This window comes from Arthrobacter sp. 4R501 (assembly GCF_002929755.1).
Taxonomy (GTDB): domain Bacteria; phylum Actinomycetota; class Actinomycetes; order Actinomycetales; family Micrococcaceae; genus Arthrobacter.
The window spans coordinates 1-53,790 of sequence record NZ_PJIW01000027.1; the positions used below are offsets into that span (position 1 = coordinate 1).

Annotated in this window: 44 protein-coding genes and 1 tRNA gene; 21 read left to right on the top strand and 24 right to left on the bottom strand. The window is 62.3% G+C overall.

The genetic code is table 11. The features are described 5' to 3' along the window. From CXR02_RS20155 to CXR02_RS20205, 10 genes are all read right to left on the bottom strand, one after another. A partial coding sequence (locus CXR02_RS20155) for a transposase (protein WP_258061148.1) occupies positions 1-1,104 on the bottom strand: 1,104 nt, incomplete at its 3' end. 313 nt (positions 1,105-1,417) lie between these two features. Next, positions 1,418-2,755, bottom strand: a complete 1,338-nt coding sequence (locus CXR02_RS20160; RefSeq protein ID WP_104063648.1) for an MFS transporter — start codon at positions 2,753-2,755, stop codon at positions 1,418-1,420. Positions 2,756-3,248: 493 nt separating this feature from the next. After that, positions 3,249-4,742, bottom strand: coding sequence for an aldehyde dehydrogenase family protein (locus tag CXR02_RS20170; RefSeq protein ID WP_104063609.1), 1,494 nt, complete (start codon positions 4,740-4,742; stop codon positions 3,249-3,251). Positions 4,743-4,839: 97 nt separating this feature from the next. Next, the gene (dapA, locus tag CXR02_RS20175) at positions 4,840-5,733 is read right to left on the bottom strand and encodes a 4-hydroxy-tetrahydrodipicolinate synthase (protein ID WP_104063610.1); all 894 of its coding nucleotides are present in this window, start codon (positions 5,731-5,733) and stop codon (positions 4,840-4,842) included. Between the two features lie 46 nt (positions 5,734-5,779). After that, on the bottom strand, positions 5,780-7,165 hold the full coding sequence (locus CXR02_RS20180; protein ID WP_104063611.1) for an NAD(P)/FAD-dependent oxidoreductase: 1,386 nt from the start codon (positions 7,163-7,165) through the stop codon (positions 5,780-5,782). Between the two features lie 342 nt (positions 7,166-7,507). Then, a complete protein-coding gene (locus CXR02_RS20185; RefSeq protein ID WP_104063612.1) occupies positions 7,508-8,236 on the bottom strand; it encodes a cache domain-containing protein in 729 nt (242 codons plus the stop codon). A gap of 1 nt (position 8,237) precedes the next feature. Next, entirely contained in the window at positions 8,238-9,014 is a 777-nt protein-coding gene (locus tag CXR02_RS20190; RefSeq protein WP_146072574.1) for a FadR/GntR family transcriptional regulator, read from the bottom strand. A gap of 136 nt (positions 9,015-9,150) precedes the next feature. Beyond that, a complete protein-coding gene (locus tag CXR02_RS20195) occupies positions 9,151-9,975 on the bottom strand; it encodes an amino acid ABC transporter ATP-binding protein (RefSeq protein WP_104063614.1) in 825 nt (274 codons plus the stop codon). A gap of 2 nt (positions 9,976-9,977) precedes the next feature. Next, complete coding sequence (locus tag CXR02_RS20200) at positions 9,978-10,994, bottom strand: amino acid ABC transporter permease (RefSeq protein WP_104063615.1); 1,017 nt, start codon at positions 10,992-10,994, stop codon at positions 9,978-9,980. Positions 10,995-11,036: 42 nt separating this feature from the next. Next, positions 11,037-11,981: a transporter substrate-binding domain-containing protein gene (locus CXR02_RS20205; protein WP_181037309.1), complete on the bottom strand. Its 945-nt coding sequence runs from the start codon at positions 11,979-11,981 to the stop codon at positions 11,037-11,039. A 900-nt stretch (positions 11,982-12,881) separates the two neighbouring features. Here CXR02_RS20205 and CXR02_RS20210 point away from each other — a divergent pair. Continuing rightward, positions 12,882-13,769, top strand: coding sequence for a proline dehydrogenase family protein (locus CXR02_RS20210; protein ID WP_181037310.1), 888 nt, complete (start codon positions 12,882-12,884; stop codon positions 13,767-13,769). 428 nt (positions 13,770-14,197) lie between these two features. Here CXR02_RS20210 and CXR02_RS20215 read toward each other — a convergent pair whose 3' ends face one another. The 3 genes from CXR02_RS20215 to CXR02_RS20225 form a co-directional block, all read right to left on the bottom strand. Beyond that, positions 14,198-15,349: a proline racemase family protein gene (locus tag CXR02_RS20215; RefSeq protein WP_104063618.1), complete on the bottom strand. Its 1,152-nt coding sequence runs from the start codon at positions 15,347-15,349 to the stop codon at positions 14,198-14,200. Positions 15,350-15,477: 128 nt separating this feature from the next. After that, positions 15,478-16,455, bottom strand: coding sequence for an Ldh family oxidoreductase (locus CXR02_RS20220; protein WP_104063619.1), 978 nt, complete (start codon positions 16,453-16,455; stop codon positions 15,478-15,480). Positions 16,456-17,081: 626 nt separating this feature from the next. After that, a complete protein-coding gene (locus CXR02_RS20225) occupies positions 17,082-17,960 on the bottom strand; it encodes a LysR substrate-binding domain-containing protein (protein ID WP_104063620.1) in 879 nt (292 codons plus the stop codon). Between the two features lie 128 nt (positions 17,961-18,088). On the opposite strand from CXR02_RS20225, the gene CXR02_RS20230 reads away from it, so the two are divergent. From CXR02_RS20230 to CXR02_RS20260, 7 genes are all read left to right on the top strand, one after another. After that, positions 18,089-19,249 (top strand): FAD-dependent oxidoreductase, encoded by a 1,161-nt coding sequence (locus tag CXR02_RS20230; RefSeq protein ID WP_104063621.1) that lies wholly within the window; start codon positions 18,089-18,091, stop codon positions 19,247-19,249. Next, complete coding sequence (locus CXR02_RS20235; RefSeq protein ID WP_104063622.1) at positions 19,249-20,502, top strand: allantoate amidohydrolase; 1,254 nt, start codon at positions 19,249-19,251, stop codon at positions 20,500-20,502. Before CXR02_RS20230 ends, CXR02_RS20235 begins: the two co-directional genes overlap by 1 nt. Before the next feature lie 95 nt (positions 20,503-20,597). Further along, positions 20,598-21,197: a HutD family protein gene (locus CXR02_RS20240; RefSeq protein ID WP_104063623.1), complete on the top strand. Its 600-nt coding sequence runs from the start codon at positions 20,598-20,600 to the stop codon at positions 21,195-21,197. 204 nt (positions 21,198-21,401) lie between these two features. Continuing rightward, complete coding sequence (locus tag CXR02_RS20245; protein ID WP_104063624.1) at positions 21,402-22,313, top strand: proline dehydrogenase family protein; 912 nt, start codon at positions 21,402-21,404, stop codon at positions 22,311-22,313. A 72-nt stretch (positions 22,314-22,385) separates the two neighbouring features. Beyond that, positions 22,386-23,060 (top strand): GntR family transcriptional regulator, encoded by a 675-nt coding sequence (locus CXR02_RS20250; protein ID WP_219816463.1) that lies wholly within the window; start codon positions 22,386-22,388, stop codon positions 23,058-23,060. Between the two features lie 52 nt (positions 23,061-23,112). Beyond that, the gene (gene pruA / locus CXR02_RS20255) at positions 23,113-24,759 is read left to right on the top strand and encodes an L-glutamate gamma-semialdehyde dehydrogenase (RefSeq protein ID WP_104063626.1); all 1,647 of its coding nucleotides are present in this window, start codon (positions 23,113-23,115) and stop codon (positions 24,757-24,759) included. Positions 24,760-24,944: 185 nt separating this feature from the next. Beyond that, complete coding sequence (locus CXR02_RS20260; RefSeq protein WP_104063627.1) at positions 24,945-25,748, top strand: IclR family transcriptional regulator; 804 nt, start codon at positions 24,945-24,947, stop codon at positions 25,746-25,748. Between the two features lie 152 nt (positions 25,749-25,900). On the opposite strand, the gene lysA is transcribed toward CXR02_RS20260, so the two are convergent. Beyond that, on the bottom strand, positions 25,901-27,190 hold the full coding sequence (lysA, locus tag CXR02_RS20265; protein WP_104063628.1) for a diaminopimelate decarboxylase: 1,290 nt from the start codon (positions 27,188-27,190) through the stop codon (positions 25,901-25,903). Between the two features lie 15 nt (positions 27,191-27,205). Then, positions 27,206-27,397, bottom strand: a complete 192-nt coding sequence (locus tag CXR02_RS22490; protein ID WP_104063629.1) for a hypothetical protein — start codon at positions 27,395-27,397, stop codon at positions 27,206-27,208. A 263-nt stretch (positions 27,398-27,660) separates the two neighbouring features. Between CXR02_RS22490 and CXR02_RS20275 the strand changes: the two genes are divergently transcribed. Then, positions 27,661-28,404 (top strand): GntR family transcriptional regulator, encoded by a 744-nt coding sequence (locus CXR02_RS20275; RefSeq protein WP_104063630.1) that lies wholly within the window; start codon positions 27,661-27,663, stop codon positions 28,402-28,404. Between the two features lie 246 nt (positions 28,405-28,650). Here CXR02_RS20275 and CXR02_RS20280 read toward each other — a convergent pair whose 3' ends face one another. The 5 genes from CXR02_RS20280 to CXR02_RS20300 form a co-directional block, all read right to left on the bottom strand. Continuing rightward, complete coding sequence (locus tag CXR02_RS20280; protein WP_104063631.1) at positions 28,651-29,901, bottom strand: FAD-binding oxidoreductase; 1,251 nt, start codon at positions 29,899-29,901, stop codon at positions 28,651-28,653. 126 nt (positions 29,902-30,027) lie between these two features. After that, the gene (locus CXR02_RS20285; protein WP_104063632.1) at positions 30,028-30,876 is read right to left on the bottom strand and encodes an ABC transporter substrate-binding protein; all 849 of its coding nucleotides are present in this window, start codon (positions 30,874-30,876) and stop codon (positions 30,028-30,030) included. 62 nt (positions 30,877-30,938) lie between these two features. Beyond that, positions 30,939-31,604, bottom strand: a complete 666-nt coding sequence (locus CXR02_RS20290; protein ID WP_104063633.1) for an amino acid ABC transporter permease — start codon at positions 31,602-31,604, stop codon at positions 30,939-30,941. Next, a complete protein-coding gene (locus CXR02_RS20295; protein WP_104063634.1) occupies positions 31,601-32,239 on the bottom strand; it encodes an amino acid ABC transporter permease in 639 nt (212 codons plus the stop codon). Before CXR02_RS20295 ends, CXR02_RS20290 begins: the two co-directional genes overlap by 4 nt. 2 nt (positions 32,240-32,241) lie before the next feature. After that, on the bottom strand, positions 32,242-33,009 hold the full coding sequence (locus CXR02_RS20300; RefSeq protein ID WP_104063635.1) for an amino acid ABC transporter ATP-binding protein: 768 nt from the start codon (positions 33,007-33,009) through the stop codon (positions 32,242-32,244). Positions 33,010-33,323: 314 nt separating this feature from the next. Here CXR02_RS20300 and CXR02_RS20305 point away from each other — a divergent pair, with 314 nt between their 5' ends. From CXR02_RS20305 to CXR02_RS20330, 6 genes are all read left to right on the top strand, one after another. Further along, positions 33,324-34,019: a GntR family transcriptional regulator gene (locus CXR02_RS20305; protein ID WP_104063636.1), complete on the top strand. Its 696-nt coding sequence runs from the start codon at positions 33,324-33,326 to the stop codon at positions 34,017-34,019. Between the two features lie 720 nt (positions 34,020-34,739). Next, entirely contained in the window at positions 34,740-35,699 is a 960-nt protein-coding gene (locus CXR02_RS20310) for an ornithine cyclodeaminase family protein (protein ID WP_104063649.1), read from the top strand. 185 nt (positions 35,700-35,884) lie between these two features. Next, positions 35,885-39,463, top strand: coding sequence for a bifunctional proline dehydrogenase/L-glutamate gamma-semialdehyde dehydrogenase (locus CXR02_RS20315; protein ID WP_104063637.1), 3,579 nt, complete (start codon positions 35,885-35,887; stop codon positions 39,461-39,463). 334 nt (positions 39,464-39,797) lie between these two features. Next, a complete protein-coding gene (locus tag CXR02_RS20320) occupies positions 39,798-40,061 on the top strand; it encodes a hypothetical protein (RefSeq protein WP_181037311.1) in 264 nt (87 codons plus the stop codon). Between the two features lie 245 nt (positions 40,062-40,306). Next, complete coding sequence (locus CXR02_RS22495; RefSeq protein ID WP_181037312.1) at positions 40,307-40,660, top strand: hypothetical protein; 354 nt, start codon at positions 40,307-40,309, stop codon at positions 40,658-40,660. Positions 40,661-40,676: 16 nt separating this feature from the next. Beyond that, positions 40,677-41,879, top strand: a complete 1,203-nt coding sequence (locus tag CXR02_RS20330) for a tyrosine-type recombinase/integrase (protein ID WP_219816465.1) — start codon at positions 40,677-40,679, stop codon at positions 41,877-41,879. A 98-nt stretch (positions 41,880-41,977) separates the two neighbouring features. Here the strand turns inward: CXR02_RS20330 and CXR02_RS20335 are convergent. Both CXR02_RS20335 and CXR02_RS20340 read right to left on the bottom strand, forming a co-directional pair. Beyond that, positions 41,978-42,054 (bottom strand) — tRNA-Thr (locus CXR02_RS20335). 151 nt (positions 42,055-42,205) lie between these two features. Next, a complete protein-coding gene (locus CXR02_RS20340; protein WP_104063639.1) occupies positions 42,206-43,096 on the bottom strand; it encodes a DsbA family protein in 891 nt (296 codons plus the stop codon). 179 nt (positions 43,097-43,275) lie between these two features. Between CXR02_RS20340 and CXR02_RS20345 the strand changes: the two genes are divergently transcribed. From CXR02_RS20345 to CXR02_RS20360, 4 genes are all read left to right on the top strand, one after another. Continuing rightward, positions 43,276-44,778: a trehalose-6-phosphate synthase gene (locus CXR02_RS20345; RefSeq protein ID WP_104063640.1), complete on the top strand. Its 1,503-nt coding sequence runs from the start codon at positions 43,276-43,278 to the stop codon at positions 44,776-44,778. Continuing rightward, the gene (gene otsB, locus CXR02_RS20350) at positions 44,768-45,598 is read left to right on the top strand and encodes a trehalose-phosphatase (protein WP_104063641.1); all 831 of its coding nucleotides are present in this window, start codon (positions 44,768-44,770) and stop codon (positions 45,596-45,598) included. Before CXR02_RS20345 ends, otsB begins: the two co-directional genes overlap by 11 nt. A gap of 234 nt (positions 45,599-45,832) precedes the next feature. Next, positions 45,833-46,915 carry an ABC transporter ATP-binding protein gene (locus CXR02_RS20355; RefSeq protein WP_104063642.1) on the top strand — a complete coding sequence of 361 codons (1,083 nt, stop codon included), beginning with the start codon at positions 45,833-45,835 and terminating at the stop codon, positions 46,913-46,915. A 173-nt stretch (positions 46,916-47,088) separates the two neighbouring features. Further along, positions 47,089-48,507 (top strand): DUF4032 domain-containing protein, encoded by a 1,419-nt coding sequence (locus CXR02_RS20360; RefSeq protein ID WP_104063643.1) that lies wholly within the window; start codon positions 47,089-47,091, stop codon positions 48,505-48,507. Between the two features lie 137 nt (positions 48,508-48,644). On the opposite strand, the gene CXR02_RS20365 is transcribed toward CXR02_RS20360, so the two are convergent. After that, positions 48,645-50,015: an FAD-binding oxidoreductase gene (locus tag CXR02_RS20365; RefSeq protein ID WP_104063644.1), complete on the bottom strand. Its 1,371-nt coding sequence runs from the start codon at positions 50,013-50,015 to the stop codon at positions 48,645-48,647. Between the two features lie 197 nt (positions 50,016-50,212). Between CXR02_RS20365 and CXR02_RS20370 the strand changes: the two genes are divergently transcribed. Further along, positions 50,213-51,955 carry a glycoside hydrolase family 13 protein gene (locus CXR02_RS20370; protein ID WP_104063645.1) on the top strand — a complete coding sequence of 581 codons (1,743 nt, stop codon included), beginning with the start codon at positions 50,213-50,215 and terminating at the stop codon, positions 51,953-51,955. After that, positions 51,955-53,001: a LacI family DNA-binding transcriptional regulator gene (locus CXR02_RS20375; protein ID WP_104063646.1), complete on the top strand. Its 1,047-nt coding sequence runs from the start codon at positions 51,955-51,957 to the stop codon at positions 52,999-53,001. The genes CXR02_RS20370 and CXR02_RS20375 overlap by 1 nt, the downstream gene beginning before the upstream one ends. 116 nt (positions 53,002-53,117) lie before the next feature. Here CXR02_RS20375 and CXR02_RS20380 read toward each other — a convergent pair whose 3' ends face one another. Further along, complete coding sequence (locus CXR02_RS20380; RefSeq protein ID WP_104063647.1) at positions 53,118-53,609, bottom strand: SRPBCC domain-containing protein; 492 nt, start codon at positions 53,607-53,609, stop codon at positions 53,118-53,120. Between the last annotated feature and the right edge of the window lie 181 nt (positions 53,610-53,790).

Genomic DNA, 53,790 nt, shown 5'->3' on the forward strand with positions numbered 1-53,790 from the left:
CCATGAACAGGCTCCTCCCCGAGAAACTATGCCGATACGCCGAAGTTCACCTCTTCGAAAAACCAAACGCCTCCAGCTCGCGTTCAAAGGCAGCACCGGTTTCCTCGGCATAGTTGCGGGCTCGGCATAGATCAATCTATGCGGACATCCGCATAGATCGACGAGCTTGGTTTGTTGCTTCTCGGTCAGGTTCTCCGGGTTCTTCCACAGCGCGTAGCGGGAGTTCTTCATCCCGGTTGCCCGGGCGCTGTCGGGGCGGGCCGGGGCATCCTTGGCTGGCCGGCCGCGGCCCCGTTTGGCCTCGTTGGCCCGGGCTGCCTTCCGGGCCTCGTTCCACGCGGCGCGCCGGACCTCGTCGAGGGCTTCGGTGGCCCATTTCACGACATGGAACGGGTCGGCGCACCTGACCGCTGCCGGGCAGCGCTGCGCCACGACGGCGGCGATCCAGTCGGCCCCGTCGGCGGAAACATGCGTGATCCCGGCGCACCGCTCTTCTCCGAGGGCGTCGAAGATCGTGCCCAGGGTGGCGTTGTCCCGGCCCACGGCAGCCCACACCAGCCTGCCCGAGTCATGGTCCACCACGACGGTCAAATACTTGTGTCCGCGCTTGTAGGAGATCTCGTCAATACCGATCCGTTTCAGGTCCGCGAAGGGATCGAACGTGGCGGCAGTGTCGTTCCAGACCCGGGTGATGATCGCCCCCACGGTCCGCCACGCGATGCGCATCAGTTCGGTGATTGCGGTCTTCGATGTCTGGGTGGCCAGCCAGGCTACCTGGGCGTCGAAATGGTAGATGTGTCCTGCCTGGTGCCTGGCCCAGGGAACCGCGGCCACTGTCACTCCGTGTTCCCGGCAGCTCACTCTCGGGGCGTCGGCTTCCAACAGGACTCCGATCGTGCCGGCATCCAGAGCACGCCAACGGCGGCGTCCTTCGCCTTGATCGTATTTCGGGCAGCGCCGCCGGCAGATGCCGCAACGGTTCCGCATCGATCCTGTGGGCCGGACCGAGGCGAGCAGGACACCGGAATCCTCGTCGAAATCGATGGCCTCCACGACCATTTTCTCGACACCGAGCAGAGATCGCCATAGTCTTGCATTTCGCACGCCGTTTTCCGTTCCAAAAGTTTCTGTTCCTTAGACAGTCAGAAACCTAAGTGGAGAGCGGTGTGCGTTCGTTAAGGCGCGCTCAAACACCCACGGAAGAGTCAGGAGAGCCGAATTTGTGTCTATTTCGTTGATCGGAGTAAGTGACGGGCATAGCGGTTGAGGCAGGGTTCATTCAATATGCTCGGTTACTAGCGCTTGCGAAGCGACTTTCACACGGGCGGCTAGTGGCCCCGTTGGACGATCTCCAGCACGTGGACGTTCGTTTAGGCAGGGTCACGAGCGCCGATTCTTCCCGATGCTGGCTCGGTTCTTAGTGGGCGTATCCTGCTGCTGCCTCCGTCAAGGTCTTGCCCTTCGTCTCCGGAGCGAGCCATTGGGATAGCGCGGCACCGGCGAGGGCGACTCCGGCCGCGATCAGCATAGTGGGACCGGCACCGAGGGTCTCCATCGACATCGGGAGGAGGAAGATGCCGATGCCGGCTCCGACACGGCTGACAGCGGCCGCGAAACCTGTTCCGATGCCTCTGATCTCTGTCGGGAGAACCTCGCCTGGGTAGACGTTGGTCAGCGTGTTGTATCCCGCGTTGAAAAACGAGAAGACCAGGAAGAGGATGAGGACGACGGGCGCAGGCGCGCCGGCCCACAGGCCGATGACCGCGAGGACGACGGCGCACAGCCACTGGGTCGGGACGGTCAGTAGGCGTCGGCCTACCTTCTCGATCAGCAAGAACGTGACGACGACTCCGGCCAGCGCGACAGCGGAGAGCCCGACTCCCCCGGCGAGCCCGCCGGCGAGGCCGTACTCATTTAGCACGCTGTCAGCGAAGGTGGCGATCGCGAAGTATGGTGTCACGGCGCAGAACCAGAACCCTGAGATGAAGAGCGTGGAGCGCCAGTACTTTTTGGAGAACAGCATCCCGAAGCTGCCCTTGCGAACGTCCTCGTGCTGGAGGTCGTCGAGCGCGTCCTCGGGCATGTACTTGTTGGCGAGGGTTCGGGCCTCGTCTTTGCGGCCCACGCTCCACAGCCACCGCGGCGACTCCGGCATGCCGAGCCGGGCGAGGAATATGGCCACCGCGAGGAAGGTGCTCGTACCCAGGATGAAGTGCCAGCTCAGGTCGGTGTACTCGTTGAGCAGATGGCCGATCAGGAACGCAATCATGAAGCCGGCGTACCAGGCGATTCCCATTGCGGCCATTAGCCGCCCACGCAGATGGGTGGGTGAGAACTCAGCCATCAGGGGCCAACCGACCGCGTACTCTGTGCCGATCGCGATGCCCATCAACAGCCGCACCACAATCAGCCATGCCGGCGAGTCGACGAAAAACTGCATTCCCGACGCGATAGCGAACAGGCCGATGTCGAACATGAAAATTGGCTTGCGCCCCCACTTATCGGCGGCCCAGCCGCCCAGAGGTGAGCCGATCAAGATTCCGACCAGAGCAGCGGCGGCGATCAGCCCCTGCCAGAAAGCGGTGAGCTGCAGGTCCTCGGCCATGGTCCCCGAGACAGGTCCGATGATGCCAAGGACGTAGCCGTCCAGGACCATGCCGCCGATCAGAACGGTGACCATTCTAATCAGGAAGCGCCGCTTGCTGGCCGCTGAGGCACCCCCCTGGCCGGCATTGGTGTTTTTTATCGCTGACACTGCGTGCTCCTGATGTGTGGGGTGCATGACATGAATTCCACCTTGTTCACTGCAATGGGGAGTTGGCGCTTACGCATGATGTGACCTTCGGGTCAGTAGGGTGGGAAATTGCGGTTCGAGCTGAACGGCCGGCTTACGCCGGTGCGCTCAATTCGGTATGCGTCTCGTGGGTATTTGTGCCGGCCGTGATTTCGTAGTGAAAGCCCGTGCGCTCTTCTGTTGCCCAGGCTTCGTAGGAATCATCTTTCTCGAAAAGCCTTCGGTTCTGTGCCGGGGACTGGATCCAAAGGATCTTCCCGTCGTTGGTGACAGCATCGACGACTCCGGTACAGACGTGGGCTCCTTGCTGCCGTACTTCTACACAGGCACCTGGTAGTTGCGTCCAGTCGGCGATATGCCTCAAGTGCATAACTCGTGGTCCTTTCATGAGTGGTCTTGCAGCCGGAAGGTCTTGCGGGTGCAAGACCACTGGTACCCATCGATACGGCTGTGGTCAGCCGTGGTTGTACATGACGTGTTTGGTGCGGGAGAAGTCTTCCAGGGCGTAGGTGGAGAGGTCCCGGCCGTAGCCGGAGCCCTTGAATCCGCCCCATGGCATTTCGTTGGCGATGACAAGGTGGGAGTTGACCCAGACCGTGCCGAAATCAAGCCGGCGGGGTACGGAGAGGGAGCGGGCAGCGTTTGTGGTCCACACCGAGGCGGCAAGCCCGTAGACGGTTTCGTTGGCTCGTGTAATGGCCTCTTCCTCTGTGCTGAAGGTTTCCACCGACACGACCGGACCGAAGATCTCTGTGCTTGTGACTGCGGCGCCTGCAGGGACGTTGGTCACGACAGTGGGTTCAATGAAGTAGCCCGGACCTTCGATGGCGTTGCCGCCGACAGCGATCGTGAGGCCGTCCTTGCGGATGTCCTCGAGTGCGGCCAGGACCCTCTTGTAGTGTGCGCCTGAGATCATGGAACCGATTTCGGCGTCCCCTTCGGCGCCGGGTGCGCCGATGGTAATCTCGCGTACCTCCCGTACCAGCAGTTCGGTGAACTTGTCGGCAACGGATTCATGGACCAGAACACGGGTCGCGGCACCGCATTCCTGACCGCCGTTCCAGAACCCGCCCGCGCGGACACCCTTGGCGGCGGCTTCCAGGTCGGCGTCGTCGAAGACGACGACGGGGGCTTTGCCACCGAGTTCCAGGTGGACTCGCTTGACCGTGGAGGCGGCGCTGGCAGCCACCTTTTGGCCGCTGCCCACGCTTCCGGTGATGGCGACGAGGTCGACATCCGGGTGCTCTGAAATGCGGTTCCCCACCACCCGCCCGGGCCCGGTGACGATGTTCAGGACACCGGAAGGAACCTCGGAGGCGATGAGTTCGGCCAGCTTGAGAGTGGCCAGCGGTGTCTGCTCGGAGGGCTTGAGGACCATGGTGTTGCCGGCGGCCAGGATCGGGGCGATCTTCCATGCGGCCATCAGCAGAGGATAGTTCCAAGGGGTGATCACGCCGACAACACCCACGGGCTCGCGGAGGATCACCGAGGTGTGGTTCTCTGCGTAGTCGCCGGCTCCCGGTGTGGTGAACGCTCGTGCTGCGCCTGCTGAAAACCTGAACGTGTCGATCGCACTTGAAATGTCGTCTTCGGCAACGGCTGCCGGTTTACCGGTGTTGGCAGCTTCGAGGGTCTCGAGGACTTCGCGATTGGCTTCGATGATGTCTGCGATGCGAAGAAGGACTGCGGCGCGGTCCTTCGGCGTTTTCGCTGCCCAGCCCGCTTTGGCTGTGACGGCAGCAGCGACGGCGGCGTCGACGTCCTCGACCGTCCCGGCGGGGACCTGGGTCAAGACTTCGCCAGTGGCCGGGTTCTCCACATCGACGGTTGAAGCCGAACTGGATGGGATGAACGCCCCGCCAATGAACTGGCCGAAGGGAGGAAGGGAAGGAGCTGGCGCATTCCCTGCCCGGCGGACGGTGAACGATGCTGTTTCTGTCGTGGTCATAATCATTTCCTTCAGTGCTGTCATTTGGCGATGGCTGTGTGCCCCGAGGGCTACTTGACGGCAGCGGCTAACTCCGCGAAGTGATGTCGCTCGCCGCTTATCCGACCCTCTGGGGAAGAGCGGCCAGGGCTTGCTGCACCCGTGCCAGGTCCTCGGCGTTGAGGTCGGCCGTGGGGCGTCGGGGTGAGCCGGCGGGAAGGCCCTGCAGTGTGAGCCCTGCTTTGACGGAGGGGATGAACGGGACGGAGAGGAGTGCGTCGATGACCGGGTACACGTCATTCCACAGGTCGCGGGCACCGGTGAGGTCGCCTTCGGCAATGCGGCGGCTGACGGCAACGATCTCGTCCGGCACGACGTTGGCGGTGCCGGCCATAACCCCTGCTGCGCCTTCGGCAAGGGCGCTGTACAGGTAGGCGTCCCACCCGATGAAGGTGCCGATGACGTCGCTGTGGTGATGGATCAGCTGCAGCGCCTGTTCCCAGTTCGCGCTGGAGTCCTTGATGTAGCGGATGTTCTCCACTTCCTCAGCCAAGGAACGGACCGTTGCGGGGTCAAGGTTGACACCGGTGACGGACGGGATGTTGTAGAGCATGACCGGAATGTTGACGGACCGGGCGACGTCCTTGATATACGTGACCGTTTCCTCGAGGGAGAGCGGCTCGTAGTAGGGGGTGATGAGCATCAGCACATCCGCGCCCAGTTCCTCGGCTGCCTTTGACAGGCGGATGGCTTCGGCTGTGGAAGTGGCGCCGGTGTTGGCGATGACCGGGACCCGGCCGTTGGTGTGCTCGATGACTGTCTTGATGAGGAGCAGGCGCTCCTCGGAGGACAAGGCACCCACTTCGCCAGTGGAGCCGGCTGCGACGACGCCGTCGACGCCGGCGTCGATGGAGCGGTCAACGACGCGCTTCAGGGTTTTGACGTCGATGGTTTCGTCCTGGTTGAAAGGGGTGGACAGTGCGGTGAGAACGCCGCGGAGATCTTTAGACAATGGATGTTCCTCTTCTTCAGAAATGGTGGTTGGGGCAAGCCGGGTGTCAGGCCACGATGGAGAGCCCGGAGTCGGGCTTTGCCTGGCGCTGCGTGGCCAGCAGGCTGGCTGCTTCCTGGGCTGCCGAGAATCCGGTGGTGATGGAGCTTTCGGTGTAGAGGGTTCCGAGGAAGTCGCCGGCGAGGAAGACGCGGTCAGTGCCGCGCATCAGCGTCGACTGGAGCTTGGCCCGGCCCGGGAAGGAATAAGGCGAGGCGACCTTCCACCGGTCCGTCTGGGCCTCGACGACGCTGTCGGCGAACCCGTGACCGAGAACCTGGTCGAGATCGCGAAGGTGGGTCTGGATGACTTCCTCATCGGTCTTCTCCAGCAGCGCGCGGCCCAGGCCGGCAGGTGAGAAGGTCATGAAACTGCCGCCAGGCTTCCGTACCGACTCGGTACCGCGGACGATGCTGGCCTGATTCAGAGCGATCGCGAACGAGCGCTTCGGTGCGGCAATGGCGTAGATGTCATCCCAGGGCCGGGCGGAGGTCTCGTTGGTCAGAAAGGCGGTGCTGACGTGCGGGCCGTACTTAATCTGGCTCAGTGCCCCACGCAGCTCTTCGGGCAGGTCCACGCCGATTCTGTGTGAGACATCAGCAGTGGTCGCGAGGACGACGGTACGGGCCTCGACTTCCTGGTCGACGCCGCCCTGGCTGTACCGGACGAGGACGGATTCCTTCTTGTGCACGACCTCTCGCACAACCGCTCCGAGCTGGATCCGGTCACCGAGTGCGGCGGCGACTGATTCGGTCAGGGTGGAGGGGCCGCCAACAATGCCCTGACTGAGGCCCTGGCCGATGCCCAGGACCAGGCTGAAGTACCCGATGCCGGCCCCCGCCGAAATTTCGTCCATGTCACCGGCTGAGCGTGTGACTGTGGTCTTGAACAGGGCTGCTGCGTCCTCGGACAGGTCTCCGATGAAGTCCTGAAAGGAGACGTCGTTCTGAAAGTCATAGATCCGCTGCTGGCGCATGGCCCCGGATTCCCCTGCACGCTTCCTGACAACGCCGGTGTACTTTGCGACGCCGCTTACAACCTTCATGCCGGCCCGCAGGGTGTCGATGCGCGATGTCAACGACATGGGGATGCGGAACGGATATGTGGCGATGTGTCCCTCCTTGATGAACTTGCCGTTCATCGACAGGGCCTGGAGGGACCCGGGGATCTGGACGGCAGTCACACCAACTTCACTGAGCAAGGAATCCGTGGAGGATCCTGCGCCCGCGAAGACGTGTCCGCCCCAGTTCAGCCAGTAGTTGCCCCGGCGCTCGGAACGGATACGGCCGCCTACGCGCGCGTCCGCTTCCAGCAGGAGCGTGTCCCAGTGACGCAGGCGCCATCCTGCCGAAAGACCGGCGAGTCCGGCGCCAACAATGACTACATCTTTCATGAGTGTGCACTTTCCATCTGAAGGGCCTAGAGCTGCTCGGGCTGCTCTGGGCGGGGTGCGTCCATTGATAACGACGAGTGAGGGTGGTCCAGGATCATGTTCGGGTTGGACATAACGTGGACTGAATGTGATCCTCCGGGCTTGGAACTCCGCAGTTTGAAGCTTATTCAAAAGGAGGTTTGTGCCCCCGATCACAATAAAGCCTACATCATTGTATGATTAATGCAATAGCGTTTCGGCCAGTAGGCAGTACGAAGGATGTTGAGGACAACAAGAGATCCCTGTATCCAGGGCATGGCAGCGATGCGTTAGTCGCCGTGATGGAAGCGGAGTGGGAAGGCGCTACTTTCCCAGGCTGATCAGCCTCCAGGGCAAGCGCGTCGGATTGTCTGGAGAGACGTCGACCGAGTCCTGTACACGGTGGAGGTCCTCGTCGCGAAGCAGGGTACCTGAAGCTATGCGCGCGTCATTGGATGCGATGACCCTGCCGTTCGGGCCGAGCAGAACCACGGAAGGGTTGTGCAACTGGAGCGCATGAAGGAAGGCGCCCTCGAGCTTCGCCAGAGTAAGGTCTCCGCCAAGTACATGCGTTCCCTGAGGGGTCGGAGCGGGGACGCACAGGGTGATGATGTTGACGTTAATACCGCCAAAGTCTACGTAGGGCCCCACCGCTACCGGCTTGCCACTGGCGGAGGGAATGGTGAACCATTCCCGGCTCGCGTAGTCATAGTAATTCAACGAGTCCGGGTTCAGGTCGTGCGTGACAAAGCGCGCTTCTCGGGAGGAATCCGAGTGCTGCACCCGCCACCATTCGAGCCAATACCGCGCTTCGGGCAGGCTTCCAGGAGCATATGCGATCCCAGCTCCGGTAATCACGCCCGAGTGCTGGTTAATGAGATTTGCGAATTCCTTCTTCAAAAAGTGGAATGCACTACGCCGTGGAACACCTGAGGCACTGGCTGCCGCTGCAGAAACCGCACCGGCGATCTTCTCCAGGTCTTCGAAGACCCCGCCAATGGTGGACGAGATGACTGCTGCCGTCCGGTGAAGGGATTCTTTTACGGGTTCCACGTCATGCACCTTCGTCGGACTGCATCGACAATCGCAGATGCTGTTCTATCAGATATTCAGTTTCACTCCTGCTGTGGAACTCAGCAGCCGATGCCGCAGCATTGGCGTCGCCGGCTCGAATGCAATCGACGATGGCCTCGTGCTGCTCAACAGAAGTGGTGGCATTTCCATTTTGACCCGGAAGGCTCCACCAAAGAGTCATCAACTCCGCTTCGAGTTGGAGTGCTGCCGAGGTCAGGCGGCTCGATTGGGCAGCGATGCTGACTGCCACGTGGAAGCGGCTATCCATCCGTCGTCGGGCCCGTTCGTCCACACTGTCCCGATGCCGCCGCATCAGGTCTTCAAGGTGCTCGACGTTCTGTTGATCGGCACGGCCGGCAGCCAGGCGGGCCGACATCGAGGCTATGGCCGCTCCCAAGTCACCAAGATCCCTTAGCGCCTCCGTACTGGTTTCGCGGAGCTTGTGCTGAAGCTGAGTGTCCGTCAATTCGATCTGGCGACGGATCACACTTCCGCCGCTGCGTCCGCGGCTCGTCTCGATAAGGCCCTTCGTACGAAGTGCCGCGAGGGACTGGCGCAGGGTGATCGGGGAAATGCCGATCTCGGCGGCAAGGACGGACTCGGTTGGAAGCCGATCCCCTTCGGCGAGGATGCCCATGAGGATTGCGGTCTCGATTTGATAGGAAACCTGGTCGGCTCGGCCTAAGCCCTCAGGCTCACTCCCCCGCAGGAGCAGTAACAAGTCAAGGGCGGACGTGGAGATTGCCGTACTCTCCATCTCCACGTCCTCCTGCCCTCGGCCCTACCCCCACTAGGTCAGGGGATTGCTATTACCTTCAATCTTTGCACATTGCGTATAGACGGAGCCTAATGGCATTCGTGGTCTTGTAGTGCACATCGCCACGTGTCATCGGTCAGGCAGCAGGAGTGTCACGGCGTTCGTTGAGGCTGCGAAGAAAGGTCTTGGTCGCCTCCGCCTGGGGGTTGTCGATAACCTGCGATGGTGGCCCTTGCTCTGCTACCCGCCCATCCGCCATGAAGACGACCTCGTCAGCAACTGATCGGGCGAATCCGATCTCGTGGGTCACTACGATCATGGTCATACCGCTGCGCGCAAGCTGCTTCATCACTTCGAGGACCTCGCCTACTAGTTCAGGGTCGAGTGCGGAAGTTGGCTCATCAAACAGCATCACCGATGGCTTCATGACCAGGGCTCGTGCGATGGCGACTCGCTGCTGTTGCCCTCCGGACAGGGTGCTCGGATAGAAGCCGGCCTTTTCTGCCAGTCCCACGCTGGTTAGCAGGTCCATGGCCTCCTTGCGGACCTCGCTCTCAGGCCTGCCCAGGACCTTGCGCGGTGCCTCAAGCAGATTTTCAAGGACGGTCAGGTGCGGAAACAGGTTGAAGGATTGGAACACCATGCCTGTCGCTGCCCGTTGGCGTGCAATTTCGTTGGGCCGTAATTCGTGAAGCTTTTCGCCCTTAACCCGGTACCCGACGACCTCGCCGTTGACCATGACTGCGCCGCTGGTTGGTTTTTCGAGGTGGTTGATGCATCGGAGCATCGTGGACTTGCCGGAACCGGATCGGCCGAGGATGACGACGACCTGGCCAGGGTAGACGTCCAGGTCCACGGACTTGAGCACTTCCACATCGCCGAAGCTCTTACGCAGTTGGACAATTTTGACAATGGGCTCGGACCTATCCCTGATCGGTTCCTTGGGGGAAATGGTGGTCATGACTAGCCCTCCTCGGCCGTGGTTGATGTCAGTGTGGTCCGCACGCGCTTACGCGGTGCCCTTAGACCTTTGAGTCCGCCTCGCCGTGCGGTGGTGCTCGCATGGCCTGCAACGCCGCGTCCGTAGTAACGCTCAATACGCTGCTGGAAGATGGTGAGGATGCTCGTGCACAGCAGATACCAGAACGAGACCACGATGAGAAGCGGGATGGTCTCGAAGGTTTGGGTGTAGATCATTTGGGCGGAGTAGAGCAGGTCAGGCAGCGCGATGACGCTGACGAGCGAGCTGTATTTCAGCATGCCGATGACCTGGTTGCCTGTTGGCGGCACGATTACACGCAGGGCCTGGGGCAGGATGATGCGGCGGAAAGACATTACGTTGTTCATGCCCAGCGCTGCGGCCGCTTCGGTCTGGTGTTTGGGTACCGAGAGCAAACCTCCGCGCACGATCTCGGCCATGTAGGCCGATTCATGCAGGGCCAGGCCCACCAGGGCCACGGTCCACAGGGTGAGTACGGAGTTGGTTGGGCCTCCCAATAACTCCGGTCCACCGAAGGGGACACCAATGCCGAGCCGAGGGTAAAGCGCGGAGAGATTATACAGGACGATGAGCTGGATCAGCAGTGGCGTTCCCCGAAAAAACCAGAGGTAGGCGCCGGCAACTGCTTGAAGAACCTTGTTCTCGGAGAGACGGCAGGCTGCCAGGAGTATTCCCAGCAGGATCGCGAAGGTCATGCCGACGACGGTCAGAATCAGGGTGCGCCCTAGTCCGGCCATGATTTCCGGGTGGAACAGGTAGTGCCACACGGTCGCCCATTGGAAGTTTTCGTTGGTCACCATCGAGTGGGCCAGGTTCGCCACCACCAGCAACAGGAAGACTGCTGCTACCGTCCGGCCGTGATGCCGCAACGGAACAGTCTCCCTGGCCAGCGTCTGCTGATCCAGGCTTTGTGTAGCGGAGGCGCCGCCGCCCGTAGCTGGCGTGTGCTGCCGGTGAGATGTTGCTTTAGCGATTTCCATGGCAACTGTTACCTTTCGATTCTGTACGACGCGGCGGAGGAATCAGCTGGCCGGGGCAGGGATGATTTCGGATTTGTCCACGGCTCCGAGACCACCGTTGAGCTCATCCAGGACCTTGGCCATCTCTCCGTCCTCGATCAGCTTGTCCGTGGCAGCCTGGAAGGCCTTGGCGAGCTGGGGGGTGTCAGAGTTGTTGGCCAGGGCCAGGCCGGACTTGATCTCGGGGCCGAACCCGAGCTTGGCCAGCTTGAACTGCCCCTTGGTCTGATCGACGGTGTAGGCTGCCTGGCTGGCGCTGGCCAGGGACGCATCGAGACGGCCCTGGCTCAGCGCCAGGTTCACCTGGGACTGCGTCTGGAAGGTCTCCACACTTGTCGGGGCCCCGCCCGAGGCCTTGCACTCATCAGCCATGGACTGGGCCGTGGCTGCCTGGTTGGACCCCAGAGCAGCGCCGATCTTCAACCCGCAAACGTCCGCCGGCGTCTCAAAGCTCTCCTTGGCTGAGTCGGCCTTGACGATGAACGCATCCCTGGAGACATAGTTGGTCACGAAGGTGACCACCTTGGTTCGTTCCTCGGTCACATTGATCTCACCCGTGGCCCCGTCAAAACGGCCAGCCTGCAGTCCCGGAATAACGCCGTCGAACGGAATGATCTTGAACTCAACATTCAGCCCGAGCAGCGCGGCCGCCTTACGGGTGAGCTCGATATCCCAGCCGGACACTTCCCCTCCTCCCACCGGTTCCATGACCGCTGGCGCGTAGACACCAGCAGCGATCGTCAAAGTTCCCTTATCCCGCACGGAATCCGGCACCATCCCGGCAAGCTCGGAATCCACGCTGGGCGTGGAACCAGCACCGGGAGTGCTCCCACCAGCTGGCGGACTCGCCGGGGACGACCCGCACCCGGACGCCCCGATCAGCGTGGTGGCCACCACCATGGCCGTGAAAGTGCCCCGCGTCAGGCGGGAAAATGGACGAAGTTTCATGGGTCTCTCCTGAGTTATGTGGTGTTGATCTATATCCGCCATGAGGGCGGGAACCTGGCTGTGCGGCTTGTTTATTGCTGAGTTCGGAGAGCTCGTGGTGCCCTCCGTTGCGCCAGACCCACGTTTCGCTACTTGGCGACTGGGATTTCCAAGGATCAGCTGAGTGGCGGACCCGGCGAGTCTTCTGCGCAGCGTTTATGAAGTACATCACACTATCGCTATTGAATCAATACTTTAATTTTGTATGTTTAATTTCAGGCCAGCTCAGCTCTCCCGGATCCGGAAGAAGCGACTGGTTGCTGAGAACACCCGGTCCCAACTCGGTTGGAATTCGAGTCGGCCGTGCTGCCTGGTTGGCGTTGAACGGCACGAGATTCTCCTTTACCGTTGAGGGAAAATCTGCTGATGATAACGGTCGGTCCAGAAACCAAGGCGCGCCACCCTGCCCGACCTCAGGACGGCTATGTGGCTGTGATCACATCCAATGTAATCTGTGATCACAAATAAAACAACGCTTTGTTGTAACGGTCTTGTAAATCGTCTTGCGAGCGAGGACTCGACGCTCCCCAAGATAGGGTTCCAGATCAGCCTTGGACGAGAAACGACAGTGGGCTGCAACGGGTTCGGTGGCCGGAAATGCCGAGGGCCCCTTCCGCTCATCTGAAACCTCTGTTCGAAGCGACGCTCGCACTCCCCCACCCAACCCGCGCGTGGCAAGTTTCGCGCTGCCGCCCCTTGGGATTGACCAGAGGCATTGTGTGATTTGTGATCACAAGCTATCTTGTATGTATCAAGAGCTAATGAGAGGCAGATCACGTTCAAATCTGCTTCGACCCGTAGGGCCCCAGAAGGGGAACCAGTAAAGGAATCATTACTATGCCGAATCGGCTACTGCTTCATGTGGCAGAAAACAAGAAACTTGAGGCGATAGCCACCAAAAATCGCCTTACCCGGCCCATCGTTGAGAGGTACGTGGCCGGAAACGGCTTGCTGGACGCCTGGCGCGTCACCGAGAAGCTGAATGCAGCCGGCATCGATGTCAGCCTGGACCTGCTTGGAGAGTCGGTATTCGACTTAGCCCAATCCAAGGCAGCAACCCAGGAGTATCTCGGTGCCATAGAAGAAATCAATACGAGGGCCCCTGGCTCCACCGTCTCAGTGAAACTCTCGCAACTGGGCATCGGAATCGACCTCCAGCAGTGTGCGAATAACTTGAAGAGCCTGCTGCAGATGGCTGACGCGCAGGGCGTCCAGGTTGAAGTCGACATGGAACACAGCTCCGTAGGGCGAGCCACGTTGGAGATTTTCAAAGGGATTCTTTCGGACTACCCCAAAACGCGCCTCGCGATTCAGGCCAACATGCGTCGAACCCCCGAGGACCTGCTTTCATTCACAGATATCAAGCCGCGCATCCGCCTCGTTAAAGGGGCTTTTGACGAAACCTTGGACGACGCTCTTCGCAGCGCAGATGAGGTCACTGAGCAGTACAAATACCTGTCGCGGTGGGCTCTCCGCCACCTTCCGGACCCCGCTTTCGGGACACACGATGACGAATGCATCGAGGTAGTCAAGGAAGCAGCCAGGGAGCTCGGGCTGGACAGGAAGTCCTTTGAGTTCCAGATGCTTTATGGGGTAAGGCGCAAGCTGCAGGACGAACTTGTCCGGGACGGATACCGCGTTCGCGTGTACCTTCCCTACGGCACTCAGTGGTACCCGTACCTCATGCGGCGCATGGCCGAGAAGCCGGCTAACCTCCTACTCTTCCTGCGCTCCCTCATCGGCGGATAGACAATCAGGCCTGAGGCAACACTGAGAACGGTCCACCACCCTCGGATCGAACTCTTACTGGGCGATGAGGAAAACCCCCTCGGCGCTCTGTAACGGCTGTGCTAACCCGATCCAGCTCAAGCCATGCCACGGCTACGATCCGTCGCTGTGGTCCCCGGCCCTCCTGCAATCGGGCGAGCAGACGACCTTACAGCAGCAACATCCATCACTGAACAATTTCTGGTAAGTGCGCGTACGGACCGCGGAACGCCCTTCTCTCGACAGAGCCTGACCGGTGCTCGCATCCGTGGCGCACCATTCAAGGCACAACCAATCTAGTGTCCTGCGCCTAAAATTCAGTGACCGATGGCCACGGGACACCAGCGTCCCGGGGTCATCGTGTGGGCAATCCCTCTAGTTAGCGGGGGTGCTTACCGGCACCGTCGAACTCAGCGCGCAGTTTCTGCTACCTTCCCGGCCGGTACAGCATCAGCAAATGACGGTAAACTCCCGGCCGGTGTCTGGCCCAGGCCTTGCTCCTGGGCCTGCGGAGCCCAGATGTCGCCAATAGTAAAGCCATTGGGAAAGGGATCATCGTATTCGAGGACATGCGTGCTGAAACCTGTGATCCATGCTCGGCCGCTAATTGTCGGGACGACAGCTACGCGGTCGCCGATACGAACTTCTTCGACCAGCTCTCCGGTGTAAACAGTCTCCAGGATTCCTTCATGGCGGAAAGGCTGGTTCAGCCCCAGCTCACCCCTGGCATATAGGGTCGCCATTTTTGCACACGTACCTGTACCACAGGGGCACCGATCCACGCCGCCGGTCCATGTGGCGGGATTGTCAAAATCAACCGGACCGCTTGAGACGGTGACGGCATTCTTCCTGTCGGCATTTGGATTATCAGTGCGTCCGGAAAGCTGCGCGATGGTGATCCCAATTCCCGGATAGTCCGGATGCTCAACTGGCAGCTGATCCTGGGCCGCCCGCAGAATCAATGCAGAGATGCGAGTGATGTCCCGTCCCCGCTCCGGTACAAGTTCAAGCGACTCGAACTGCTCCACGTCGGCGATGACGTAGAACATGCCGCCCCAGGCAACGTCAACCGTCACTTTACCCAGCTCAGGGACGTCAATGACGGCATCAAGATGAACAGCGAAGGCGGGCACGTTCTCCAGTGTCACGTTGTGAACCCGGCCGTCGCGGCACTCGGCCTTAATTCCTATGAGTCCCGCGGGGGACTCGAGTTTGAACTCCGTGAGTGGCTCCTGCATGGGGATCATGCCGGTCTCGAGCAGGACGGTGGCCACCGCGATGGTGTTTCCTCCACTCATCACGGGATATTCCACCTGTTCCATAATGATGAAACCCGCTGCGGCCTCTGGATGTTTCGGAGGGACAACCAGGTTGCAGCATAACGGCGCGTATCCCCGCGGTTCACGCAACATCATCTTCCTGAGCTGATCGTCATTCTGCTCAAGCCATTTCATCTGCTCATATACGGTGTCACCGGGGATGTGTGGGACCCCGCCGGTAATAACGCGCATCGGCTCACCGGAGTGGGTCTCCACAGACTGGATCATTCGTTTATAGGACATTCAGGCCACCTTCATTTGCCGTACTGGCTGACGCCAAGTAGCTATTACCGCTCATCCAATGTTGATCAGTAGGCGTGCTTGCAGCTTGTTCGACTCAGTCGTAAGTCTGTGGCGGCCGCCTGCATGTATCAGGCCGCTTCGGCAGCTTTCCGCAGCCGCAGGAGGGCGTTGTCGTCGACTTCAACATGATCGGGCAGGGCAGTGAGTTCGAGTGCAGGGAGGCGAACCTGGTGTTCGTCCCGAAGGTACTCGAGTTGCTTCCCGATACGATCCACAGACCCTGTGAATCGTGCAGGATCGATAGCCAACAAGAAGACTCCGATACCTGGCGAAACGGCGCCATGGTCGAAGGGCGCGGCATCGATGGAAAAAGTCGCACCTGAAAGCGTAGCGAGGACTTCCATCAGTAGGGCCACGTTGCCCCCGCGGTGTCCGCCGAAGGGCAGCAACGTCCCCTGAAGAGCCTCGCTGGCGTTCTGCGTTGGTTCGCCGTTGCGAGCCAGCGCCCATCCAGCAGGAATAGGCTCGTCCTTTTCGGCGGCGCGCTTTATGTTGACGTACGCGGTCGATGAGGATGCTTGGTCAATTACGAAAGGCATTTTGCCAGGACGGGGAATACCGTAGGCCAGGGGATTAGTTCCCAGGACCGGCTGGGGGGAGCCGCCTATCGACATCAGCGCAGGGCTATTGGCAGATGCCATTGCAATAAAGCCCTCCTGGGCAAGGCGGCGGGCGTAATATCCGAGTTCCCCGCAGGTGTAGGAGCGCCGAATCCACAATGCGGCGATTCCCGCCTCGCGTGCGGCCTCAAGCAGGTCCGCGAGGGCGGCTTCGAAGGCTGTCTGGGCCAGCCCGTTAGAGGCGTCCACGTCAATAACCGCTGGTGCGGAGCGATGTATCCGAGGTTGGACGTTGGTCGCGATGCGTCCGGAGCGGTAACCGTCCAGATAGTCAAAGAGGTGCGCAACGCCTACGGCGCGATTGCCGACAAGTTCGGCCTCCACGGTGGCTTTCGCCAGGATTTCTGCGGCCGAGCTGTCGGCACCGGCGCGCTCCAGTGCGCGCCGGCAGATTTCGGTCAGTTCCTCGCTGCGGATATTGGTCATTTGGGGACAGTCCTCTCAAGGGGGCACAGACGATGGCGCGTGGGACCATAACTAGAAGTGAAGCTAAGGGCAAACGTGGGCAGGGAGGTGGGCCGCGACGGCAAATCGTCCCTCTGTGTGACAAACGTAATATGTGATCACAAACTGGTCAATGGTTTGCGGTAGATTACTTGAGCTCTTGCGAAACAGTTTGAAGCAGAGCGGAGCCCTGAGCGGATTCGCCATCTGCCGTCCACAGTTGCCGACGTACGTCGCCTCGATCCAGCCGAGGCAGCAAGTGCACCGGCCGCAGCCCCGTTTGCTCATGTGCGCTACATCCGCAACGAGCCGCTCTTTGACTCTTCTCTGTTGCGCCCGGCCTCGGTGGTCATCGCTGCGGGCTCACCAGCCCGCGTCAGCGAGGTCGATGGCAAGTTTTGCGACAGGGCTCGAGTGGTGGTCGAAGACATAGCAACGGCTTTGCGAATCAGGGGACAAAATCATGGCATTCAACAGGGCTATCTGAAGCCGAGGATCTGACCCCATGAGGGACGTAGCAAACTGGTACTGTCCAGCTGGCTACGTCCCGAACCGTCCCGTTCACGAGCTCAGGGATGTCTTGGAGCACCCAGTTGTGGCACAGGCGGTTATTCGGACACCTCACCTTTAAGGCAGTGGATGAATTCGTCTACTGCAGGCGATTGGCCGAAGGGTCGGGCTATGTGGAGTTCCGTCTGCGGCCTGCCGGTCAAGCGACGGGTAGTGACTCCAGGCATTTGGAATCGTTGCACGGACTCCGGGAGGACGGAAATCCCCAATCCTGCGGCGACGAGTCCGAGGACGGTTTCCTGGTGAATGGCCTGCTGTATCACCACTGGTGGGGTGGGGAGCGGATCGAAGAGCCGGAGGACCCGGGCCACGAAGCCGGGCATCAGGCGGTAGGGAAAGAGGATCATGGGTTCGCCCTCGAGGTCCTGGGGACGGACTTCTTCCGCGGCCGCCAAACGATGCGAGTCGGGCAGGACCACCACCAGGTCTTCGGTGCTGAGCAGCTCAAGGTTGAGCCCGGGAACGTCGCCCGGATCCCGGATCAGGCCAAGATCCAGGCTCCCGTCCAGCAGCTGCTCAATCTGCTCCCCACTGGTGAGGGGGTTCAGCACGAGGTTTATGCGTGGGCGGTGCTGGCGGAATGCCCGGATTGCTTCGGGTACTGCGGTGTAGCTCGCCGAACTAACGAAGCCAACCCTGATCTTGCCACTCTTACCCGCGGCGACGTCGGCAACATCCCCTGCGGCGTCGTCGAGGTCCGCCACAGCAGCCTGGACCCGGTCCTTGAACGCCTCACCCGCCGCAGTCAACGCCACGCGGCGGGTGGTGCGGTCGAACAGCTGGACACCCAGCTCACGCTCCAGCCTTCTGACAGCGACGGTCAGCGGCGGCTGGGTAATATGCAGGCGCTCCGCTGCGCGGCCGAAGTGCAACTCGTCGGCGACGACAAGGAAGTACCGAAGCTGACGGAGTTCCATCACGATTCTTTCGATAGACGCCAATAATTACTAGTCAAATGATATTGGACGTGCGGCCTTTATGGATGAGTTACTGGATATGTAGAGGGCATCCCCCTGTTGCCCATCCCGTAGCCAAGGAGCCACCCATGGAATCGACCGAATACGCCGTCGTCGGCGCTGGGCTGTCTGGAGCCGCCACCGCTTGGCATCTCGCCGCCCGCGGCCACGACGTTTCCCTGCTCGAGCGTTCAACACCCGCGAACGATGCCGGCAGTTCCCATGGCTCGGCCCGGATCTTCCGCTACGCCTACCCGGAGGAGTTCTACACCGGCCTCGTCCAGGAAGCGAAGGCCGGATGGGACGAGCTGGCGCGCCTGAGCGGCAAGCAGCTCATCACCCTCACTGGCGCCGTCGACTACGGTGCGATCCGTGAGCCGGAACGCCTGGCCTCGGTGCTCGCCGCGCGCGGCATCGACCACGAGCTCCTCAGCCCCGAAGAGGCCCACCGCCGTTGGCCCCAGATTGCCTTTGACACCCAGGTGCTCTGGCACCCGGACGCCGGCGTCATCGACGCCCACGAATCCGTCGCATCCATGGTGGACCAGGCAACGAGGCATGGTGCGCAGCTCCATAACAACTGGGCCGTCACCTCGATTACCGCGTCGAACGGCGGCTATGTGCTCACATCTGCGGACGGCCGCTCCTTGCGGGCCGCGAACGTTATCGTTGCGGCCGGCGGATGGCTCCCCCAACTGCTGGGCTCACTGTCCCTGCCGACCACGTTCCTGTCCTCCATGCCACCGATCGAAGTGCGCCAGGAACAGGCGTACCACTTCCCCTATGCCGAGGGGACAGACCACGTCACTTCGCCGTGGCCGACATTCATCCACAAGCGCGCCGGCTGGCAGGCCTACGGCCTGCCCGGGGGCCGGGACGCAGGCTTCCAGGGGCAGAAGGTCGCCGAATACAACGGCGGAAAGATCCTGCCCTCCGCCGCGGAACAGGACGGACAGATCGATCCAGGGAACCGCCGTCGGGTCATCGAATACGTGGAACAGTACCTGCCCGGGCTCGTTCCGGAACCGTATGCCGAAACCACCTGCCTGTTCACCAACACCCCCACCGAGGACTTCATCCTCGACCGCGCCGACGGGATCACCATCCTCTCCCCCTGCTCCGGACACGGCGCCAAGTTCGCCCCCCTGATCGGCCAACTGGCCGCGGACCTGGCCACCGGCGCAGGACCCGTTCCGGAACAGTTCCGCCTCGCAGCCCAGGCCGGACAGACAACAGTGGCGGCCCACTGATGACCCCCGACACCGAGGCCACTCCCCTGCCCAAAACTCTGCCGGCCACCGTCACCGGCTTGCTGTCCGAGATCGCCGGCACCGGCACCGACGCTCTCCGTGGCGGCTACACCCGGCCGGTGTACTCCACAGCGGAGCTGGACCTGCGCACCTGGTTCATTGAACAGGCAGCCAAGCGCGGCCTGGCCGTGGAAACCGACCGCAACGGCGCCATCTGGGCCTGGTGGGACGTGCCCGGCGGTGACCGGAACAACAGCCTGGTCACCGGAAGCCACCTCGACTCGGTGCCCGGCGGCGGCGCCTTCGACGGTCCCCTCGGCGTGGCCTCAGCATTGGTGGCAGTAGACATCCTCAAGGCACAGATGGCCTCCCCGACACGCCCGCTGGCAGTTGTCGTGTTCCCGGAAGAGGAAGGATCCCGCTTCGGCGTCGCGTGCCTGGGCTCCCGGTTAATGACTGGCGCCATTGATCCCGACAAAGCCCGGAACCTCCGCGATCCCGACGGCTCGACTTTTGCTGACATCGCCCGCGTAAACGGCCTCGATCCCCGCTTCGTGGGTAAGGACGAGAAACTGCTGGGCCAGATTGGCGCGTTTGTAGAGCTGCACGTTGAACAGGGCCGCGGCCTGATCGACCTGGACCAGCCCATCGCGATCGCCTCGTCCATCATTGGACACGGCCGGTGGCGCCTGAGCGTCCACGGCCAAGGAAATCACGCCGGAACAACACTGATGGCTGACCGGCATGACCCCATGGTGTCAGCCTCCAGGATGGTGGTGGCCGTGCGCGACATTGCCCGGAACCAGACCCACGCCCGGGCCACGGTGGGACGGCTCCAGCCAGTGCCAGGAGGGACAAACGTCATCGCCTCGCGCGTTGAATTCTGGCTGGACGTCCGGCACCCTGACGACGCCGTGACAGCCGCACTCGTGGAGACCATCCACGAAGAGGCACAAGTCATCGCGGCCGAGGAAGGCTGCCGCGTCGAGCTCCGGGAAGAGTCGCTGAGCAGCACCGTGCATTTTGATCCCGGACTGCAGAAGGAACTCCAGCTCGCCCTGCCCGATGCCCCTGTCCTGGACACCGGGGCCGGCCACGACGCCGGCGTACTGGCACCCTACGTCCCGACGGCCATGGTCTTCGTCCGGAACCCGAGCGGCGTGTCCCACTCCCCCGAAGAACACGTCGTCGACGAGGACGCCGAAACCGGGGCACAAACCCTGGCAGATGCCCTCCACAAACTGATGGCCTAACGATCGGACAGGCGCCCGCGACGATTCCTTCGGCGCGGGTGGCTTCTGCATGCCCTAAGGCCCTCTTTCCCTCTCTACTCCCTCATCAGGAAGCCATGACAAGTCCACTAAATGCAAGGCTCGTCCCCCTGTCGCTCCTAGCGAAGAGCGCTTGGGCTAATGGCACTGGATACACGAAGGAGATTGGTGTCGGTTTTGACCGCGGCAAAGGGTTCTTCGTCAATGCCGGGTCCACCGAGTACCAATGGCGGCTCAGTCTGGCCGAACTAACCCGGCCTGCAGACTTCTCCTTGCTCCCTGGGATCGACAGGGTCTTCACTCTTGCAAGCCCGGGTCCGGTGGTGATGACCGTGGGGAGAGAGGAGCGGACATTGCAGCAGGGGCAAAAGATTGCGTTCGCAGGTGAAACTGCTGTGACGGTCAAGGTTGCGTCCGACGAGCCCCAGTTGGGCCTAAACCTCATGACCCGACGCGGCATGTGCCACGGAAACGTCATTACTGCCGTTCGGCATGGCAGGGTACTGCTGAACCCTGGGGTCGGGATCGTAGCCGCAACCGTCCTCACTGGTACGGCCACACTGAATGGCGAAAAAGTGGCGGCCCTGACGACAATCCTTTTGGGCACAAGCCCTGAGGAAATCCACACCGAGAGCTGCCTCATGGCCGTGGTGAGCGTTTCCACGCCGCCTTTCTAGGGCACGCAGCTATCGCCTGATTTACTCCCGCCCCCTACTCAAAACAAGCGGCTCTTGTGTGATTTGTGATCACAAGATAATGTGGTCTACACAACACTCGGAAGAGAGTTGGGCCACAGAAACTGCGCGAGCCCCCGCATCCAGGGAAATGGCCGGCAGCCGGGAACCGCGGGTCTTCCGCGGTGACTACCAGGAAGAGCACCTATGCCGAACAGACTTCTTCTGCATGTCGCGGAGAACAAGAAACTTGAAGCCATTGCCACGCGCAACCGGCTGACCCGGCCCATTGTGGACCGGTATGTCGCCGGCCGCGGGCTGGACGAAGCCTGGACTGCCACCAAAGCCCTCAACAAGGCCGGTATTGATGTCAGCCTTGACCTCCTGGGTGAGTCGGTCAGCCAGCTGGCGCAGTCAAAAGCTGCAACCAGTGAATACCGGGGTGCGATCGAGAACATCCAGGACCAGGCGCCCGGCTCGACCGTCTCGGTGAAGCTCTCCCAGCTGGGGATCATGATTGACCCCCAGGAGTGTGCCAACAACCTGAAGGCCCTGCTGGACGCCGCCGCTACCCATGGGGCAACCGTGGAGGTGGATATGGAGCACAGCTCTGTGGGCCGGGAAACCCTGGCCATCTACAAGAGCATCCTCCCCGATCACCCAAACACCCGGCTGGCAATCCAGGCAAACATGCGCCAGACCCCCGAGGACCTGCTGTCTTTCGTCGACATCAAGCCCAGGATCCGGCTCGTCAAGGGCGCCTTCGACGAGTCATCATCCGCCGCCCTGTGCGATGCTGACGAGGTGACCGAGCAGTACAAATATCTTTCCCGGTGGGCGCTCCAGCACCTGCCTGACCCGGCGTTCGGCACACACGACGACACCTGCATCGACGTCGTCAAGGAAACCGCAGCCAAGCTGGGACTGGACAAGCGCTCCTTTGAATTCCAGATGCTCTACGGCGTCCGAAGGAAACTGCAGGATGAACTGGTCCGGGAGGGATACCGTGTTCGCGTTTACCTTCCCTACGGCACACAGTGGTACCCCTACCTGATGCGCCGGATGGCCGAAAAGCCCGCCAACCTCCTGCTCTTCCTTCGCTCCCTCATCGGAGGCTGAAAGGCTATGCGGTACGCTGGAATGTGATCAAATATCACGGGCAGCGCAGTGCAGTTAGGAACGGAGAACTCCATGAGCCTTCACATGGCCAGTCCAGTCACCCCCACTTTGGTGGCTGACCAGGTGTACGAGGTACTGGAAAACGCCATCCTGACCGGCTCCCTGGAGTCCGGGTCGCCCCTTCGGGTCCGCGGGCTGGCGGCGATGGTGGGTACAAGCGTCATGCCTGTTCGGGAGGCGATCCGCCGGCTCGAAGAGGCGGGACTGGCAACACGCATCCCCCACAAAGGTGCGGTGGTCCGGACGTTCACCGCTGCCGAGCTGATTCATATCTACGACGTCAGGACCATCCTCGAAGTAGAGGCAGCAACCCAGGGCGCTCCCCAAATCAGCCGCCAGGACATGCGCCTCATGGAGGCCGCCTGCGGGAAGATGCAGAAAGCCGTTGCGGAAGGCCGCATCATTGAGGCCCTGGACCTGGACGAGGACGTGCTGAAAACCCTGTACCGGGCTTCCGGCAACCCCGTTCTTGTCAGCACTATTGAACAGCTGTGGCTCCAATGCCGGCCCTACAAGGTCATGGGCGCCACAGAAGCCCTGGCTAAGAACGACAACTCGCTCTGGACACCGCAACCGGCCCTGGTCCAGGCACTGCTCAACGGCGATACCGCCGCAGCTACAACCATTACCGCGGACTCTCTTGCCAGCGCGTTGCGCCGGCTGGAGCTCCGTCTCGAAACCCACTAAACACACCCGGGGTCTTCCGTCCCGGGAACATCCAAGAGGAGATAACCAGATAATGTCCCCCCAATCAGTCAGCGTTACTGGCAACTTCAAGGTCCCCGTCCCCCACAATGAGCCGTCTCGGGAATTCCGGCCCGGCTCACCGGAGGCGGCCGCGGTCAAGAAGACAATCGCCGAGGTCTCAGCCACGGTCCGCGACCTGCCCCACGTCATCAACGGAGTACGCTCCATGACCGGGGAGCTGCGCAACGTCACAGCTCCCCACCGCCACTCCCAGGTATTGGGCCGCATCCCCACTGCCGACGAGTCGGTAATCCAGTCTGCAATCGACGCAGCCCTCGCTGCACAGCATGACTGGTCCCGCACGCCCTGGTGGGAACGCGCCGCGATCTTCCTGCGTGCCGGCGACCTTGCCGCCGGGAAGTACCGTGACGAGCTGGTAGCCACGACCATGCTCGGGCAGTCCAAGACCTTCCACCAGGCAGAGATTGACGCCGCCAGCGAGGTGGCCGACTTTTTCCGCTACAACGCCCACCTCGCCCAGCAGATCTTCGCCGATCAGCCCGAGTCCCTGCAGGGCGAAGGGAACTCCCTGGACCAGCGCGGACTGGAAGGGTTCGTCCTGGCCATCACGCCGTTCAACTTCACCGCCATCGCCAGCAACCTCCCCACCACCGCCGCACTCATGGGAAACACCGTGGTCTGGAAGCCCTCCGAAAAGGCTGCACTCAGCAATGACGTCCTCATGCGGATGTTCGAGGAAGCAGGCCTGCCGCCAGGTGTCATCAACCTCGTACACGGTTCGGGCCGCGCTATCTCCGACCAGGCGATGAGCCACCCGGACTTTGCCGGCCTGAGCTTCACCGGTTCCACGGACGTGTTCCGCAGCCTCTGGAAGAAGGCCGGAGACAACATCGCCCAGTATCGCTCCTTCCCCCGCCTGGTAGGCGAAACGGGCGGAAAGAACGCTGTGGTGGCGCATCCGAGCGCCGACGCCGATGCCCTGCGCGCTGCCCTGATCCGGAGCGGCTTCGAATACTCGGGCCAGAAGTGCTCCGCGGCATCACGCACCTACATCCCGCGCAGCATCTGGAACCAGATCAAAGACGAACTCGTCGAAACCGTCAAGTCACTCCGCGTGGGCGACGTCGCCGAGCACGAGACGTTCCTCGGAGCAGTCATCGACGAGACCTCGCTGCGCAAGATCGAGGCTGCCCTCGAGAAGGCCAAGGCCCTCCCGAGCCACACCCTCCTGGCCGGCGGCAACGTCCACCCTGAAGAGGGCTGGTTCGTTGAGCCTACGATCTTCGAAACCACCGATCCCCACGCCTTCACCATGAGCGAAGAGTTCTTCGGTCCCCTCCTGACGGTCTACGTCTACGAGGACAGCGAGTGGGAGTCGGTGCTGGACCTGGTGGACCAGACCAGCAACTATGCCCTGACCCTGTCCATCTTTGCCAACGACCGCCGCGCCGTCTCGTTTGCACTGGACAAGCTCCGCAATGCTGCCGGCATGACCTACATCAACGACAAGCCCACCGGCGCCCTCATGGGCCAGGTCGCCTTCGGCGGCGGCCGCGGCTCCGGCACCAACGACAAGGCCGGTTCCCGCCTGGCCCTGCAGCGCTGGCTCAGCGGCCGGTTCATCCACGAGAACTTCTCACCATCCAACGAATGGCGGCAGCCGTACCTCGCCCAGTAACAAAACAAGGCCCCACTAACCAGGGCCTTCCGTGACCGGTCGGGTGCGCATCCGCGCACTTGGCCTCCAACCGCCGTCGGGCACCTCGCAACGTTCCGAACGGCTTCCGGCAGCCGCCGCCTGACCAAGCTCAGGCGGCGGCTGCTTCCCTCTCCGGCGTTCCACCCAGCCTCGGAAGTTCTCCCATGAAGAAAAGAATCCTCACTCGAAAAGCGTCGGCCTCCAACCAGGCGACCGCAGCAGCAACGTCACTGAAGAAGAGGGACGAACGCGGTGTAGCGATGTCTATCCTGCTCCTGTTCGCCCGACACCGAAGCCTCAGCAGCTCCCAGATCGCGGGCCTGCTCCGGATACCTGCCTCCATTATCGAACGGCACCTCCAGACCCTGCTGCAGGCCGGTTTCGTCGTAGAGAGCCAGGCCTACGGGCGCTATTCAGCGGGACCCGAAGTGGTTCGACTGGCCGAGAACTACCGCCAGGAAGCCCTCGCCCAGGGCGCGGTGGCCCAGAGGCTTGAACGGCTCTCGCGCGATTCCGGCGAATTGGCCGCCTACCTGGTTCAAAGCAGCAACGAAGTCCTCTGCGTCGAATCCGTTGAAAGCGAACACATCCTCAGCTGCAGCTACGCTGCCGGACGATCCCGCCCCCTGCTGCACGGGGCCAGCGCACGCGCCATCCTGGCCTCCTTGCCCGAGGAAGAAGGGGACGCAATTCTTGCCGGCCATTTCCTTGGCAGGGAAGACGAAGCCACCATCCGCGCCGACCTCGCAAGCATCAGGGAGCGCGGCTATGCAACCAGCTCAGGCGCCCTGGCTCCGGGTATCTGGGGCGTCAGCGCCCCTGTCCTAAATGAGGGCGGAAGCCTCGCCGGTGTGGTCACCAGCATGGTTCCCCTCGAGCGGTCCGGCACCAACGAAGCCCGTGCGCAGTTCATATACTCCACATGCGAAGCTGCCCTGGATCTCAGCAACGTCAGTTCACCCGCCTAAGCCGGGCGGTGCCTGATCTTGTGGCATCCCGACAGCAGCTGAGTCGGAGCTGGAGCAGGCGGACAGGTTAAAGTGCTCCGCTCCGTTAAGGTTGCCTCCACCCGGGATTGACGGGCGGAGGCAACCTTGGGCATATGGACGAAAGAGCTGGTTCAGGTAAGGCGAACAGGATCCGCTTCAAGGGCTATCAGTTCCTGAACCGTTTGGCGTCGTCGTATCAGCGTGGTGCTGACGCCGTCGACAAGGACTTCCGGTATCAGCGGGCGGGAGTTGTAGTTTGAAGACATGCTGGAGCCGTAGGCGCCGGTGTCATGAAAGACGGCCAGATCGCCCATCACGGCTTCGGGCAGCTGCATGGCCTGAACGTCGCCCGAGTCGGACTGCGTAAAGACGTCGCCGGCTTCGCAAAGCGGCCCGGCAAGCACGACGTCGGATAGCGGGCCTGAGCGGGCGGATCCGTCAGGAGCAAGGATGGTCACTTGGTGCCGGCTGCCGTACATGGCCGGACGGACAAGATCGTTGAAACCGGCGTCGACCAGCAAGAAGTGGTTGTCGGCAACCTTCTTGCTGGCCCTTACTTCTGCCGCCAGTACTCCTGATTCCGCCACCAGGAATCGTCCAGGTTCAATTTCGAGCCTGACCCTGTGGCCCAAGTAATCACTGATCTCACGCCTCGCAGTATCCCAGACGCTGAAATACCGCTGTGTGTCCACAGCCGGGTCGTCCGGAGCGTAGGGAATGGAGAGGCCGCCGCCAGCGGAAATCGCCTCAAGGTCCCGGCCGCTGCTCTTGACCTGCTCAACCATTGCATCGCACACACGTTCAAGATGGGCGTAATCAACCCCTGAGCCGATGTGGATGTGGAAGCCCACAAGCTTCAAGCCGTGTCGGTCTACGAGTTTCAGGCTTTCGGCCAGATGCTCGTGCCAGATGCCATGCTTGCTGTGACTGCCGCCCGTGTTGGTCTTGCGGCTGTGGCCGTGCCCAAATCCGGGATTGATCCTGAGCCATACACGGTGACCGGGCGAAACCTGTCCCAGCTGCTCCAGCATCTGTGGTGAACCAGCATTGACCGGTATTCCTCGCTCTGCCACCAACTTCAACGCTTCGCGGTCCAGCAGATCTGCCGTAAAGACGATCTCTTCCTCAGCAGTACCCGGAGTGTATCCCGCCGTCAACGCCCTTTCGACTTCGCCAGCAGACACTGCATCCACCACCACACCCAACTCTTTCATCAGGCGGAGGATGTGGATGTTTGAACCGGCCTTTTGTGCGTACCGGATCACATCAAAGTTTCGAAGACGATCAACTTGTGCCCTGATGGTGCGGGCATCATAGATCCACACAGGAGTTCCAACACGATCGACGATAGCGGCCAGTCGGGCTCCGGAGAGGCTTCCGGGTAGCGGTTTGCCAGTTGGCTCGCAATGAAGTTCAGGCATTCAGTCCTCAGTATTTCAGTACAGGTCGGCGGCCGTGATGCGCTGACGGCTGGGTTCGGGGCTCCAGCAGAATGGGCAATCCAGCGAAAACTCTCCACCGGTGCAGCCTGTCCACATGCGCCGGTCTGCGGCCTCCTGCCTCAGGGCCGGAAGTGTGTCGTAGTGGGGACGCTGCTGGGTGGTCCTTGGTGCTGTCAGCTTTTTCATGGCCGTGGATTCCTGCTCTTAGTGGCTTGGACAGATTGTCCTTTGGTGTGCCCGGCTCCTGTCGGGTGATGTGGTAGCAGCTGTCGGCCGCCACCATTTCTTTAGTTCCCTGTCGGCGTACTTTCCGCCTCTGATTCCATTTTAGATATGTGATCACAAATCACGCAAGGGTTTTGCCGCATGACTTCAAGGAAACCGTAGAGACGTGGCCTCCGGACTTGGAATAGGAGCAAAACAGGTCCGCTCGCCATAGGATCGTTCCCATGCCAGGAAAAAAAGTTGATGCTACCCGACAACGGGAGATCACGAGGGCTGGGCTGGGGCCGGCCTCTGAATCTTCTCCAGCTTTTGCTATTACACCCACCCTTGTAGCGGACCAGGTCTATGAGGCATTGCGCACCGCCATCCTCACGGGCAAACTGGCCGGGGGCTCACCCTTGAGGGTAAGAGACGTTGCTGCAATGGTCGGTACCAGCGTGATGCCGGTCAGGGAAGCCATTCGCCGGCTCGAAGAGACAGGGCTCGCCACGCGGGTGGCGGCTCACCGGGGGGCGGTCGTCCGTGAATTCACCGTCGGTGAACTGATTCACATCTACGAAGTAAGGGCAACCCTGGAGATTGAGGCCGCCCGCCGCGGAGCTGCCAATGTCACTGACGCTGACGTAGCCCGCATGGAGGCGGCCTGCGCCCGAATGCAAAAGGCAGTCGCAGAACGCCGCGTGTGGGATGCCCTGGACGACGACGAAGATCTGCTCCGCACCTTGTACTCCGCTGGCGGTAACCCGGTCTTGATGGATGTCATAGAAACACTCTGGCATCAATGCCGGCCGTACAAGGTCATCGGCGCCACAGAGGCAATCGAGCACGATGACTCGAGCCTTTGGACCCCACAACCCGCCATCCTGGAAGCCGCCCGGTCAAGGGACGTAAAGGCAGCCACTAAGTTGACTAAGGAGTCCCTGTCCAGCGCCCGACAACGTCTCGAGAAACGACTGGTACCTCATTAGGCCGTAGTCCACACTGAGCTGATCTGACTCTCGGGTCGGGCTTCGACCCCCCGCGAAAGGTCACGAGGTTGTTCACCAGTGAAACCTAGAAGTTCAGCTGTCCTGGATGCTGGGGCATGCATGTCCCCGACGTCAGTTCCATGACCACACAGCGGTTGGTCGTGACGTGGACAGGCGGTGACGCCGGCGGTCCGTGGACTATGTCCACGGACCGCCGCCAAGGAATGTGCCCTTATTTCCTTGGCTTTACAGCATGAATCGGGTGGCGGACAGGCTTGAAAGGTGACGCGAGGCCGGATCGCCCGTGGCCATTTCCGCGATGAGTTTTCCTGTGGGTGGTGCCAGGCTCACTCCCAGCATGGCGTGTCCGGTGGCGATGAGAATGTTGGATCGTTTGCGTGAGGTTCCGATGATTGGAAGTCCGTCCGGGGTCATCGGGCGAAGCCCGGTCCAGGGTTGGGGTCGGGGTTGAGTGGTGCTGGCAGGCCAGGTATTGAAGTACTTGGGAAGACTGGTAAGGAGGCCTTCGGCACGCACTCTGCTGATTCCCTCATTGATTCCGCCAAAGCCCATGGTGCCCGCGATGCGCACCTTTGTGCTGAGAGGGGTGATGGCAACTTTGGCCTCAGCGAGGTATAGGGGATATTGCGGGCCGTCGCTATCCGCTGGCAGATCGTACCCGTAGCCTTTTCCTGACATGAGGGAGACGCGGTCGCCGATGCCGGCGAGGATCCTGTTGGTCCAGACACCGGCGGCGACGACAACCTTGTCTGCCCTGAGCACTTCGTCACCTATGGCAACTTCGACCGAGCCGTCCCTTGCAGTGCGGAGTTTTGCAGCGGTGCCAATTCGGAATTCGACTCCATCGCGTCGGCAGGCCGCGGTCAACCCGCGGGTGAGGGAGGCCGGATCCAGGGACCGGTCGCCGAATGTTTGGAGGCCTCCGGCGAGGCCGTCGCGGACGTGCGGCACTTCCTTGGAGAGGTCGTTTCCGGGGATCGTGCGCCACTTGAATCCAGGAATGTGAGCTTCCATGGCCTTCAACTCCAGGGCATGCTTCTGAAGGTTCTCGGCGTTGGTGTAGAGCATGGTCAGGGGGTCGCTGTGTGATTCGAAGACCACACCGTCTGCTGCCATGTCATCGAACAGTTGGAGAGTGTCGCTGCTCAGATGGGCAAGGACTTTCAGCCCGGCCTCGAAACGGCCGGTTGTGCAGTTACGCAGCATCTCCGCCATGAATCCCAGAAAGCGCGGGTTCAGACTGGGAGTCACATACAGTGGGCTGTCCCGTCGGGTCATCCACTTCAGTGCTTGGGGCATCATGCCAGGAGCCGGTACGGGCACTGACATGCTTGGCACAACCCACCCTGCATTGTGAGCCGAAGCCTTGGACCCTGGTTCGGATTCGTCAATGACGGTTACTTCTGCTCCTGCCTTGCGGAGGTAGTAGGCCGAAGACAGGCCAATGGCGCCGGCACCGATAACGATGGTTTTCATAATTTCCGAGTCCTAAGGTCGATGGTCGCCCTGCAGCGCAGTGCGTGCTCCGGCGGTGAGCGCGGGGTTTGTCCCAAGCCTGGGCTCCGTCAGCGGTGCGCTGACGGAGCCCAAAGGCGTGGGCGTCTAGGGGATCAGGCGGGGTTCGCCGACTTCCGCTGAGCTGGCCGGCAGGCCGTTTGCCTCGAGGATTTTGACGAGATCGCCGGACTTCCGCTTTTCCTCGATTGTTGCGTCCAACGCTTTGCCCAGGTCGGCGTTGTCCTTGGTGTAGGGGAACCCGGTCTGGGCGGGCTCGACGGTTGCCTGCACCTGTGTGTCCGGCTTCACGGTTGTCACCTTGAACTTCGAGCCTTCGGGGAAGTTGTACAGGGCCGTGCCGTAGGCATCGACGCCGACGTCGATGCGTCCGGATTCAAGGTCCTGCTTCAGTTCCACGCTGGACGGGTAGACCTTGAGCTGGCCACCAAGCATTGTCCTGAGGTCATTGACCCACAGGTAGCCGTCGACGGTACCCACATTCTTGCCCTTAAGGTCACTGACGTTGGTGATTCCGTCCGCGGAGATAACACCGAATTCATCCAGGTAGATGGGGGCCGTGAGGCTGACGATTTCGCTCCGCGCCGCCGTGCGGTACCAGTCACCGACAGTGAGGTCGATGCGCTTGTTCTGGACCGAGGGAACCGCGGCGCTGTACGCCAGGGGCACGGTCTTCAGCTCAAGGCAGTTGGCTGTTGCGAACTCCTTAATCAGTTCCACATCCGCCCCGGCCGGCTTTCCGTCTTTGGTGTAGCTGTAGGGCGGGATCTCCGTGATGCCGACCGCGAGTTTACCCTGCTCGATGGTTTTGAATTCGTGTTGGGGCTTGCAGTCGCTGGCGACCGTCGGCTCGGCGTTTCGGCTGCAGGCGGTCGCGGAGGCCGTCAGGCCTACGGCGAGGACTGCAACTGACAGGTTCCGTGTTGCTTTATTCATGGGGACTTCCTAAGGGTTGGGTTGATACGAGATGAGAGTGGTGTTCGAAGAACGGGCACGTGTCAGTGGACGTGGGCCAGGTGGCGGGACATTCTCTTTTCCATGCCGCCTACCAGCCAGGACGCCGGGATGGTGATCACGGCATACATGAGGCCCGCGAGGGCAAGGACGCTGAGGTAGTTGAAGGTTGAGGAACCGATGGAGTATGCCTGACTGAGGAGTTCAGGCACTGCGATAGTGAAGCACAGGGATGTCGCCTGGAAGATGATGATGGCGAAGCCCATCAGTGCCGGCAAAGCAATCCTCAACCCTTGGGGAAGGACGACAAAGCGGAGAGTGTCCAGTGGGGAGACGCCGAGTGTCTGGCAGGCTTCGGTCTCACCGTCCGGTACTGCTTGCAGCCCGGCGCGAAGTATTTCGCTGGTGTAGGCGGCGGTGGTCAGGGCCAGCGCTATACAGGCAGCGACGAAGGACGAAAGTGTAATTCCCGCGCTGGGCAGTCCGAAGTAGAAGAGTTGGAGGACAACGAGGGTGGGTGCTCCTCGTCCGATCTCCACCAGGGCAATCGAGGTGACCCGCGCTACCGGTACGCGGCTGGATGACATCAGCGCGAGCAGCAGCCCGATCGGGAGGCCTGCGATGAGGCTGATGGCGGTGATCTGCAGGCTTAGGGACAGACCATCCAGCAGGGTGGGGAACCAGGTGGACCAGTCGGTTAGGAAGTTCATCGGGAAACCTTTTTCCGGAGGACGGAGTCGACGCGACGGGCGAGAAGCGCCAGCGGAATACTCAGTGCCAGATATACGAGCGCGGCGATGATATAAACGGTGAGCCCTCCGGCGTTGGATCGGGCATCCTGGGTGGTCAGGAACACTATTTCGGTGACCCCGATCGTCGAGGCAAGCGAGGAATCTTTGATCAGGCTGATTCCGTACGACGTCATAGACGGAACGGAAACCCGAAAGGCCTGGGGGCCAATGATGCGGCTGAAAGTCGCCCACCGCCCGACGCCCAGGGCGCTTCCTGCCTCCCATTGCCCGGTGTGAACAGCAGAGATTCCGCCACGGTAGATTTCTGCCATGTAAGCGGCCGACACCAGACCCAGCCCGACGATGGCCGCAGTTGTCGCTTCGAACTGGAATGCGCCAATGCTCACGCCGAAGTAGATGACGAAGAGCCAGACGACGGCGGGGATTCCTCGCAGGAGATCAACGAGTCCGCGGCAGACGACCCGAAAAACTACCTGGCGTGATCTCAGCCCCAGGACCATGGGAACGCCGCCGATCGCTCCAATGAGAAGGGACGAGAAGGTGATCAGCAGCGTCAGGGGGACGCCTAATAGAACGGCCTGCAGATGTTCCATGGCTACCGTCCCACGACGGCGCGCAGGAACAATTTCGTGCGCGGGTGCTCGGGGGCGGACATGATTTTGTGTGGGTCGCCCTGTTCGATGATTGCCCCGTCAGCCATAACGACCAAACGGTCTGATACGTCGCGGGCGAAGGCCATCTCATGAGTTACGACGATCATGGTCATGCCATCCTTGGCCAGTTCCTTCATCACAGCCAGAACCTCAAGGCCTACTTCCGGGTCGAGTGCCGACGTAGGTTCGTCGAACAGCATGACCTCCGGATCCATTGCCAATGCCCTGGCAATGGCAATGCGCTGCTGCTGGCCGCCAGAACAGCGAGCCGGATAGGAGTCCGCGAAATCGGCCAGGCCAACCCGGTCCAGCAGGACCCGGGAACGCTTGTCGGCCTCTGCCTTGCTGCGCTTCAGAACCCGCTGCTGGGCAAATGAAACGTTCTGCAGGACCGACATGTGTGGAAAGAGATTGAAATGCTGGAAGACCATCCCGGCCTTGCGCCGAAGGGCCTCGATCTCCTTGAGCGAAGTGCTTTTACCGGCGGAAATGGTTTTCCCTCCGATGGTGATCTCGCCGGCGTCGGGCCGTTCAAGCATGTTGATGCACCGAAGAAGGGTGCTCTTGCCCGCGCCGCTTGGCCCGATCATGGCCGTGACTTCGCCGGCGGCGACGTCCAAATCAACAGAACTGAAGACGACCTTGTCTCCGTAGCTCTTCGAAACTCCTCTGAGGCTAACCATCTGCTTCGGCAGGGTGGAAACAGCCATTGAAACTCCTCTAGTTCGGGATCCGTCAGGGTGTGACGCATGTCTCTTGCCGACCAGCATAACACTCATTACGGTGTGATACCTTACTTGGCTCAAAAGTTTTTTTGATTGAAACATTGGAGAAACATTGGTCCCTAGAGTCGTGCGTCTGGGGTCGCTCCGAGCCCGGCCACGACGTCCCTAATTCCTAGGCGGCAAGCCGGGCTAAGGGAGGCTGCGCTGTGCCCGGGCCCCTTGGCGTCTGCGTATCCGGTCGCCCGCGGGTGTGCGCGTAGAATTAGGTCTAAAACCTTATTAGTCCTTCAGGAGGAACCGTGGCGACAGCACTGGCGTGGAATGAGAGTTCGGGCGAGGCTGTGCGCACCCAAAGCTTTCGGGAGCAGGCGGTGCGCATCATTCGCTCGCAGATCGTCTCCGGGCGCTTGGAACCCGGTTCCATGCACTCTATAGGCGCCGTTGCCGAACGGCTCAATGTCTCGATAACTCCGGTTCGCGAGGCCTTGCATGACCTCGCGAAGGAGGGCCTCATTGAGATTAAGCGCAACCGAGGATTCCTGGTGCGGAAGCCGTCCAACAAGGAACTCGATGACATTGTCCAGATCCGCGCCATGCTCGAGGTGGCATCGGTCCGCGAGATCACTGAAAGGTCACTCATCACTGATTTCACCCCTGTGCGCCACTTGTCCCGGAGGACCGAGGCGTTTGCCGCAGCGGGACAATGGGAAGAATTTGTGGACACGGACCGTGAATTCCACCTAGCGATTCTTGCGGCATTGGCAAATCCCAAGCTCCTCGAAATGGTCGGCTCCCTCAGGGACCAAAGCAGGCTCCTTGGTCTGGGGCAACTGGCCGGCACCGACGTCTTCGTGCAATCAACGAAGGAACACGACCTTCTCCTGGACGCCATGGAAGCCGGCGACGCAGAAAGTGCAGCCGAAATCATGAGCAGTCATATGCGTCACGTGCGTGGCATATGGGCAGGCCGGATCGAAGAGCCCCAGGCAGGCTGAGGGAGTCGGCAGGCATGTAGTGCGTAAATCGGGAAAATACCTCCGCCCCACGCCTGCCCGACCCACATTCCCGCCCGGCCCCCTATATAGAGCCTGATCCTCGCCCCACGGCCAGTCACGTACAGGCCAGTCACGTACATGGCGCTCAGCTCACGGCCCCCAGATTCAAGGCTCTTCAGCGTGAAGCCTCATACGGCGATCCGCTACTTCCTTCACCTCCGCCGCATGCGGCCGCCAGCCTTCTTGTTGGCTCGGCTCGGCATGGCGGGCCGGACAGTCAGGTATTAAAAGTCACGGTGTGGCCCCCTCATTAACAGGCCTAAGGCCTATAGACGTAACGCCTCTGGCTTGATGAGTTTGCCTCCAGGAAGGGGGGCCGTGAGCGAATCGTGCACTCCACCCCTCCACAATCCCGTCCCTTATTCTTTCCGTGCCTTGTCTGAATATTGGCTTGGGTACTGGCGGAACGGCCTAACACCGCTTATGATTGGGTGTAATACCTTACTGCGCCGAGGAGACGGTTCGCCCAGAACTTTTGCAACCAGGAGCTGGTCACCACAGTCCCCTCGTCTCCGTACAAAGGTCCTCCGACTTGACGGGCGCCGACCGGCGACTATCCCATCGGCCACCGGAGCGTGGTCCTCTAAGACAGGTAAAAAGCTTTGATGACACTGCCAAGACCCTCCCGCTCAGCCACCAGAGTGAAGCGCGGTGAAGCCCGTGCAGCTTAATTTCATACCGCAAGCAGAAGTCCGCAGTCTCCTTGGCCCCGCCCAGGCGACCGCTGCCATCATGGACGCATTGGTTACGGGACTGGATCCGGCCGCGGATTCTGCCCGCGGGATCGTCCCACTGACCGAGGGGCAGTTTTTGATCATGCCGGCTGAAGCTGCAGGCTACGCCGGCGTAAAGGTGGCTACGGTAGCCCCTAATAATCCCAGCCAGGACCTGCCCCGCATCCAGGCGCTCTACCTGATTTTCGACGCCCAAACACTCACCCCGCAGGCAGTCCTGGACGGGACGGCGCTAACGACCCTCCGCACACCCGCGGTATCCATCGCTGGAATCCTGCCCGTTCTTACCCAGCGTTCCACACCGCTGCGGCTGGCTGTCTTCGGGGCCGGGCAGCAGGGCGTCGGACATGTCGACACCCTCACCGAAGTCATGGAGGGACGCCGGGAAATCGAAAACGTCACCTACATCGTCCGGAACCCCGATCGGGTCAGCCTGCCGCCATCGGCGGCAGGCGAGGTCGTCGCTCTCGGTTCATCGGCGGCAGCAGAAGCAGTTGCTGCAGCCGATGTCATCGTGTGTGCAACATCGGCCAGCGAACCGCTGTTCGATTCCTCCCTTGTACGGACGGATGTCATCGTCGTTGCAGTGGGTTCCCATGAACCGCACGTCCGGGAGGTCGATGCTGCCTTATGCGGCCGGGCCCAGGTGATCGTGGAAGACGTACCGACCGCTCTGCGCGAATCAGGAGACGTCATCATGGCCATCGCCGAGGGGACCTTGACCGCAGAAGATCTGATCCCCATGAAGGATGTTGCCAATGGGGTTGTACGCCTGGACCCCCACCGGCCCGTCCTGTTCAAGAGCTCAGGAATGTCCTGGGAGGACCTGGTCATTGCCAAAGCTGTCGTCCAAGCTTACACAAAAAGCAACGCTGTTGCCCGCTAGGGACGCCTCGTCGTCCCTGAATCGTATTGTGCAGTAAACATCGCCTTTTTTCTTAGGGCTGTCCTACTGAATCCCGGAAGCACCCCTCTGCAGCTTTCTCCCGTTCTCTCCCGGTGACCGAGAGGTCAATCCGGATGCTTCAGCCGGCTCAGTGCCAACAACATCCACATTTGAGGAGTACACCCATGACTAACACAGCTGGGACCAGCGCCAAGCTGGTCCAACCCGGAGACCTGGCCGAAGAGGCCGTGGCATTGGTCCGGCGCTGGCTGGCCGAGGGAGCGAAAGTTCCCGTCGACGCGGCTGCTACGCAGCTGGCCGGTGTTTTGAAGGACCCGCAGGGTCTGGACTTCACGGTCGGCTTTGTCGACGGTGTTGTCCGTCCCGAGGACAAGGCCGTCGCTGCCAGGAACCTGAAGGTCCTGGCCCCGAAAGTCCCCTCCTTCCTGCCCTGGTACATGAAATCAGCCGTAGCTCTGGGCGGTTCCGTCGCACCAGTCGTCCCCGGCGTCGTCATCCCGGTCGCCCGCAAGGTACTGCGAGAAATGGTCAGCCACCTGATCGTGGACGCAACCGACGACAAGCTCGGCCGTTCCATCGCCAAGATCAAGAAAGACGGCATCAGGCTCAACGTAAACCTGCTCGGTGAGGCCATCCTCGGCGAGGGTGAAGCGTCCCGCAGGCTTGAGGGCACCAGGAAGCTCCTGGCCCGCCCAGACGTCGACTACGTCTCCATCAAGGTCTCCTCCACCGTGGCCCCGCACAACCACTGGGCATTCGACGAAGCCGTCGGCCACATCGTGGAAAAGCTCGCCCCGCTGTACCGCCTCGCGGCTTCCTCCTCCCCGCGGAAGTTCATCAACCTGGACATGGAGGAATACAAAGACCTCGACCTGACCATCGCGGTCTTCACCCGGCTGCTCGAGATGCCCGAGTTCCGCACCCTCGAAGCAGGTATCGTCCTGCAGGCCTACCTGCCCGATGCCCTGAGCGCCATGATCGGACTCCAGGACTGGGCAGCCGCCCGCACCGCAAACGGCGGCGCCCCGATCAAGGTCCGCGTCGTCAAGGGCGCCAACCTGCCCATGGAACTGGTCGATGCAGACCTGCACGGCTGGCCGCTGGCCACCTGGGGCACCAAGCAGGACTCCGACACCTCCTACAAGGCCGTGATCGACTACTCCCTCACGCCCGAAAGAATCCGGAACGTCCGCATCGGCGTCGCCGGGCACAACCTGTTCGACGTCGCCCTCGCCCACCTGCTGGGCAAGGCCCGCGGGATCACCTCCGGCATTGAGTTCGAAATGCTCCTGGGCATGGCCACCGGACAGGCCGAAGCCGTCAAGCGCGACGTCGGATCCCTGCTGCTCTACACCCCGGTCGTGCACCCCAGCGAGTTCGATGTAGCCATCGCCTACCTGATCCGCCGCCTCGAAGAAGGCGCGAGCCAGGAAAACTTCATGTCCGCGGTCTTCGAACTGGACAAAAACGAAGCACTGTTCGAACGCGAAAAGCAGCGCTTCCTGGCCTCCATCGCAGCCCTCACCGATACTGTTCCCGGACCAAACCGTGTCCAGGACCGGACCAGCTTTGATGCCGACGCCGCACTGACGGAGGCGATCTCACGGGCCAGGCTCGAAATGGGCGGGGAAGGTTACGGCGGGCCCACGGCCAGCTTCGCCAACACCCCCGACACCGACCCTGACCTGCCGGGCAACCGCAGGTGGGGCCGGGCCATCCTCAACCAGGTCCCGTTCTCGCTTTTGGGCAAAGAGACTGCCGAAACCTACGAACTGACCACGCAGGACGAACTCGAAGCCGTCATCGAAACCGCCGTTGCCCGCGGCAAGGCGTGGGGTGCCCTCACAGGGGCGGAGCGGGCCGCTGTGCTCCACCGGGCAGGTGTCCGTCTGGAGGCCCGCAGGGCCGAGCTGCTGGAGGTCATGGCATCAGAATGCGGCAAAACCCTGGACCAGGGCGATCCCGAAGTGTCCGAAGCCATCGACTTCGCCCACTACTACGCCGAACTGGCCAAGGAACTGGACACAGTCGACGGCGCACAGTTCATCCCCTCCAAACTGACCGTAGTCACTCCCCCATGGAACTTCCCCGTGGCCATCCCGGCCGGCTCCGTCCTCGCGGCCCTCGCCGCCGGATCCGCGGTCGTCATCAAGCCCGCCCGGCAGGCACGCCGCTGCGGTGCCGTCATGGTCGAGGCCCTCTGGGAAGCCTTCGACGAAGCAGGCATCGACCGGGACGTGCTGCAGTACGTCCAGGTAGGCAAGCGGGAACTCGGCACGGCCCTGGTGTCCCACCCCGCCGTGGACCGGCTCATCCTCACCGGCGGGTACGAGACGGCCGAACTTTTCAGGTCCTTCCGCAAGGACCTGCCCCTGCTCGCCGAGACCAGCGGCAAGAACGCCATTATCGTCACACCCAGTGCCGACCTGGACCTCGCCGCGCGCGACGTCGTGCAGTCAGCATTCGGCCACGCCGGCCAGAAATGCTCGGCCGCCTCACTCGTCATCCTCGTCGGATCCGTCGCGACATCGCGCCGCTTCAACCAGCAGCTGATCGACGCCGCCCGGTCCCTGAAAGTCGGCTACCCTGTTGACCCACAAACCCAAATGGGACCGGTCATCGAACCTGCCAACGGAAAGCTGCTTGGAGGGCTCACCAGACTCGGCGCAGGAGAACAGTGGGTACTCGAACCGCGCAAACTCGATGACAGCGGCAAGCTCTGGAGCCCCGGTGTACGTACGGGCGTCAAGCGCGGCAGCGAATACCACAAAACCGAATACTTCGGACCCATCCTGGGAGTCATGACCGCCGAGACCCTGGAAGAAGCGGTCACCATCGTCAACGACATCGACTACGGCCTCACCTCCGGCCTGCACTCCCTGGACCCCAAGGAACTGAAGTACTGGCTGGACAACATCCAGGCCGGAAACCTCTACATCAACCGTGGCATCACCGGAGCGATCGTGCGGCGCCAGCCCTTCGGTGGCTGGAAGAAGTCCGCCGTCGGTGCCGGCACCAAGGCTGGCGGTCCCAACTACCTGGTCGGCCTCGGTGAATGGAAGGACACCCCGATTAAGGCTGCCCCCTTGGCCCAGCTCTCCGGACCGGCCCGGCAACTCCTGACCGCAGCTGCTGACGTAGCCAGCGCCGGGAGCATCACTGCCGCTGATGTTACCTGGCTCGAATCCGCGCTGATTTCGGACGCCGAGGCATGGACAAAGGAATTCGGTGCAGCCCGCGACGTCTCGGGCCTGCAGGCCGAGCGGAACATTTTCCGCTACCGCGCCCTGCCGGTAACCGTCCGCTACGAAGCCCCTACCTCCGGACACGGGCTGGCTGAACTGCTGCGCGTCGTCTCGGCCGGTCTGACCGCCTGGAACGGACGCCCCGACCTCAATGCCCTGACGGTCAGCACTCCAGAGCCGCTCACTGATGCCGTCGCACGGGTTCTCAGGGACTCCGGGGTCGTTATGGTCGTCGAAAATACTCCGGCCTGGGCCGGACGGGTCAAGCGTTACGCAGCCCAGACCGGACCGGAATCGGGAGTACGGATCCGCCTGATCGGGGCCGCCGCCCTCGACACAGCCGAGGCCGCCAACGGAAAGCCCGACGTCGCCATCTACGCCAACGACGTCGTGGCAGCCAGCCGTGTCGAGCTGCTGACCTTCCTGCAGGAACAGGCAGTCTCCATCACAGCGCACCGGTTCGGTACCCCGAACGATCTCTCCGGCGCCCTCATATAGAACCACGCACCAACAGGGCCGGGTCCGTCCATTGCACAGCAGTGAACGGATCCGGCCCGCAAAAAAGAAGATCCCTACCCGTGAACAGGCATGCCCCGCATGCCCGAGAACCTGAAAGCCCCCCACCATGTTGCGAATCTACTTTTCAACAGTGCTTCTGCTCGTGACAGCCGGGATTGCCTGCGCGATCTCCGCCACATCCACGCTTGGCCTCGGTGCCGGGCTCCTTCTTCTCAGCGTGGGTGCAGGAGGCATTTCTGCTGGAGTGATGACGCGGGACACCAAACAGACAGCCCGGAGTTAGCTCACAGAAGAAGACCAGGACCAATCAGTGATGAAGAAACGTATCCCCCACAAGCAGAACCCGGGCAAGAACTCCCACAAGGCCTATGCGGCCAAAACCGGCGAACACTGCCCTTCGGATGGATGGTGGGCGCCCACCGGCCTGAAGGCAGACAGGCGCTTTATCGCCGAAGGAAGCATCATGCCAGCGGACAACGGCAAGTCCGTCACTTGGATACTGGTCGCGAGTGAGTCCGGCTCACGTAAACCAAAGTACGACCACACCGCACTAGGAGCCTCCATTGACAGTCACTAGTCCCCCCGCGCCCCAACGTGCCTTTCGGAAACCTCGGCGTGTACTGGACATCGCCGCTGACAGTGGCGGGCCTGCAACTCCATCCGCCCGCAGCACGGGGTTGACTCTGCAGGGCTTCATCCCTTCCCAGGATGGGTGTGAAGACGGCTGCCACTACTGCGAGGGACCGGAAACCGACTAGCACCCGTCCACGATTGATGTCCCACCCGAAACTTTGCGTATCTCTCAACGAAGAAAGAACCGCCATGAAGTCCTACCGCTGCGATGACTGGAACCGCCTTGCCGGCGCGAAAGCCGAAATTCACAGACGCGGACAACTGGTCCGCGCCGGCGTTGTCGATGCCGTGATGCCGGACGCCACCATGCGGTGGCTCGTCGCAGACCACAACGGAAACCGAGCACTCGTCGAATCAGCAGAAGGATACGAAGTCTGGGCCGATCCCTATGACCTGCCGGACGAACTCTACTCGTCGATGCTCTCCCAACAGCCCCCCACGGAATTTGTCAAGGTCACACCTCCGGCTTACAGGATTGGGCGGCACCTCCGAATCAGGCACAGCGACTTCGTTGCTTGGTTGTCACTCCACGCGGAGCAATAGCGTCCCGCGCTGGACCATGAGCAAGTATCCCCTGCCGCGAGATACATGGGGTCTAATTCGTACTGATAGGGCAACGGCAAGAAGCTGGCGGGCGCGGGCGAAGTATCGAGACTTGGATGGGACAACACGCAAAGTCGGGGCCAGAGGACCGTCAGCCGCAGCGGCAAGAAGAAACCTCCAGATCAGGCTCCAGAACCGACAGACCCCACGTAACGCCCTTGTGAGCTCAACCAACAAGATCAGCCACTTGGCCGAAGTTTTCCTGGCAGAAGTGGAGAGGTCGGATAAGGCCTCTCGGACGAAAGACAAATACACCTTCAGCGTCAAGAAGTACATTTCCCCGGGACTCGGATCCGTTCGCGTCGGAGAGGCCACGCCCGGCGTTGTGGACCATTTCATCCGAAATGTTGTCGAGGCGGCTGGCCCTGCTACAGCCCGGACCTGTGGGGCAGTACTGTCCTGGATGTTCAGGATTGCGCTCCGCCACGACGCAGTGAGCATCAATCCCGTTCTCGGAATTTCCATTCCAAGAAGTCAGGCGGCAAAGCCGCAGGCCCTCAGTCCGAAGCAGTTTCGGGATATGAGATCAAAGCTCATCGCTTGGGAGCAGGAGCCTGCCCGTGGCCGCAACAGGTCCCAGGACCTCCACGAAATCGCGGATTTCCTTGTCAATACCGGCCTCCGCGCCGGCGGGTTGTTTGCGTTGGGCTGGACAGACATCGATCTTGACGCCGATCCCCCAACCGTCCATGTCCACGGGACCGTCATCCGCACGTCCACCGGTGGTGTGACAATTCAGGATCATCCCAAGTCGGAGCATGGGATCCGATATGTGACAGTACCCCCATACCTGGCGGCAGCACTTAGAAACCGACGCGTCAGGCAAAACCGCAGCGGCCCTCCGAATCCATTGGAACTACTCTTCCCGTCATCCACGGGCACCGTCTGCGATCCGAACAACGTCGGCAAGACATGGCGAAAAGCTGCGGACGCCGTCGGCTACTCATGGGTAACGCTCAAAACGTTCCGCAAGGCAAACGCAACACTTATTGCCCGAACCATGGGTGCCGAAGCCGCCGCATATCAGGCTGGGCATTCCAAGGTCTCGATGACCCGGAAGCACTATGTCGAGGAATACAAGGAAGCCATCGACACGCGCGCGGTCCTCAACGCCTTCAATCCACCCGACTCGGGAACAGGAAGCTCCGGCACCGGCTAACGTCAAAGCCGATAGGGGTGAGTAAAGGGTGAGTCCATGCCCCAATAGTGCAAATGACCCTGGGCGCAAATACTAACTTCGCAGGTCAACGCCATATGTGGAGCCTCCTGTCGGAGTCGAACCGACGACCCCCGCTTTACAAGAGCGGTGCTCTGGCCAACTGAGCTAAGGAGGCGCGCCCCCGAGGGGCGTGCGCCGCAACGGCGCTAGATAAGGTTAGCCCAAGTCCGCCCGCTCGTAAAAACGCCGGCAAGGGCGAACCCGAGCCAACACAAAGGACCTGCTTCCGGAATCGATCCGGAAGCAGATCCTCTGGGTGGTAGGACTTAGCCCTTCGCGGTGATCGCTGCCTGCAGGAACTCAGGGAACGGGGTCTGCGCGCTGGCACCCTTGCCCCACTGCTGGCCGTCCACAAACACCGTGGGCGTGCCGGTGACGCCGATCGCCGCGGCCTGCTTGGTTGTGAACTTCACGTACGGGCGGTAGGTCTTCTCGTCGATGCACGTGTCAATGTTCTTGGCGCCGATATCCGTGGCCATGGTCTTGAGCTTGTCGTCAGAAAGACCGGCGGTACCTTCGGCAGGCTGGTTGGCGAACAGCGAGTCCACAAACTCCGCGTACTTCTCCGGAGACTCATTCACAACACACGCGGCGGCGTTGGCTGCACGTGAGGAGTAGTTCGTGGAGGACCGGTTGTCCAGGAACCCGAGCGCCCGGTATTCCACCGTGATCTTGCCCTCGTTGCGCAGCGTCGTCAGCTGCTCGTTGTACTGTGCCTCGAAGTTCTTGCAAACCGGGCAGATGAAGTCAACGTACAGGACCACCTTGACCGGCTTTCCGGCCTCAGCTTCGGCACCGGGAGCAACCACTTCAGCCGGCGCGGTTTTCGGGGGCTCCCCCACGGAGGCTGCGTCAACGGTGGCTGCTTCCAGCTTCGCGACGTCGGTATTGGCCAGCAAGGTGATGCCACCGTTGACGTTACCGTTGGCCGGCGTCGGCCCCTGGTCAGCGATCGGGGCGTTCTGCCGCATCGTTGTGGTCACCACCAGCCCCACCACCACAAGGATGGCCACCACGGCCACCACAATGCCCCAGCCGATCAGCAGCTTGTTGCGCTTGTCCTTCGTCAGCTGCGCCTCACGGATCAGGCGTGCCTTCTCGCGCGCCTCCGAGGTTCGCTCAGCCTTGGACTTACGTATTTCATTTGCGGGGCTCATGTGTTCCTTGGGTCGATCGACATAGGGGGACCACTCTGTGGCGACTCCACCATTTTAGGGGACAAACCGGAGAGCTTGCGCTTTCAACTATTCCGCCCGAATAACCAACGGACGAATAGCCCCGAAGATTCCATCCTATTAAGGTGGCTTAAAGGCACAAGCAACCCCAGGGGGCCGCAATGCAAACACCCGTCCAAGAAAAGCCAACAGCTGTACCTGCAACCGGCGCCGCCGCGAGCAGCCACAGCACGGCCGCCACGTACGATTTTATGGTTGTCTCCAACAGGCTGCCCGTTGACCGCTGCGCGCCAGGTGAGAGCGGCGACGACGGCTCCGGCTGGCGCCGCTCCCCCGGCGGCCTGGTGACTGCCCTCGCACCCATGATGACCAAGACCGACGGCGCGTGGGTGGGTTGGCACGGCGCCCCTGACGAAACCGTCGAGCCTTTCAGCCACGGCGGCATGGACCTCGTGCCCGTCCAGCTGAGCAACGACGACGTTGAGCTCTACTACGAGGGTTTCTCCAACGCCACCCTGTGGCCCCTCTACCACGACGTCATCGCCCCTCCGGAGTTCCACAGAACCTGGTGGGACGCCTACCGCAGGGTCAACCAAAGGTTCGCCGACGCCGTCGTACGCCATGCCGGCCAGGGCGCCACGGTGTGGGTCCAGGACTACCAGCTGCAGCTGGTGCCGCGGCTGCTGCGCCAAGCGCGGCCGGACCTGCGGATCGGGTTCTTCAACCACATCCCCTTCCCCCCGCCGGAAATCTTCGCCCAGCTGCCGTGGCGGCATGCCATCATTGACGGCCTGATGGGCGCAGACCTGGTGGGCTTCCAGCGCCCCAGCGACGCCGGCAACTTCATGCGGTCCGCCCGCCGGTTCCTCGGCGCCAGCGTCAAGCAGCAGCAGGTGCATGTGAAGGGTAAGGACGGCGAAATCACGCACATCGCCAGGGCCCAGGCCTTCCCCATCTCCATCGACGTAGCCCAGATCAACGAACTGGCCCACAACCCCGAGATCATCGAGCGTGCACGCCAGATCCGCCAGGATCTCGGCAACCCCAAGACCATCCTCCTGGGCGTGGACCGGCTCGATTACACCAAGGGCATCCGGCACCGGCTCAAGGCGTTCGAGGAACTCCTGAACGAAGGCAAGCTGACGGTCGGCGACGCAACGCTGATCCAGGTTGCCAGCCCCAGCCGCGAACGGGTTGAGCAGTACCGCCTCCTGCGCGAGGAAATCGAAGGTACCGTCGGCCACATCAACGGCACCTACGACACCATCCAGAACACGGCGGTCCGCTACTTGCACCACAGCTACCCCGTGGAGGAGATGGTGGCGCTGTACCTCGCCGCCGACGTCATGCTCGTGACCGCACTGCGGGACGGCATGAACCTCGTGGCCAAGGAATACGTCACTGCCCGCAAGGACAACGACGGCGCGCTGGTCCTCAGCGAGTTCGCCGGGGCCGCGGACCAGCTCAAGCAGGCGCTCCTGATGAACCCGCACGATATCGACGGCCTCAAGAACACCATCATGCGGGCCGTCGATTTGCCTCCCAAAGACGCCGCGCGCCGCATGCGGTCCATGCGCAAGCAGATCCTGGAACACGACGTCGACCACTGGTCAGCTGACTTCCTGGCCGCCCTGAACGAGAAAGTTGTGCGCGATGACTCCTGACGCCCGGCCCGCCAAGGGCCCGCTCACCTTGTCCCCCGAACTCCGGCAGGCCGCCCGGCGCATCGCCCAGACGGAACACCTGCTGGTGGCCATGGACTTCGACGGCACCATTTCCCCGCTGGTTGACCGCGCCGACGACGCCCGCCCGCTTCCCCGCTCGGCCGCCGCTTTCGCCGGGCTCGCCGCCCTTCCACGCACGACGACGGCACTCATCTCAGGACGGGCCCTCGCCAGCCTGCGCGCGGTCGCCTCGCCCCCGGTGGACACCTTGCTTATCGGCAGCCATGGCGCCGAGGCGTGGCTGGGCCCCGGTTCCACGGAGCTGACGCTGGACGAGGCCCAACGCCTGCTGCTGGCCGAAGTCCGCGGCGTCCTGGAAGAGATTGTTGAGCAGGCACCGGGCACGCTGCTCGAAGACAAGCCCGCAGGCGTGGTCCTGCATACCCGGCTGGCCACGGACGATGTTGCCGAGGACGCGGTGGCTGCAGCCCGTTCAGTGCTCCAGGGCCGCAAGGGCGTTTTCCTGACGAACGGCAAACGCGTCCTGGAAACATCGGTAGTCAACGCCTCCAAAGGTGAGGGCCTGACCTTCCTGCGCCAGGTCACCGGGGCCACTGCGGTCCTCTTCGCCGGTGACGACGTCACGGACGAAGACGCCCTGGCACGCCTGGAATCCGGCGATGTGGGCGTCAAAGTGGGCCTGGACTTCACCCAGGCCGAGTTCCGGGTGGAGGCGCCGGCCCACGTCGCGGAGCTGCTCGAAGCGCTCCTGCAGGAACGGAGCCTGGTGGTGGCCGAAGAAGAGCCCGGCACGGACTGAACGACACCGACATGCCCAACCTCACATGTGACCTCCGTAACATTTGCACCAATAAGCCATTTGTCTGACATACTCTTGGTTGTGATGTGGCGCACAGGAACCGTGCGGCGTCACGTGATACTCCTCGGCTTCGGCCGGGGAGTACACGGCTGCAATGCCGTGGATAACTGAATTACATGAACCATTCACAACGGATCGTCCGGCACGTACCTGCCGGTGAAGGGATTGATAACTGTGGCTACAGTTACTTTTGATAACGCTACGCGTCTGTACCCGGGCACAGACAAGCCCGCTGTTGACAAGCTCAACATTGAAATCGCCGATGGCGAATTTCTGGTCCTAGTTGGACCCTCCGGTTGCGGTAAGTCCACCTCCCTGCGCATGCTTGCAGGCCTTGAGGACGTCAACGCTGGCCGGATTCTGATCGGCGACCGCGATGTCACCGATGTTCCGCCGAAGGACCGCGACATCGCGATGGTTTTCCAGAACTACGCGCTGTACCCGCACATGACGGTTGCGGACAACATGGGCTTTGCGCTGAAGATCGCCGGCGTCTCCAAGGAAGAGCGCGCCGAGCGTGTCCGTGAGGCCGCCAAGCTTCTTGACCTCGAGCCGTACCTGGACCGCAAGCCGAAGGCACTCTCCGGTGGCCAGCGCCAGCGTGTTGCCATGGGCCGCGCCATCGTGCGTAACCCGCAGGTGTTCCTCATGGATGAGCCGCTTTCCAACCTGGACGCCAAGCTCCGTGTCCAGACCCGTACGCAGATCGCATCCCTGACCCGCCGCCTCGGTGTCACCACCGTTTATGTCACCCACGACCAGGTCGAGGCCATGACCATGGGTGACCGCGTGGCTGTGCTGAAGGACGGCCTGCTGATGCAGGTTGACACCCCGCGCAACCTCTACGACAAGCCCAAGAACGTCTTTGTTGCCGGCTTCATCGGCTCCCCCGCCATGAACCTGCTCGAACTGCCCGTGGTCGACGGCGGCGTCCAGTTCGGCGGAACGGTTTACCCGGTGCCGCGCAACATCCTCGAAGAGGCCCACGGCAGCACCGTCACCCTGGGCAGCCGCCCCGAGGACCTTGAGCAGGCCTCTCACGGTGAGGGTCTGCAGGTCGAGGTCGACGTTGTTGAAGAACTCGGTGCCGACGCCTACGTCTACGGCCACACGACGCTGGACGGCAAGGACCACGACATCGTGGCACGCGTCGACGGCCGGCGCCCCCCGCTGAAGGGCGACACCATCTACGTCCGTCCGCAGTCGGGCCACGTGCACCTGTTCGACACCAAGACCGGTCTGCGCCTGGGCGACTAGTCCCCACCGGCGCCCTAACCTCGCTCCGCTTCGGCCAGGGAACCCTGCCGGCGTGGGCCCATCCACCGGCGTCGAGATCTAACCGACGGCGGCCCTCCTGACTGGACGGGCCGCCGTCGGCGTTTAAGCCCGATGTTTAGGCCAGCCGCCCCTCTGTACGAAAGAATTGATCCATGACCGACGAAAACAGTGCACAGTGGCACGACGAGCCCACGGACTACGCGCAGGTCGGCAAACTGCCGCGCTTCGAGGCAGCGAGCGCCAAGGATGACAAGGTCCTTGCCGCTTCCAGCTCGCTGAACATCACGGCGGCGTCCGCGGATCCCGAACTCCTGGACCTGCCCTGGCACATCGCCCTGGAGGACTGGCCGGCCGAGAACCTGGCAGCGCTCCCCCGCGGCATCTCGCGGCACATTGTGCGTTTCGCGCACCTGGGCGGCTCCGTCATCGCCATCAAAGAAACGTCCGAACATGTGGCCCGCCACGAGTACCACATGCTCCGCAAGCTGGCCCGCCTGGACGTCCCGTGCGTTGTCCCCGTTGCTGTCATCACGGGCCGGACCACCCTGGATGGGCGGCCCTTGAACCCCGTCCTGGTCACCCGCCACCTGAAATTCTCCATGCCGTACCGGGCCCTGTTCTCGCAGATGCTGCGCAAGGACACACTGACCAGGCTCATCGACGCCCAGGCCCTGCTGATGGTCCGGCTGCACCTCATCGGCTTCTACTGGGGCGATGTTTCGCTCTCCAATACGCTCTTCCGCCGTGACGCGGGCGCGTTCGCCGCCTACCTGGTGGACGCGGAAACCGGCGAGCTGTATCCCGATCTTTCCACCGGGCAGCGCGAATACGATCTCGAGATTGCCCGGGTCAACATCGCCGGCGAGCTTATGGACCTCCTGGACGGCGGCCTGATCGAGGAGAAAGTGGACCCGGTGGCCACCAGCGAACTCATCATGGAGAGCTACCGGCGCCTATGGACGGAACTGACCGAGAAGGAATCCTTCGAGATCGGCGAACGCTGGCGCGTGGCCGCCCGGATCCGGAAGCTCAACGAGCTGGGGTTCGACGTCGAGGAATACGCCATCAAGACCACCCAGAACGGTTCCACCATCCAGCTCCAGCCCAAGGTGGTCGACGCAGGCCATCACCAGCGCCGGCTGCTGCGGCTGACCGGACTGGACGCCCAGGAGAACCAGGCGCGGCGCCTGCTCAATGACATGGACTCCTTCCGGGCGGACAACAACCCGGGGATGGACGAGGAATACAGCGCGCACCTCTGGGTCAGCCAGGTCTTCGAACCCATCGTGCGTTCGATCCCCCGCGACCTGTCCCGCAAGCTTGAGCCGGCGGAGGCGGTCCACGAGGTGTTGGAGCACCGCTGGTACATGTCCGAGGAGCAGGCCCGCCACATTCCGCTCGCCGAGGCTGTGCAGTCCTACATCGAGTCCGTCCTGCGCCACCGCCGGGACGAGGCCGCCATCATGCTCAACCCGGACACGGCAATGCTGAAGATCCTCGAAGTGGAAACCGAGGAGTCCCGCTACGGTGCCGACGAATCCATCGAAGAGTACCCGGACGTCGACGACTGACCGGACCGGGAGCCGCTGCCGGGCCGCGGTGGCAGGCGCGGCTGTGTTAACACACCCCAACTAGGTAGCAGTAACTGTCGTTATGAGCGCTCATAACAACAGTTACTGCTACCTAGTTTCGTGGCAGGTGGCGGACTTTAGATGGCCTTGCCCGGGTTCAGGATGCCGGCCGGGTCAAAGAGTTCCTTGATCCTGCGCTGGAGCTCCCTGACGGGTTCCGCCTGCTCCAGGCCCAGCCAGCGCAGTTTGTACTGCCCGATCCCGTGCTCGCCGGTGATGGTGCCGCCCATTTCGAGGGCAGCCTCGATGGAGGCATCCAGGGCAAGGTTCAGCCGGGCCATGGCGTCAGCATCCACCGCGCTGTCCTGGCGGTCGATCCAGAACGTGGGGTGCAGGTTGCCGTCGCCCGCGTGCGCCACCACCTTCAGGCTCACACCATGTGTTGCCGCGAGGTCTTCCAACGCCGCGACGTAATCCACCAGGCGTGAGCGCGGCACGGCCACGTCCTCGCCCACACGGTATTCGTCATCCACTTCCGCGCCCCGGCTGTTCCGGCGGAGCTCCACGAGCTGCTCGGCTTCCGCCGTGGATTCCGTGCTCACCGTTGCCCCGCCGGCCGCGAGAACGGAACGCACGACGTCGGCCTCCGCCGCTGCCCCGAACCCGTCGGTCTGGATCAGGAGCAGCGAACGGCCGCGGGAGCTCAGGTCGGAGCCGTGGAGTTCGTCCAGCTGGGCAAGCGTCCCGCCGTCGAGCAGTTCCATGATGGCCGGCTGCACGCGGGCCCGGCCCACCGCCAGGACGCCGGCAGCGGCCTGCCTGAAGTCCGGGTAGAACGCGGCGATGGTGTGCACGTCACGGGGCAGGTACTTGAGCCGGACGGTTGCCCCCACCACGATCCCCAGAGTGCCCTCGGAACCAACAAACAGGCCCGTCAGGTCGTAGCCCGCCACGCCTTTGAATGTCTGGTGGCCGGTGTGGATGAGGGACCCGTCGGCCAGGACGACATCCAACCCCAGCACCGAGTCGCGGGTGACGCCGTACTTGGCGCAGCGCAGTCCCCCGGCATTCGTGGCAACGTTGCCGCCGATCGTGGAGGAACGGAAGCTCGCCGGATCCGGCGCGTACATCAGGCCATGCACTGCGGCGGCCTCGTTGAGGGCGGCGTTGACCACGCCGGGTTCGACGACGGCGGTCTCGTCGTCAGGGTTGAGGTCAAGAATGCGGTTCATCCGTTCCAGGGACAGGACTACGCAGTTCCTGCTCGCGTGCGCGCCACCGGAAACGCCTGTTCCGGCTCCGCGGGCCACGACGGCGACGTTGAGGGCCGCACACAGCCTGACCACGGACTGCACGTCCGCCACAGACCCGGCGAAGACCACCGCTTCGGGGAGCTGGAAATCCGTGATGGGGGCCTGGTCCACGGCATACTTCGCGAGCAACTCCTCTTCGGTACTGACCTGTCCTGACCCGAGGGCGCCCACCAGCTCTTCAACCAAGCTGCCCACGCAGGCCTCCCGTTCGTCGTCGTTGTCGTTCTCCCCAGTCTAGGGCGGGCCACGACGTCACAAACGCGTCACAATCCCGGGCTGCTGCAAGCGTTTCCACAGGTCAGACACATTTCTCCTAGAACACCGAATTGCATCAGCAAATACATGCTGGAAGCGTTTCCATATCATGACGCTGCTCAACTAGGCTGATCAGCATGTCTGTTGATTCCATGATCACCAATGCAGCTCCGCTGGCAGGTCCGCTGACCCTCATCCACGATGCCGACAACGCCCCCGGCTGGTGGCGCTCCGCCGTCATCTACCAGGTGTACCCGCGGTCCTTCCGGGACCTCAACGGCGACGGCATCGGCGATCTCGCCGGGATTACCGCGGAACTGCCGCAACTGGCCGAGCTGGATGTGGACGCCGTCTGGCTGTCGCCCTTCTACGAATCCCCCCAGCGCGACGCCGGCTATGACGTCAGCGATTACTGCGACGTGGATCCGATCTTCGGCACCCTGGGTGACTTCGACGTCATGATTGCCGAGGCCAACCGTCTGGGGTTGCGGGTCATCGTGGACCTGGTTCCCAACCACTGCTCGGACCAGCACGTTGCCTTCCAGGCAGCCCTCGCCTCCCCTGCAGGGAGCCCGGAGCGCGACATGTTCATCTTCCGGGACGGGGCGGGGCCTGAAGGCCACGAACCGCCCAACAACTGGCAGTCCCATTTCGGCGGTCCGGCCTGGACCCGGGTCACGGGGCCGGACGGCCAGCCGGACCAGTGGTACCTGCACCTGTTTGATTCTTCCCAGCCGGACTTCAACTGGGATAATCCGGCAGTGCACGCCGAATTTGAGCGGGTGCTCCGTTTCTGGCTGGACCGCGGCGTCTCCGGCTTCCGGGTGGACGTTGCCCACGCTTTGGTCAAGGCACCGGGCCTGCCCGCCTGGGGCGGCCGGGCCGACGGCGGCAGCTCGGACGGTTTCCCCGGCCACGAGGCTCCGATGTTCGGCCAGCCGGCCCTGCACGACATCTTCCGGGCCTGGCGCCTGATCCTGGACGGGTACGGGCCGGACCGCATTCTGTGTGCCGAAGCCAACGTTGACCCACTCCCCCGCCTCGCCGACTGGGTCCGGTCCGATGAAATGCACCAGGCCTTCAACTTCCCCTACCTGCACGCCGGGCTGGACGTTTACCGGATGCGCAGTGTTATTACGGACTCGCTGACTGCCCTGGACGCAGTCGGAGCCACCAGCACATGGGTGCTCTCCAACCACGACGTGGTCCGGCATTCCAGCCGCTTTGGTTACAACGGGTCCGGTCCGCGCGATGGCGACGGCATCGGTGCGGCCGATCCGCAGCCGGATACAGACCTGGGCCGCCGGCGTGCAGCCGCCGCCTCCCTGTTTATGCTGGGACTGCCCGGCGCCGCCTACCTGTACCAGGGTGAGGAGCTTGGGCTGCCGGACGGCATCGATATTCCGGAGCACCTGCGGCAGGATCCCACGTTCGCACGCACCGGAGGGGCCCGGCTGGGCCGCGATGGCTGCCGGGTCCCCCTCCCGTGGCGCAGCACAGAACGGCACCTGGGCTTTGGCTCCGGCCAGGATCCCTGGCTTCCCTTGCCAGCGAGCTTCGCGGACCTGGCACGGGACGCACAGGCCGCATCGCCGTCGTCGCATCTATCCCTGTACCGGAACATGCTGGCGCTGCGCCGCGAACTGGGTTTGGGCCGCGGGTCACTGGCTTGGGCCGAGGACTGGTGCAGCGGTTCATCACTGGCCTACCTGAACGGCGATACGCTGGTGCTCATGAACCTCAACCACGAACCGCTGGAGATGCCGGCAGGCAGCGTCCTCGTCCGCAGCGCCGGCTCTGACTCTGGCTCTGACGCACCCCATTTCCTGGCGTCCGGGGAAACCGCGTGGCTGCGGGTTGGCGGAGGCGACGCGGCATAGTGGGACTTGCGGGCATCAAGGACGTTGCCGACCGCGCCGGGCTGTCGATCGCCACTGTGTCACGGGCGCTCAGCGGCAAGGCGAACGTGTCGGCCAAGAGCCGCCAGCTGGCAAAGGCGGCAGCCGACGAACTGGGCTTCGTCCCGTCGTACCACGCGTCCAGCCTGGCTTCAGGCCGTAACCACAACGTGGGGCTGGTGGTCCCGTCCATCCACCGCTGGTACTTCTCGTCCGTGGTGGAGGGCGTGTCCGGCACCTTGCTCGATGCCGGCTACGACCTCACCCTGTACAACGTGGGTGACCGGCCGGAACGCCGCCACAGCGTCCTGAACGACTTCCTGCTCCGCAAGCGGCTGGATGCGGTCATCGCTGTGGCGCTGGTCCTGAGCGAGTCAGAAATCAAACAGCTCCTGGCAATCCACCGCCCGATCGTCGGCATCGGCGGTGCCCTGGCCGGCGCATCCACCATCAGGATTGATGACGCCCGCCTGGCCCGGACAGCCACCGAGCATCTCCTCGGGCTGGGCCACACGCGTATCGCACACATCACCGGCGATGCCGAATTGAACCAGGACTTCAAACTCCCCGGGATACGCCGCGCCGGCTTTGAGGCAGCAATGCAGGCTGCGGGGCATGCTGTCCGCCCCGAATGGGTAGTGTACGCGGACTTCACTATCCAGGGCGCCTACGTGTGTGCCCGTAATCTCCTGGCCTCCGCAGCCGGGCGGCCCACTGCGGTTTTTGCAGCCTCCGATGAGATGGCGATCGGGACCATCCTTGCCGCCCGCGATTTCGGCCTGCGCGTGCCGCAGGATCTCTCCGTGATCGGCATGGACGGGCACGAACTGGGCGAGGTCTTTGGGCTGACCACCATCAACCAGGATGCGCGCGGCCAAGGCGCCCTGGCGGCCCGCATGCTGTTGGAAACGCTCGACGCCGGCGCACAGCGGCCTGCCAAGGGCACGCCAACGTCAGCGGCGGCCACGGACCGGGAATACCCCACAGAGTTTCTGGTCCGGAACAGTACGGCTGTCCCGCCTTCCTGACCCTGCCCCTCAGTCCATTCTGAGCTGGGTCCGTACAGGACTGGACCTGCTCTGGGCCGGGACGTCCTGAGCTCCGTCTATTCTGAGCTCGATCTATTCTGAGCTGGCCGTCACGCCTAAGCTTCCCCGCCCATGAACCTCACGAAACGGTCCAGCACCTTCGGCCAGCCGGCAGCATAGTCGGCGCGCGCTGCGGCAGGATCCTCCGCACCTTCCCAGCCGTTGTGGGCCAGGCGCAGCTCGGTCCCGGATTCCACGGCCCTGAACGCTACTCGCAGCTCGGTGGACCAGATAGCGGTGGTCCCGGGATGCCAGGACGCGTGGAAGGAAAGCGGCGGCTGCCAGTCATCTATGGAACCCCAGACGGCGGTCCTGCCGTCGTCAGCTGTCTCCACGATGAGGTTCTCTTCAAACTCAACGTAAGATCCTGCACCGTACACACCGTGTGAATCCAGCGGCCACCACAAGTGCGTGTGATCCGTGAAGCCGGCGAACGCCTGCGCCACCGGCCCCGGCACTGTGACAGTGCAGATGACAGCTTCCAGGCTCTCTGCGGGCTCAACTGAGGCAGGCAGGACGTCGTCCGCATGGCTGAAAAGGTTATCCATGGACGTCAACTCTACGCGGCTCCACAGGTGTGGATGTTTGTGGTGTGGTGGTTAAAGTGGGAGAGCCCCCCAACCTGGTGGTTGGGGGGCTCTCGACCATTTTTTAATGATGTTCCGGCGGTGACCTACTCTCCCACACCCTCCCGGGTGCAGTACCATCGGCGCTGTGGGTCTTAGCTTC

Coding starts and splice junctions, on each gene's coding strand:
- CXR02_RS20360 (WP_104063643.1), top strand. CDS start 47,089: ATGACCGACGAAAACAGTGCACAGTGGCACGACGAGCCCACGGACTAC.
- CXR02_RS20275 (WP_104063630.1), top strand. CDS start 27,661: ATGCCAGGAAAAAAAGTTGATGCTACCCGACAACGGGAGATCACGAGG.
- CXR02_RS22495 (WP_181037312.1), top strand. CDS start 40,307: ATGAAGTCCTACCGCTGCGATGACTGGAACCGCCTTGCCGGCGCGAAA.
- CXR02_RS20370 (WP_104063645.1), top strand. CDS start 50,213: ATGTCTGTTGATTCCATGATCACCAATGCAGCTCCGCTGGCAGGTCCG.
- CXR02_RS20215 (WP_104063618.1), bottom strand. CDS start 15,349: ATGTCCTATAAACGAATGATCCAGTCTGTGGAGACCCACTCCGGTGAG.
- CXR02_RS20170 (WP_104063609.1), bottom strand. CDS start 4,742: ATGACCACGACAGAAACAGCATCGTTCACCGTCCGCCGGGCAGGGAAT.
- CXR02_RS20290 (WP_104063633.1), bottom strand. CDS start 31,604: ATGAACTTCCTAACCGACTGGTCCACCTGGTTCCCCACCCTGCTGGAT.
- CXR02_RS20195 (WP_104063614.1), bottom strand. CDS start 9,975: ATGACCACCATTTCCCCCAAGGAACCGATCAGGGATAGGTCCGAGCCC.
- CXR02_RS20230 (WP_104063621.1), top strand. CDS start 18,089: ATGGAATCGACCGAATACGCCGTCGTCGGCGCTGGGCTGTCTGGAGCC.
- CXR02_RS20200 (WP_104063615.1), bottom strand. CDS start 10,994: ATGGAAATCGCTAAAGCAACATCTCACCGGCAGCACACGCCAGCTACG.
- CXR02_RS20315 (WP_104063637.1), top strand. CDS start 35,885: ATGACTAACACAGCTGGGACCAGCGCCAAGCTGGTCCAACCCGGAGAC.
- CXR02_RS20180 (WP_104063611.1), bottom strand. CDS start 7,165: ATGAAAGATGTAGTCATTGTTGGCGCCGGACTCGCCGGTCTTTCGGCA.
- CXR02_RS20300 (WP_104063635.1), bottom strand. CDS start 33,009: ATGGCTGTTTCCACCCTGCCGAAGCAGATGGTTAGCCTCAGAGGAGTT.
- CXR02_RS20245 (WP_104063624.1), top strand. CDS start 21,402: ATGCCGAACAGACTTCTTCTGCATGTCGCGGAGAACAAGAAACTTGAA.
- CXR02_RS20295 (WP_104063634.1), bottom strand. CDS start 32,239: ATGGAACATCTGCAGGCCGTTCTATTAGGCGTCCCCCTGACGCTGCTG.
- CXR02_RS20220 (WP_104063619.1), bottom strand. CDS start 16,455: ATGACCAATATCCGCAGCGAGGAACTGACCGAAATCTGCCGGCGCGCA.
- CXR02_RS20205 (WP_181037309.1), bottom strand. CDS start 11,981: ATGAAACTTCGTCCATTTTCCCGCCTGACGCGGGGCACTTTCACGGCC.
- CXR02_RS20280 (WP_104063631.1), bottom strand. CDS start 29,901: ATGAAAACCATCGTTATCGGTGCCGGCGCCATTGGCCTGTCTTCGGCC.
- CXR02_RS20285 (WP_104063632.1), bottom strand. CDS start 30,876: ATGAATAAAGCAACACGGAACCTGTCAGTTGCAGTCCTCGCCGTAGGC.
- lysA (WP_104063628.1), bottom strand. CDS start 27,190: ATGCCTGAACTTCATTGCGAGCCAACTGGCAAACCGCTACCCGGAAGC.
- pruA (WP_104063626.1), top strand. CDS start 23,113: ATGTCCCCCCAATCAGTCAGCGTTACTGGCAACTTCAAGGTCCCCGTC.
- CXR02_RS20190 (WP_146072574.1), bottom strand. CDS start 9,014: ATGGAGAGTACGGCAATCTCCACGTCCGCCCTTGACTTGTTACTGCTC.
- CXR02_RS22490 (WP_104063629.1), bottom strand. CDS start 27,397: ATGAAAAAGCTGACAGCACCAAGGACCACCCAGCAGCGTCCCCACTAC.
- CXR02_RS20340 (WP_104063639.1), bottom strand. CDS start 43,096: ATGAGCCCCGCAAATGAAATACGTAAGTCCAAGGCTGAGCGAACCTCG.
- otsB (WP_104063641.1), top strand. CDS start 44,768: ATGACTCCTGACGCCCGGCCCGCCAAGGGCCCGCTCACCTTGTCCCCC.
- CXR02_RS20225 (WP_104063620.1), bottom strand. CDS start 17,960: ATGGAACTCCGTCAGCTTCGGTACTTCCTTGTCGTCGCCGACGAGTTG.
- CXR02_RS20260 (WP_104063627.1), top strand. CDS start 24,945: ATGAAGAAAAGAATCCTCACTCGAAAAGCGTCGGCCTCCAACCAGGCG.
- CXR02_RS20330 (WP_219816465.1), top strand. CDS start 40,677: ATGAGCAAGTATCCCCTGCCGCGAGATACATGGGGTCTAATTCGTACT.
- CXR02_RS20250 (WP_219816463.1), top strand. CDS start 22,386: ATGAGCCTTCACATGGCCAGTCCAGTCACCCCCACTTTGGTGGCTGAC.
- CXR02_RS20380 (WP_104063647.1), bottom strand. CDS start 53,609: ATGGATAACCTTTTCAGCCATGCGGACGACGTCCTGCCTGCCTCAGTT.
- CXR02_RS20240 (WP_104063623.1), top strand. CDS start 20,598: ATGACAAGTCCACTAAATGCAAGGCTCGTCCCCCTGTCGCTCCTAGCG.
- CXR02_RS20320 (WP_181037311.1), top strand. CDS start 39,798: ATGAAGAAACGTATCCCCCACAAGCAGAACCCGGGCAAGAACTCCCAC.
- CXR02_RS20345 (WP_104063640.1), top strand. CDS start 43,276: ATGCAAACACCCGTCCAAGAAAAGCCAACAGCTGTACCTGCAACCGGC.
- CXR02_RS20235 (WP_104063622.1), top strand. CDS start 19,249: ATGACCCCCGACACCGAGGCCACTCCCCTGCCCAAAACTCTGCCGGCC.